Raw genomic sequence first — 50,996 nt, forward strand, 5'->3', positions numbered from 1 at the left:
GACGAGGATAATTTGGCATTTGACAAGTGCACGCTGTTGAGTTCTCAAGGATCGGATGCTCCCACGACCCAGCCATCACAGCCAGGCCCGAAGGGCAACTTCTCTATCTTACCCACCTTGTCCCGCTTGTCAAATCGGCGCGCTGTGCGAATCAGAGATCCGCAGCGCAGCTGATGACAGCCGCAGAAGAGGTGGAGTCCCTATCCTAGACGCAAGCGCCTGTTCTCTCAAGTGAGAGTGGATCGGGAGTGGTTCTCCGCTTGAGGGGGGTGAAGCTCTTGGCTCCTCCGCTTCCCTGTGGGGCGAACAAGTAATAAGTTACGCGGGTCCCGGGGATCTGGCAAATCGGGCCACCCCACCCGGGCGTGTCGCCTTGACTCGTCGAGTGATTTCCTGCGGGTCAGGGGCAGTTTCGGTGTCGAAGCGCACCCGCAGTACGATCACGCCATGCCGGACTCAGCTGATCACCTCCCCACCCCAGGCCAGTTCTCGATGGACGCCGACGGCGGCGCGCATGAGGGGCGGGCGGCAGCTCAGCTGCTCGCGCGCATCGGGCGGGAGCTCGGCCTCGGTGACGACGACGACGCGGTCCGACCGCTCCGTGCGGTCCCACTTCCCTCGCGACTGGCCACCGCTGACCTCGCCTGGGCGAGCGTGAGCGCAGCCATGCTTGCCGCCGGCGGGATCCCGGCTTCGCTCGATCCGGATCGGATCGCGGTCGCGTTCCGCAGTGACCGTGTTCTGACGATCGATGGCGTCGCTCCCCCGGTCTGGTCCGAGTACTCAGGGTTCTGGCGGACGGCAGACGGATGGATCCGCACCCACGGGAACTATCCCCATCACGCGGCGGCGCTGCGTGCGGGACTCGGTCTGCGAGACGGTGCGGGCGGCGATCTCGTCGGGGGTACCCTCGCCGAACGGGACTCTCACGATGCCGTCCGCGAGATCACGGCTGCCGGCGGGCTCGCTGTCGTCGTCGCTGCGGAGGATCCCGCCCTCGATCGTGCCGCCAGAGAGCGTCCGCTCCTGGAGATCAGCCGACCGGACGGGATGTCCGATGCGCCCGACCAACCCGCCGCTGGACGTTCCGTGCGTGTGGGCCGTCGACCACTTCAGGGCATGCGCGTCCTCGACCTGACAAGGGTCATCGCCGGCCCGGTGTGCACGAGGACACTCGCCCTGCTCGGTGCCGATGTGCTGCGCATCGATCCGCCGACGCTGCCAGAGCCGGAGTGGCAGCACCTCGATACGGGCCATGGCAAACGGTCGGCCGTGCTGGACGCGCGGAGCGTTCGCTTCCATGATCTGCTCGCGCACGCCGATGCCGTCGTGCTCGGATACCGTCCGGCGTCACTCGACCGGCTGGGGTTGGACCCCGACCTGCTCGTGCGCCGATACCCGGGCCTGGTGGTCGCGCAACTGAGCGCCTGGGGCACGGAGGAACCGGAGCGAGCCGGTTTCGACAGCCTCGTGCAGGCGGAATCCGGCATCGCGCTCATCGAATCGGTCGACGGTGATCGTCCCGGCGCACTTCCCGCGCAGGCTCTCGACCACAGCGCGGGCTATCTGCTCGCTGCCGCTGTGACCTCTCTGCTCCGGGGGCACCGCCGAGAGGAGCGTTCGTGCGTGGTCCGCACATCGCTTCGTCGCATCGCGGCGGAACTGCTCGGGATGCCGCGTCGCAGGATGGCCGGAGCCGAGGTCGAGTTCGACGTGCGGCCGCATGTCGCCCGGTTCGGTGTCGACGGGAGCGCAGTGGTGACCGCTCGACCCGCGCTGACGGGACTCGAGTTCGCGGCCCCGCACGCTTGGGGGGCCGATCAGCCCGTCTGGTGACGGCGTCCTCGCACCGACAGCGCGATGCAGAGCGCCACGGTGAGCGCACCCCAGAGGGCACAGGCCGGAGGGAGCACCCGATACGCGAGGTGCTGAACGGTGAACTCAGCGTCGAGGGGGCCGAAGACGACGAGACCCCCGACCCACGCGATGACGAGGAACCCGGGGAGCGAGATCCACCACGCCACGCGCACCCACGGCGGCGATGACTGCGTGACGCCCTGACGCGGTGTCTGCCGACGGAGCCGGAGCAGAGCCCAGATGCCGATGACCCCGAGGCCGATCAGGCTCGAACCGTGTTGGAGCCACTTGAACCCTGGCAGCGGTCCCCACATGTCGTCGAGGCCGGGGATCAGGTGCACGCCCCACCGTCCCTCATGCGTGAAGAGGTCCCACACGATGTGCGAGAGAACACCGATCACGAACGACGCCGCGAGCAGGAACGGATACGCGCGCGTGCGCCCCACACCGACTGCAGCTCCTGCCGCCGTGAGACCCCTGTCATTCCATTCCTCAGGCAACCGCCGAGCCAGCCGGAGCGGAGCGAGTTCGGGAACAGCCGGACGGAGCACGACCCGCCAGATCAGGAACAGCACGAACGCGAGAAGCCCTGTCCACACGACATTGCCGAACGTGTGCGTGAACGAGTAGTTCAGTCCTACGCCACGCACGAACAACGGCAGGTCCGGGGTCATCGCGCCGATCGCGATCGCAGCCGGCACGAGCGGCGTGCGGATGAACGGCAGCGCTACCAGGGCGTGGCTGGGCGTGAACGGCATCGAGCTCGGGCTCAGCCGACGAAGAGGCCGGCGAGGGTCTTCTTGCCACGGCGGAGCACGGAGACCCTGCCGGGAAGCGAGCCCTGGACCGTCGCCGTCTCGTCGTCGACGCGTTCGCCGTCGAGCGTGACGCCGCCCTGCGTGATCGCGCGCCTCGCCTCGGACAGGCTCGACACGAGCCCCGTCGACACCAGGGCCTCGACCACCGGGGTGCCGGCGCCGACGGTCGCATTCGGCAGCTCCTCCAGAGCAGTGCGGAGCGTCTCGGCATCGAGCGTGGTCAGGTCTCCCTGTCCGAAGAGAGCCTCGGAAGCTGCGATCACGGCAGCTGTCGCCTCCACACCGTGCACGGTCGCCACAACTTCGAGCGCCAGCCTCTTCTGAGCGGCTCGGCGGAACGGCTCCGCGGCCACGAGCTCGGCGTACTCCTCGATCTCCGACCTGGTGAGGAATGTGAAGACCTTCAGACGTTCGATCACGTCGGAGTCCGCGGTGCTCAGCCAGAACTGGTACATCCGGTACGGGCTGCACATGTCGGCGTCGAGCCAGATGGCGTTGCCCTCGCTCTTGCCGAACTTCGTGCCGTCGCTGTTCGTGATGAGGGGTGTGCCGATGGCATGCACCGACGCCCCCTCGGCACGGCGGATGAGCTCGGTGCCGCTGGTGAGGTTGCCCCACTGATCCGAGCCGCCGGTCTGCAGCACGCAGTCGTACTGCCGGTACAGCTCGAGGAAGTCCATGCCCTGCAGGATCTGGTAGCTGAACTCGGTGTAGCTGATGCCCTCATCGGAGTTGAGTCGCGCCGCGACCGCATCCTTCTTGAGCATCGTGCCCACACGGAAGTACTTGCCGATCTCGCGCAGGAAGTCGATCGCGCTCAGCGGCGCCGTCCAGTCGAGGTTGTTCACGATGCGGGCGGCGTTCTCACCCTCGAAGCTGAGGTAGCGCTCGACCTGGGCACGCAGGCGTCCGACCCAGTCCTCGACCGTCTCCCGCGTGTTCAGCGTGCGCTCGGCCGTCGGACGGGGGTCGCCGATCAGACCGGTCGAGCCGCCGACGAGACCGAGCGGCTTGTGACCGGCGAGCTGGATGCGACGCAGCGTGAGCAGCTGCACGAGGTTTCCGAGGTGCAGACTCGCCGCCGTCGGATCGAAACCGCAGTAGTACGTGATCGGGTCTCCCGCGAGCAGGGCGCGCAGCGCCTCCTGGTCGGTGGACACATGGACCAGGCCACGCCACACGAGTTCGTCCCACACGTTCTCGAACGCGGGATCGATCGCCTGGGGTGCGGTCGTCAGATCGGGAGTTGACACGCGCTCCAGGCTATCAGCGCGGTACAGCCTCGAATTCCGCTCAGACAGGCGTGTCAAGACGGTCGAACTCCTGCGCCGTCAGCGAGATCGATGCCGCATCCATGGCGGCGTCCAACTGCTCCACTCTGCTTCCCCCGACGATGGGGCGGATCCCCCGTGCGAGCTGCCAGCCCAGCACGATCTGCCCTCTGCCGACTCCGCGAGCGGCGGCGATCTCCTCCAGCACCGCGAGCCGCCGCGTGGTCCCCGGGTGGTCGTACACCTCGGGTACCGGTTTGGCCTGGTTGTCATACGCCCCCGAGAGCAACGGCGTGTACGCCCACACCTCGATGCCGTTGTCTCGGGCGAAGTCCCGCTGCTCATCGCTGAGCACGCCGAAGGGATGCGCCACACCGGGTGGGAGGGTGCCCGGTCGGGTGCGCAGGTAGGTGCTGTTCAGCTGGAAGGCATCGATGGGGACGCTGCCGATCGACTTGGCGTGAGCGCGGGCGCGTTCGATACGCCAGGCAGGATGGTTGGAGGCGCCGACACGGGTCACCGTGCCGGCGGACGTGAGCGCGGCCAGGGCGTCGACGGTGTCCTCGATCGCGACGGCGCGGTCCTCCTGGTGCAACCAGAGCAGGTCGATCCTGTCGACGCCGAGGCGATCGAGAATCCCCTCGACGGCTGCACCGATCGCGCGTGGCGAGAGCCCGGTGCGGTGATCGGGCCAGGAGCCGGGCCACAGCGGCTCCGCTCCCACCTTGGTGGAGATGCGCACCTGCTGCCGGGCGCCTGGTCGTGCCGCGAGTCAGCGTCCGATGACTTCCTCCGACGCTCCCCCGTGTCCGCTCTCGCTCGCCCAGAAGCTGTAGCAGTCTGCCGTGTCAATCCAGGTGCCGCCCCGCTCGACGAAACGGTCGAGCAGGGCGAAGGAGGTGTCCTCGTCGACGAGCGTGCCGAAGGACATCGCGCCGAGGACGAGCGGGGATGCGGGTGCGTTCCGAGTGGTCATGACCTCACTGTGCAACCTGGAGCGCACTCCAGGTCAAGACCTATGCTCAGGAGATGACGACGTACACCCCGGCGGAGACCGCAGCGCGTTCCGGCTTCAGCATCGACACGCTCAGGTACTACGAACGGGAAGGCATCCTGCCCACGGTCACCCGCACCGCCGGCGGGCATCGCGCCTACACCGACGCCGACCTCGGGCTGCTCGACTTCCTCAAGTGCCTTCGCGAGACGGGCATGCCGGTCGAACGACTGCGCCGCTACGGACAGCTTTGTCGGAGCGAGGAGACGATCCCCGAACGGATCGCACTCCTCGAAGAGCATGCGGCGACGGTCGAACAGCAGCTCGCCGAGGTCCTCGCGCAGCAGCGACGCCTCGCGGAGAAGCTGGACTGGTATCGATCGCTGAGTTGAGGTCGCTCAGCTGTGCGCCGCCCACCACACCAGGAAAGCGGCACCCAGCGCGATCACCCAGCTCACCAGACTGCCGACGAGGAAGTACTCGGCGCGGGCGCCGGTCTCGCCATCGCGGGAGATCTCGGGGAATCGGACGATGCCCTTCGCCGCGAGCATCGCGGCGAGGATCGGATACGCCGCGGCGAGCGTGAGGATGAGGACGAGGATGCGCTCCAGCGGTCCGATCAGTCGACCGCCTTTGAAGCCGCTGCGCGGATCGCGGGGTGCGGGTGCCGTCTCGGCACCCTCCTCCTGGACGGTGTCTGCCTGGACGGTGTCTGCTTCGGTGGTTCCTGTTTCCACGGTTCCGGCCACGACAGGCGCTGCCTCCGCGGTCGGCATCGCCGGGTCACGGGGAAGCCACGTGTGCTCGCCATCGAGTGCCGCACGCACCACGAGGTTCGACGACTCGAGGAGGAAGACCCCGGCACCGAGCGCGAGCATGGCGAGATCGAACGGAACCTCCCCGAACGGCGACCGGAGGTGCCAGATCGCACCGATGAGACCGGAGTCGGAACGGGCGCCGAGCCAGACGACGGCTCCGACGCTCAGAACCGCGAGCAGGACGGCCGGCCAGAACCCCAGGGGCGCCGGACGCTCCGTCGGCATGCACCACACCCAGAGCGCGCCGACGACGAGGGCGAGCACCATGGGAAGAAGGGCATCGCCGACGCTGCCGAGCAGGAGCAGGATGACCGCGATCACTAGATAGCCGACCCAGCGGCGGGGCGCGAACTGACGCACCAGATCGGCGGCGCCGACCGCCAGGAGGAGGAACCCCGCGACGATCATGCGCGCGCCCCTCGAAGCGCGGCTACGCCCTCGATGAGCGCAGCCGTTCCCGCACTGCGCAGCGACTTGGAGACGCTGGGCTGGGTGATGCCCTCTTCCGCAGCGAGTTCCTGCTGGGATCGACCGAGCAGACGACCGTAGGCGAGCCGTCGTTCCCGCTCGCTCATCGCCCCCACCAGCTCGTCGCGGACGAGGAGGTAGGCGTTCGATGCCGCGATCGTGCTCTCCATGACCTCATCCTGCCCGGATGATCCGACAATCCACGACCGCGTGCGCGGCACGGCGCGACTCTCTCGCGCGTGCACGGTCTCGATCGCCGCTCTGGCCGCGTACCAGCCCGGTCCGTCGGCGAGTTCACCGTGCACGGACTCGACAGGGCGCACCTCCCCCACCCCGATGCCGAAGCGGAAGGCGACACCGTCAGGCAGCCGCAGCTGGATCATCAGGAGCGACACCATGGCGTCGGCCAGATCGAGATAGACACCCTGCTGCTCGTCGCCGACGGTGGGCGTGAGCGGCTGCGCGGCCAACGGGAGGTCTGCTTCGACGTCGGCTATGGTGTCGTCGAGCACGCGTTGCGCGGCTGTGCGATCGTCGAGACGACGAGAACCCACGATGTCTGCGAGTACCGCGATGACCATGGCATAACCATATCACGAATAACCCTCGACTTATGCGTCAATTGGTTATATCTTGAGATCATGCCTGAATCGCACATGATCCCCTGGTCCGACGGAGCCTGGACCAACGCTCCGACCTCCCCCGCCGCGCTACCCGCCGGAACGACTCCCCTCGATGTCACCGCGGTGGAGAGCAGCGATGCCTGGCGGCACACCGCTTACGGCTTCGTGCACGACACCGAGCACGCCCTGCTCGCCCCGCTCGGGGTCGGCGAGGCCATGGAGGTCTCCTTCCGCGCACCGTGGGACGGCCAGTTCGACCAGGCAGGCGTCTTCGTGCGCATCGACGAGGAGCACTGGGTGAAGACGGGTCTCGAGTACGCCGACGGCCATCTGGGACTCGGCGCCGTGGTCACAGCCGGTGTCTCCGACTGGTCCGTCGGCCACGTCGACGAGTGGCTCGAGAACGAGATCACCGTGCGCGTCAGCCGCTGGGCGGATTCCCTGATCGTTCGCGCCCGCGCCGACGACGGCCCCTGGCGACTCGTCAGGGTCGCCCCATTCGACGGACAGGCAGCCGCGGCAGCCGGTCCGTTCCTCGCGGCACCGACCCGCGCCGGCCTCACCGTGCGCTTCACGCGCTGGGAACGGTCGGAGGCCGACGCCGACCTGCACTGAGCAGGCAGCGACGGTGGCCGCCTGCGCCTCCGGTCAGAAGCCTCCGGTCAGATGCCGAGGGCGTGGGCTGCCGCCTGTGCGCGCGCGACGAGTTCCGCGCGCTGCTCGGCGACCCGTTCCGGTGCGGTGCCGCCGATCCCGGTCCGCGACCCGACGGAGCCCTCGATCGTGAGGACCTCGCGCACCTCGGGCACGAGATGCGGCGACACCGAGAGCAGCAGCTCATCGGAAGCATCCTCCAGCCCGATCCCCCGCTCCTCGCACGCCCGCACGAGCGCACCGGAGATCTCGTGCGCATCCCGGAACGGCACGCGGCGCTTCACGAGCCACTCGGCGACATCGGTCGCAAGGGAGAACCCCTGAGGCGCGAGCGCCGCCATCCGTTCGGTGTCGAAACGCAGCGTCGCGATCATCCCGGCGAACGCGGGAAGCACCACCTCGAGGGTCTGCACCGAGTCGAAGACCGGCTCCTTGTCCTCCTGCAGGTCGCGGTTGTACGCGAGCGGGAGGCCCTTGAGGGTGGCGAGCAGGCCGGAGAGGTTTCCGATCAGACGCCCCGACTTGCCCCGAGCGAGCTCGGCGATGTCGGGGTTCTTCTTCTGCGGCATGATGCTCGAGCCCGTCGAGTAGCCGTCGTCGAGGGTGACGAAGCCGAACTCGCGGGTGTTCCAGAGGATGATCTCCTCGGACAGGCGCGAGATGTCGACGCCGGTCATCGCCGTGATGAAGGCGAACTCCGCCACGACATCGCGAGCCGCCGTGCCGTCGAGCGAGTTCTCCGCGGGGCGGTCGAGGCCCAGCTCGGTCGCCACGAGTGCGGGGTCGAGCCCGAGGGTGGAACCGGCCAGCGCTCCGCCGCCGTACGGCGAGACACCGGCGCGACGACGCCAGTCCACGAGACGTTCGAGCTCACGCACCAGCGGCCACCCGTGCGCCTGCAGGTGGTGGGCGAGCAGCACCGGCTGTGCGTGCTGCAGATGCGTGCGGCCGGGAAGGATCGCCGTCGGATGAGCCTCGGCCTGAGCGACCAAGGCATCGATCACCCGGAGGATGTCGCGGGCGATCACTCGCGCATGGTCGATCAGGTACATGCGCACGAGCGTGGCGATCTGGTCGTTGCGGCTGCGACCGGCACGCAGCCGCCCGCCGAGCTCCGGCCCTAGCTCGACGATCAGCGCCTGCTCCAGCGCGCCGTGGACGTCCTCATCGGTCGGCACGGGGCGCAGAGTGCCGTCGGCGACCTTGCGCGCGACCGCGTCCAGCCCCTCGTGCATCCGCCGCGCCTCGTCCGGTTCCAGGTACCCGGCCGCTTCGAGCGCGGTGGCGTGCGCGTGGGAGCCCGCGATGTCGTACGGAGCGAGGATCCAGTCGAAGTGGGTGGAACGGCTCAGCTCCACCAGTTCAGGCGAGGGCCCTGTGGCGAAGCGGGCGCCCCAGAGCGCGCCTTCGTTGGTGCCTTCGTGCGTCGCGTCGCTCATCACGTGTCCTTCTTGCCGAGGAGCCAGACCAGCAGCGCCTTCTGCGCGTGCAGGCGGTTCTCGGCCTCGTCCCAGACCACGCTCTGCGGACCGTCGATCACGCTGGAATCGACCTCGTAGCCGCGGTCGGCAGGGAGGCAGTGGATGAAGATCGCCTCAGGATCGGCCAGGGTCATCGTCTCCGGAGTGACCTTGTAGCCGCCGAGGTCGCGGATGCGTGCGAGCTTCTCCTCCTCCTTGCCCATCGACACCCAGGTGTCGGTCACGACGACGTCGGCACCGGCAGAGGCCTCGACCGGGTCGGTGAAGAGGGTGATCGACCCGCCGGTCTCGGCGGCGCGTCGATCGGCGGCCTCGATGACATCCGCACGAGGAGCGTAGTCCTCGGGCGACGCGATGCGCACGTGCATGCCCGCAGTCACACCGGCGAGCGCGTAGGAGTGCGCCATGTTGCTCTGGCCGTCTCCGAAGAACGTCAGCGTGAGCCCCTTCAGGTCGCCCTTGTGCTCGCGGATCGTGAGCAGGTCGGCGAGCAGCTGACACGGGTGGAAGTCATCCGACAGCGCATTGATGACCGGCACACGCGTACCTTCCGCCATCTCCTCGAGACCCGACTGCGCATACGTGCGCCACACGATGGCCGCGACCTGGCGCTCGAGGACGCGAGCGGTGTCGGACGGGGTCTCCTTGCCGCCGAGCTGGCTGCTCGCTGTCGAGATGATCAGCGGCGAACCGCCGAGGTCGGCGATCCCCACCGCGAACGAGACGCGGGTGCGCGTGGAGGACTTGTCGAAGATGACCGCGACGGTCTGGGGGCCGGCCAGGCTCTTGTCGGCCCACCGGTCCTTCTTCAGCTCGATCGCGAGATCGAGGATCTCGGCCTGCTCGGCGGGGGTCAGATCGTCGTCACGCAGCAGGTGGCGGGTCATGCGGATACCTTTCCGGCAGCAGAGGCCTGGACGTCGGCGAGCGAAGCCGTGAACAGCTCGCGGAACTCGGCGAGCTCGGCGTCGCCGATCGTGAGAGCCGGTGCGATGCGAACCGTCTCGGGGTTGGCGGCGTTGACGATGAGACCGCGCTCCTGGGCGGCCGCGACGACCTCACCGGCGACGGGTGCGGTCAGCGCCACGCCGATGAGCAGACCACGTCCGCGCACACCGTCGATCAGCGGCGAGTCGATGCCGAGCAGGATCTCGCGCAGCTCGGCACCACGACGGGCGGCGTTCTCGACCAGGCCGGCACTCTCGATCTCGGCCAGGACCGCATCCGCGACCGCGGTCGCGAGCGGGTTGCCGCCGAAGGTGGAACCGTGGGATCCCGGGGTGAAGAGCGCACTGGCAGCACCGAAGGTGACCAGCGCGCCGATCGGGAAGCCGCCGCCGATGCCCTTGGCGAGGGTGATCGCATCGGGGGTGATGCCCTCGTGACTGAAACCGAACCACTCACCGGTACGACCCGCACCCGTCTGGATCTCGTCGACGATCAGCAGGGCGCCGTGAGCGAGGCTCAGCGAGCGCGCAGCGGCGAGATAGCCCTCCGGCAGCTCGACCACTCCGGCCTCGCCCTGGATGGGCTCGACGATGATCGCGGCGACGCGGTCATCCATCGCCGCTTCGAGAGCCTCGATCGTGGCCGGGATATGCTCGACCCCGGCGGGCATCGGCTCGAACGGCGCGCGCATCGAGGCCTTGGCGGTGAGCGCGAGCGAGCCCATCGTACGACCGTGGAAGCCGTTCTCGAGAGCGAGGATGCGCGGCCGCTCTGAGCCGCCGTGCAGACGCGCGAGCTTGAACGCGGCCTCGTTCGCCTCGGCGCCCGAGTTCGAGAAGAACACACGACCGTCGATGCCGGCACCCGCGAGACGCTTGAGCCGCGCCGCGAGCGCGAGCTGGGGTGGCGTGGCGAAGTAGTTCGACACGTGCGCGAGCGTGGCCGCCTGCGTCGAGACCGCCTCGACGAAGGCCGGATGCGCGTGCCCGAGCGAGGTCACCGCGATGCCCGCGAGGAAGTCGAGGTGGCGTCGGCCGTCGGCATCCCACAGGTACGAGCCCTCACCGCGTACCAGCAGCGCGAGCCGCTCCCCCGCGTTGAGCACGAGATCGCGTGCCGCATCGTCCTGCCAGACGGTCATGCCGTCACCTCGTTCTTTCCCAGGACCACTTCGGTCCCGATTCCCTTGCTGGTGAAGAGTTCGACGAGCACCGAGTGCGGCACCCGCCCATCGATGATCGCCGCCGCGTCGACGCCGCCCTCGACCGCGTCGAGACAGGCCCGCATCTTCGGGATCATCCCCGACTCGAGCGTCGGAAGCATCTGGATGAGCGCATCCGACGTCAGATGGGAGACGAGCGAGTCGCGGTTGGGCCAGTCGGCATACAGCCCCGGCACGTCGGTCAGGATGACGAGCTTTCGCGCGTGCAACGAGACCGCGAGAGCGGCTGCCGCGGCATCCGCGTTGACGTTGAGCGACTGCCCGGGGTGATCGAGATCGGGCGCGATGCTCGACACCACCGGGATGCGCCCTGCGGCGAGGTGGTCGAGCACGGGCGTCGGATCGACCTCGACGACGTCGCCGACCCGACCGAGGTCGACTTCTTCGCCGTCGATCACGACACCACGACGGCGCCCTCCGAAGAGTCCGGCGTCCTCCCCGCTGAGGCCGGTGGCGATCGGGCCGTGCGAGTTGATCTTCGACACGAGCTGCGGGTTGACCTGACCGGTGAGCACCATGCGCACGACGCTGATCGCCTCGGTGTTGGTGACGCGATAGCCGCCCTTGAACTCGCTCGGGATCTCGAGCCGCTGCAGCATGTTGGAGATCTGCGGCCCTCCACCATGCACCACGACCGGAAGCACCCCGACGTAGCGGAGGTAGGCGATGTCCTGGGCGAAGGCGTCCTGCAGCTCCTCCGACACCATGGCATTGCCGCCGTATTTGATGACGACGATCTGGTCGCGGAACTTCTTCAGCCACGGCAGCGACTCGATGAGCGTCGTGGCCTTCTGCGCGGCGACGTCCGGCGTGGTGTCCTGGATGTCGGTCATGAGGCGTAGGCGCTGTTCTCGTGCACGTAGTCGTGGGTCAGGTCGTTCGTGAGCACCGTGGCCGTCGACTCCCCGACCTTGAGGTCGATCATGAGGTGCGTGGCACGCGGGGTGAGGTCGACCTCTTCGCGGGGGCGGTCCGGACCACCCTGGCTGCAGACGCGCACGCCGTTCATCCAGACGTCGACGTCGTAGGGGTCGAACTGCGCATTCGTCGTTCCGATCGCCGCGAGCACCCGCCCCCAGTTCGGATCGTTGCCGAAGATCGCCGCCTTGAAGAGGTTGTTGCGCGCGACCGACCGGCCGACCTCGACGGCGTCCTGCTCGGTCACAGCATGCTGCACCTCGATCGTGATGTCGTGGCTCGCGCCCTCGGCATCACCCTGCAGCTTGACCGCGAGCTCCTGGGAGAGCTCGATGAGCGCGGCGGTGAAGTCGTCGAGGTCCGGCACGACCTCGGATGCCCCGTTGGCGAGGAGCGTGACTTGGTCGTTCGTCGACATGCAGCCGTCGGAATCGAGACGGTCGAACGTCTGCCCTGTCGCACGGCGCAGCGCCTCATCGGCCTGAAGCGGCTCGAGGACGGCATCGGTGGTGATCACCACGAGCATCGTGGCGAGTCCCGGCGCGAGCATGCCCGCACCCTTCGCCATACCGCCGATCGTCCAGCCATCACGGCTGATCACGGCGGTCTTCGCAACGGTGTCGGTGGTCATGATGGCCTGTGCCGCGCTCTCCCCGCCGTCGGCGCTGAGCTCGGCGATCGCCTGCTCGGTGCCGGCCAGCACACGCGAGCGGAACGTCTCGTCCCCGGTGCCGATGAGGCCGGTGGAGCAGATCAGCACATCCCCGGCGCTGACGCCGAGCAGTTCGGCCGCCTTCTCCGCCGTCTGGTGGGTGGTCTGGAACCCGAACGCGCCGGTGAAGCAGTTCGCACCGCCGGAGTTGAGCACCACGGCCTCGACGACCCGGTCGGCCACTGCCTGCTGCGACCAGATGATCGGGTTCGCCTTGGCGCGGTTGCTGGTGAAGACCGCGGCACCCACCTTGCGAGGTCCGCGGTTGACGACGACGGCGACATCGGGCTTCCCGGTCGACTTCAGCCCGGCGGCGACACCGGCCGCTTCGAATCCTGCGGGGGCGGTGACGCTCACGGCGCTACTCCGTTCACTGAGAGGGCGCGGGCTTCGGGAAGACCCAGCGCGATGTTCATGGATTGGACGGCAGCGCCGGCGGTGCCCTTGACGAGGTTGTCGACCGCGGTGACGACCGTGACCCGGTTCGCGGCCCGGTCGATCGCGAGGCCGATCAGCGCGGTGTTGGCTCCGAGCACGTCGGCCGTGCGGGGGAAGCGTCCCTCGGGCAGCAGCTGCACGAAGGTCTCGTCGCCATAGGCGCTCTGCCAGGCGTCACGGATCTGCGCATCCGTCGCACCGTCGACGATGGGTGCGGTGGACGTGGCGAGGATCCCGCGCGACATGGGCACCAGCACCGGCGTGAACGAGATCCGGATGCCGTCGGACTCCACCCCGGACGCCGCGGCGAGCGCCTGACGGATCTCGGGGATGTGTCTGTGGGTTCCGCCGACCGCATAGGGGTTGGCGGTGCCCAGGATCTCGCTGCCGAGCAGGTTCGTCTTGAGGCTCTTCCCCGCGCCGGACGGTCCGACGGCGAGCACGGAGACGATGTCGGAGGGGTCGATCACCCCGGCGGCCACACCGGGCGCGAGGCTGAGACTCACGGTGGAGGCATTGCAGCCCGGCGCCGCGATGCGCGTGGCTCCACGGAGGTGCTCACGCTGCTTGACCCCGTCGATGAGGAGCTCTGGCACACCGTAGGTCCACGGCTCGTGGAAGTCGCCGCCGTAGAACGCATCCCACGCCGAGGCGGACGTGAGTCGGTGGTCGGCGCCGGCATCGATCACGAGCGGGACATCGCCCAGCGCATCGGTGTACTGCCCCGACTGCCCGTGCGGCAAGGCGAGGAACACGATGTCGTGGCCGGCGAGGATCTCCGGTGTCGTGTCCTGCAGCGTGAGGTGTGCGAGTGAGCGCAGGTGCGGCTGGTGGTCGACGAGAGGCTGCCCGGCGTTCGAATGCGCCGTGACGGTGCGGATCTCCATGTCGGGATGGGCGGCCAGGAGGCGCAGAATCTCGCCGCCTGCGTAGCCGGATGCGCCGGAGACGGCGACGGAATACGTCATGCTTCTACCTTAACGGTCAGGCCCTCGAGGAAATCGGGACCGTGGACGGGGCCGGAGGCGGCGACACCGGCACTCGACCGCCGTGCGCGCACGGGCAGAAGGGCGGGGTCGCCTACAGTCGGCGGCCGCGGCGTCGGCGCACAGCGATGACGCTCGGAGCGAGCGTCGGAGAAGCGGTGGCGGCCGAAGGCATGTCGCGACAGTAGCGCGGCCTCGGCTGCCACCGCAAATCCGGTTCGTCATCTGCGGGGTGAGGGCTCCAGCGGTGCGGCGAAGAAGGCGAGTTCGTGGGCACTCGAGACCTCGAAGACGTGGCGCATCCTGGCGCGGGTCGCGGCATCAGCCGTTGCCGCCGCTTCGGAGGCGTAGGCGATCGCCGTCTCGGTCGCCTCTTCGAACGCGGGATCGGCGTAGGCCACCAGCCACGAGGCGTAGGGGTGCTGGGGATCCTGCGCGTACTGACCGAAGGCCCCGGCATGCAGGCGTCGGCCGAGGTCGGTGTATAGCCAGAAGCACGGGAGGACGGCCGCGACGATCTCTGCGTAGTCCCCACCGAACGCGACAGAGCGCAGGTGATCGAGGTAGGCGGTGGTGGCCGCCCCCGGCTCGGCGGAGAACGTGTCCGCGCTCACCCCCTGCGTCGGAGTCAACCACGACGCGTGCAGCTCGAGCTCGCCCACGATCGAACCGCGTGCCGACTCCGCCCAGAACGCCTGCTCATCGGATGTCGGCGCGAGCCGGGACGCTTCCGCGAGCACACGGGCGTACTCGCGCAGGTACAGCGCGTCCTGGGCGAGATAGGACAGGAACGGTCCGCGCTCCAGCGTCCCGTCGGCGAGCGCGCGGATGAAGGGCAGCTCGTCGATCGCGGTGCGGATCTCCCTGATGTCGTGCCACCAGTCCGCCGCTATGTCGTCCGCGACCGGACGGGCCTCTGTTCCCGCCCGTTCCCAGAGTCCGGAGAAGTGGTTGATCGGCCCGTGCCCACCGCCGACGCGCAACGCGTCCCCCGCCCGCAGGGCTTCGCGAAGCCAGATGCGCGCGGCGCCGACGGCCGCTTCTGCGTCGTGCCCCCGCGCGAGCAGGGTCGCGAGCGCGGACGACAGCGAGCAGCCGGTGCCATGGGTGTTTCCGGTCGTGATCCGTCGTCCTGGAAAGTCTCTGCGCAGACCGCGCGCCGCGTCGACCAACGCATCGGGGGCCTCATCGCCGACGAGATGGCCGCCCTTGACCAGGACGGCCGCATCGATCCGGGCGGACAGCTCGTGCGCCGCGGAGATGGCATCCTCCCAGTCGGCGATCTCCCGACCGGCGAGCACCGCGAGTTCGGCGAGATTCGGAGTGACCAGAGTCGCCCGCGCGAGGAGTCCGTGCAGTGCTCGCTCCGCCTCCGGATCCAGCAGCCGGTCGCCGGAGGTCGCGACCATGACGGGATCGAGCACCACGACAGGCGGGCGCACGCGGTCGAGCCACGCCCCCACTGCGCGGATGACCTCGGCGTCGGCGAGCATCCCGATCTTCACGGCGTCGATCACGATGTCGTCCGACACGGCATCGAGCTGCGCGCGGAGGAAGTCGACCGGCGGCACGTGCACAGCGCGCACGCCCTGCGTGTTCTGCGCGGTCAGCGCCGTGGGCACAGCCATCCCGTACCCGCCGTTCGCGGCGATGGACTTGAGGTCGGCCTGGATGCCCGCACCTCCGGACGGGTCGCTCCCGGCGATGCTGAGCACTCGCGGTACACCCCCGGAGCGCCAGCGCCGCAGGAACCGCGTCGCTACGGCGGCCGGATCGTCGGCGGCACACAGCGCCGAGACCACGGCCACCCCCGCCGCACCGGCATCGCGAAGGGCCTCGGTGTCGTCGATGTGGACCCCGCCGATCGCCACGCACGGGAGTGCGCTGCGCCTGGCGAAGTCGCGAAATCCCTCCACGCCCAGCGGGACGGGGTGATCCGGCTTCGTGAAGGTGGGACGGATGACGCCGACCCCGAGGTAGTCGACCGTCCCGGCCGGGAGGGCCCGCAGCGCGTCGAGGTGCGCTGCGGTGTTGGCGGTGAGGCCGATCAACGCGTCGGGTCCGAGTGCCTCACGGGCGCGCAGCACCGAGGCGTCGCCCTGACCGAGGTGCACGCCATCGACCCTGGCTCCACGCTCACGAGCAGCCACGGCCGCGCCCAGCCGATCGTTCACCACGAGCAGCGCCCGACCGTCGATCGCCTGCGACAGCGCGACCAGCTGTTCGACCGTCTCCTCGTCGGTCGCGTCCTTGTCGCGCAGCTGCACGATGCGCACCCCGCCTTCCACCGCGTGCCGGACGGTCTCGACGACGCCCCGGTCTCCGCACAGCTCCGCATCCGTGACGAGGTAGAGCGAGAGGTCGGCGTTCACAGGGCACCGCCTTCGACGCGGGCACGGACCCTGATGTCAGCGGAATCCACCGCGGCGAGGGCATCCAGCAGCGCGACGGCGAAGCTCCCCGGCCCGGTGGACCGCTCCGCTGCCTGCTCCGCCGCGATCGTGTACACGAGGCTCGCCGACGCGACCGCCGTGAGCGCGTCGTGCCCTGTCGCCCGCGCAGCGCCGAGGAAGGCCGCCATCACCGCGCCCAGAGCACAACCGCCGCCCGTGACCCTCGTGAGCAGCTCGTGCCCGTTGGACAACCGCAGCACGCGTTCGCCGTCGGTGAGCAGATCGATCGGGCCGGACACGGCCACCACACCGCGTGTCGTCCGAGCCAGCGCCGATGCGGCCTCGGCCGCGGACTCGGTGCTGTCGGTGGAATCCACACCTCGCCCACCGGCGCTGAGCCCCGCGAGAGCCAGCACCTCCGAGGCGTTGCCGCGGATCGCGGTCGGACGCTGCTCGACGAGTTGACGCGCGAGTGCGGTGCGCACCGGGAGCGCACCGACCGCGACGGGGTCGAGCACCCAGGGCGTACCGGCTGCCCTCGCACCGGTGACGGCTTCCAGAGTCGCCGCGCGCTGCTCCGGGGTGGGCGTCCCCAGGTTGACCAGCATCCCCGAGGCGACACCGGCGAACATGCCGGCCTCCCCGACGATGTCGACCATGGCGGGGGCAGCCCCGAGCGCCAGCAGCAGGTTGGCGGTGAAGCCGGTGACCACGGCATTGGTGATGCAGTGCGTCAGCGGTGGCGCCTCACGCAACACCCCCAGCAGCACCGCAGCCTTTTCGGCGAGATCGTGTGTGGAATCAGGACGCAGAAGATCGCTCATCGCGACATCCCTTCGCTAGTACGAACTAGATCAGGTTCGACGGGTCTGTTCTCAGCCGCGGATCGCGGCACCCCGTGTCACTGTCCGCAGTCTATCGATCGGCCAGCAGCGCCCGCTCCTGCGCCCGCGTGAGCCCGGCACGTCGTTCGCGGTCGAGTCCGCGCTCCCGTTCGTCGGCGAGCACGCGCTCGATCGTGTCGACGAGCGGACGGAGCGTCCCACCGGTCTCATGGAATGCCGCGTTCGAGCGGGTCATGAATCCCGTCATCTCGGGCGGGAGCCACAGCGGCAGGGAGTGCGGGCCGGCCCAGTGGTCCACGTCATGCGCGATGAGCCACTCCTCGTCCGCGACGATGGTCGCCCCGGTGTGCCCGGATGCAGCGCGGACCATCCGCAGCACATCCGCGAGAGGCCTCTCGTCGCCGACGGCGTTGACGGCTCCGCTGCCTCGCGCGGTGACGATGTACTCCGCCAGATCGTCGACGTCGATCAACTGAGCGCTCCGCCCGTCCAGCGGGGGCAGCAGCACGGCGTCAGCGTCGGCACGAGCGAACGCAGCACTCCAGTAGCCGAAGCGGTCGCTCGGGTCTCCGTCGCCCACGATCAGGCCGGGACGCACCACGAGTGCCCGCTCCCCCAATCGGGCGACGGAGTCCTCGGCGGCGACCTTCTGCGCCGCGTACTCGTACTCGTCGCCGAGAACCGCCGCCGGGCGTCGTGGAGCCGATTCGTCCGCACCGACCGTCTCGTCATCGGAGTACACCGACACGGATGACACGTACGTCCATCGTGCCGCTCGATCGCCCAGCATCTCGACTGCCCGATCGACATGCGCCGCCTGGGAGGAGATGTCGACGACGTGGTCCCACTCCCGTCGTGCGAGGTCGACGTAGGTCGAAGCCTCCTCGCGATCGCCACGCACCAGGACCGTTCCCTCCGGCGCGGGCCGTGTGCCTCGAGCGAGGCAGGTGACCGTGGCTCCGTGGTCGCGCCAGTGACCGGCGACGCGCCCGGAAAGCCACCCGGTGCCGCCCAGGATCAGAACATCCGTCATGGTGTGCCTGCACCCAACCGGTCAAGGCCTGCCAGCACCGGAACCGTCCAGGCGGGGTCGGGCCGCCAGCGGGTCCACGCGGAGTCGAACGGCCAGTCGTCGGCCTCGAACGACGCGATGGCCGCGTCCGCGTGCCGCTCGATCTGCGCGGCCTGCTCGGAGCTGAGCCGTCCCTGGGCGATCGCGGCGACGAGCTCATCCTCGTCCTTGAGGTGGATGCCGCCCGCCGGATCGATCTCGACGTCGAGGATATGGTCGGACGAGAAGGTGTCCCGGTCTGTCCGCAGATGCGCGTTCTCGAGATTCACGTACCACCCGGAGAACGCCCAGTCCGGCCAGGTGGTGTCGCTCCAGAACAGCCAGATCGACCACGGCATGCCCGCAGGGGCGATGCACAGCACCCCGTTGCCCCGCCAGCGCTCCACGATGCGCGTCCGCGGCTCGAGCCAGCGCCGGGCGAGAGGCACTTCCCGAACGCGCTGTCCATCGCTGGAGCCGGGCGCCTCCTGGAGCGTCCCGGGAGCGAGCCAGGCCACGAGACCGCGCTCATCATCACGGACCACGCGCATCGGCGAGATCCTGGACGGCTCTCCCGGCTGCCACCCCGGTTTCCGGTAGTGCCAGTCGATCTGTGCGCCGGGCTCGAGGAACGGCCCCTCGCCGAGCGGTCGCGCCCCGTCGGGGACGGCGGCCGGAGTGCCCTGGGGGAGGATTCTCATCCCGCCACGGTACTCCGGCGCCGACCTGGATCATCCGAGGACGACACGGTGCGCCTCACACCGCGGATCGGCCCTCAGTCGCGCAGCGTCGCTCCGAAGCGCTGCGCAGCGACCTCGACTCCGGCGAGCTTGGCTTCCGTGGCCTCCGCCGCGGTGAGTGTGCGGTCATCCGCCCGGAACCTCAGTGCGAAGGTCAGGCTCTTGGAACCCTCCGGAACGCCCTCTCCGCGATAGTCGTCGACGAGGCGCACCGACTCCAGCAGCGTGCCCGCACCTTCGGCGAGGGCGGCCTGCACATCCGCGGCGGGGACCCCGGCCGGAACCAGGAGCGACACGTCCTGCGTAGCGGCGGGGAACGTCGACAGCGAAGCCGCGACGACCCGTCCGCCGGCAAGCGACAGGATGCGGTCGAGGTCGAGCTCGAACACGGTCGCGCGCCCGGGAAGATCGGCCCCCTCGGCGACAGCGGGGTGCAGCTCGCCGACGTATCCGACCTCTTCGCCTGCCACCAGGAGCGACCCGGTGCGCCCGGGGTGGAGGGCGGCGCGTTCGGCCTGGAGCACGTCGATGTCGACCCCGGCGGCTGCCGCGATCACACGGACCGCGTCCAGAGCCTCCACGAGGCCGGCGGCCTCGGCGGGGCGACCGGGCTGGCGCGGTGCGACATGGCCGGTGAGGAGTCCGGAGACGAACCGGTGCTGTGGCGGGATCGAGGCGTTCAGCTCCGCGAGCGTCTCGTCGGACGGACGCTCCCCCAGCGGCGGCACCTCATCGGTGCCGTACTCCACACCCGGCTCGGGAAGGAAGACCACCCCGGTTTCGAAGATCGCGAGGTCGGTGAGCCCGCGGGAGATGTTGCGGTGCGCGGTCTGCAGCAGACCGGGGATCAGCGACCGGCGCAGGTACGGCGCCTGCCCGTCGAGCGGATTCGCCAGACGGATGCTCGGCAGGTGCTCGCCCGACGCGGAGCCGTGCAGATCGTTCTGCGCCTCCGTGGTGAACGGGAACGACGGCGTCTCGACGAGCCCCGCAGCAGCCAGAGCATCGGCCACGCGGCGGCGGCCCTGCTGGTGCGCGGTGAGGCCGCGCCCGGAGGGAGGCGTCGGCAGCACCGAGGGGATGCGGTCGAGCCCGTGGATGCGGGCGACTTCCTCGGCGAGCGTCCACTTGTCGGTGAGGTCGGGGCGCCAGGTCGGCGGGATGACCGTCCACCCGCCCTGGGTCCCTGAGCCGGTCGAAGGGCTGACCTCCGCGCCGATCGTCGTCAGCGCACCGGTGATCTCTTCATCGGTGTAGTCGACGCCGATGAGCCCCTGCACGAAGCCGGCGGGCAGCTCGATCTCCGCGACGAAGACCTCGGCGAACAGCGCGCCGCCCTCCTCCGTGAGCGTGCCCCCGGCGAACTCGACCATGAGGTCGGCCGCGCGCCGGGCCGCGACGAAGGGGATCAGCGGGTCGACGCCGCGCTCGAAACGCTTGGACGCCTCGCTGGGCAGCTTGTGACGACGAGCCGAACGGGCGATCGTGGTCGGGTCGAAGCTCGCCGCCTCGATCATCACGTTCCGGGTGGAGTCGCTCATCTCCGTCGTGCCGCCGCCCATGACGCCGGCCAGGCCGATCGGACCCGACTCGTCTGTGATGAGCAGGTCTTCGGTGTGCAGCGCGCGCTCGACGCCGTCGAGGGTGGTCATCTTCTCGCCCGGAGTCGCGCGGCGGACCGTGATGCCGCCCGTGAGCTTGTCGAGGTCGTAGCCATGCAGCGGCTGTCCGAGCTCGAGCATCACGTAGTTGGTGATGTCGATGAGCACGCCCAGCGACCGCATGCCGGCGAGGCTGAGCCGCGCCACCATCCACGGAGGAGTCGGACGCGAGGGATCGACGTCGCGGACGACACGGGTCACGAACTCGCTGGCGCCGACGTTCCCACGCACAGGTGCGACGTCGTCGACCACGGTCGTGTGTCCGGTGCCCGGCTGGAGTTCGGCGAAGTCGCGCTCCGCCGGGTCGCGGAAGGTCGCTCCGGTCGCGTGCGCGTACTCACGAGCCACCCCGCGCAGGGAGAAGGCGTAACCGCGGTCGGGCGTGACGTTGATCTCCACCGCGACGTCGTCGAGGCCGAGCAGGGCGATCGCGTCGGTGCCGACGGGCGCATCGATGCCGAGGTCGGACAGCACGACGATGCCGTTGTGCTCGTCACCGAGTCCCAGCTCGCGCGCAGAGGCGATCATGCCGTCCGACACATGACCGTAGGTCTTGCGGGCGGCGATCGGGAACGGACCGGGCAGCACCGCACCGGGCAGGGTCACGACGACCTTGTCCCCGACGACGAAGTTGTGCGCGCCGCAGACGATGCCACGGATGCCGCCGTTCGCCTCGCCGACGTCGACCTGGCACCAGTTGATGGTCTTGCCGTTGGACTGGGGCTCCGGCTCGAGCGAGACGACCTGGCCGACCACCACGGGGCCCGTGATGTCGAAACGGTGCACGTCCTCCTCTTCGAAGCCGACGGTCACCAGGGCCGCGAGGACATCCTCGGGCGTGGCGTCCGCTGCCAGATCGACGTACTCACGCAACCACGAAAGCGGGACGCGCATCACACCACCATCCCGTACTGCTCGCTGAATCGGACATCGCCCTCGGCCATGTCGCGCATGTCCTGGACGTCGCTGCGGAACATCAGGCCCCGCTCGATGCCCATGCCGAACGCGAAGCCGCTGTATTCCTCCGGGTCGATCCCTGCCGCGCGCAGCACGTTCGGGTTGACCATGCCGCAGCCGCCCCACTCGATCCAGCGCGCACCGCCCTTGAACGTGGGGTGCCACAGATCGAGCTCGGCGGACGGCTCGGTGAAGGGGAAGTAGTTGGTGCGGAAGCGCGTCTTGGCCTCGGGGCCGAAGAGCAGCTTCGCGAAGTGGTCGAGCGTGCCCTTGAGGTGCGCCATCGTGATGCCCTTGTCGATCACGAGTCCCTCGAACTGCGTGAACACCGGCAGGTGCGTGGCGTCGAACTCGTCGGTGCGATACACCCGGCCGGGGCACAGCACGTAGATGGGCACCTCGCGGTCGAGCATCGAGCGCACCTGCACCGGGCTCGTGTGCGTGCGCATCACGAGGTGACGCGAGGGCGGGTCCACGTAGAACGTGTCCTGCTCCTGGCGTGCGGGGTGGTCCACATCGAAGTTCAGTGCGTCGAAGTTGAACCACTCGTGCTCGAGCTCCGGTCCCTCCGCGATCTCCCAGCCCATGCCGACGAAGATGTCGCACACCTGGTCCTGCAGGAGCGTGAGCGGGTGTCGGGCGCCGACACGCGTGCGCGAGGGCACGGCGGTGATGTCCACCCGCTCGGACTCGAGGCGCGCGGCGACCTCGGCCTCGGCGAGCTCGGCCTCCTTCGCGGCCAGCGCCTGGGTCACCTGCCCTCTCCCCTGGCCCACGAGCTTGCCGAATGCGGCCTTGTTCTCGGGAGCGACCTGGCGCATCGAGGCGTTCAGTACCGCGAGCGGCGATCCGTCGGCGACGTGTGCGGCGCGGGCCGCTTTCAGCTCGGCGGTGTCGGCGGCTGCGGCGATCGCCGCGAGGGCATCGGCAACAGCGGACTCGACCGCTTCCGGGGTGATTTCAGGAGACTCTGACACGAGAATCGAGTCTACCGGGGGCGCGCAGGTGGCTTTCGCGGATCAGCGCGCCTTCTCGGACCCATCTCCCTGCAGCACGATGAGCGAGGTGTTGGTCTCGCCTCCGTGCTGGCGGGGATCCGGCACCGCAGGCCCTGCCTTCGGCGAGCGCTTGGCACGCTTCTGCAGGCGGTAGGCGATGTAGGAGAGCAGGAGGCAGACGGCCACGTACATCGATCCGCCGACGATCGCCGCCGGGATCAGCGGGGAGCCGTAGGGCGCCTGGTTGCCGATCTGGTTGATGACGTAGAGGAGCTCCTGGTACGTGATGATGAAGCCGAGCGCGGTGTCCTTGAGCGCCACGACGAGCTGCGCGATGATCACCGGCATCATGGCCCGGACGGCCTGCGGGATCAGGATGAAGTACATCACCCCGGTCTTCCGCAGTCCGATCGCGTAGCCGGCCTCCTTCTGTCCGCGGGGCAGCGACTCGATGCCGGCTCGCAGCACCTCGGCGAGCACGGAGCCGTTGTAGACGATCAGGGCGATGACGACGGCCCAGTACGGCGGCATCTTCACGCCGATCACCGGGAGGCCGTAGTACAGCAGCATCATGAGGATGAGCACGGGCACCGCTCGCAGCACCTCGATGATCCACCGGACCGGCTCACGCACCCAGGCGTGCTCCGAGAGGCGGCCGATGCCGAGCAGGAATCCGAGCGCGAGGGACCCGACGCCGGCGACGGCGAACGCGGCCAGCGTGGCCAGGAGGCCTTCGCCGAAGCGGATCCAGACCGCGGAGAACGTGAAGATGTTCCACTTCTCTGCGGAGAACTGCCCGGTGGCGAACAGCCTCCACACCACCCAGCCGAGCACCGCGAGGACCACGAGCACCGTGGCGACTCCGATGAGCCGGTTGCGGGCGACGGCACGGGGGCCGGGGACGTCGAAAAGGACGGAACTCATCGCGCGATCCTCCACTTGTTCTCGAGAACGCGCTGCACCCAGGCGAGCAGCAGCACCAGCACCACGAACAGGACCATGACCCACAGGAGCACGACGAGCGCGTTCTCACCGCGTTCGCTGAGCGCCGCGCGGATGGTGCCGAGGTTGACGACCGAGAACCCTGCGGCAACCGTGGTGTTCTTCATGAGGGCGATGAGCACGCTCATCATGGGCGGGACGACGGAGCGCGTCGCCTGCGGCAGCACCACGTAGCGCATGACCTGGCCGAAGTTCAGGCCGATCGCCCGTGCGGCTTCCGCCTGGCCGACCGGCACGGTGTTGATGCCGGCTCGCAGCGCCTCCGCCACATAGGTCGCGGTGTAGATGCCGAGCGCGATCACGGCCAGCAGCAGGGAGTTCACCCGCTCCCCCAGCAGGATCGGAAGGCAGAAGGCGAAGAAGAACATGACCAGGGTCAGTGGTGTGTTGCGGATCCAGTTCACGTACACGCCACCGACGGCGCGGGCGATCGGGACCGGCGACACACGCGCGGCCCCGACGATGAGCCCGAGGACCAGCGCGATGATGCCGCCGCCGAGGAACAGCACGATGGTTCCCCACAGTGCCTCTCCCCAGAGGTCGAGGTGGTCGGAGATGACTCCCACTGCTGCTCCTGTCGATTCGGGTTCTCGAAAGTGTCCTGCATGAGCGGGGCGGCCGACCATGCCGACCGCCCCGCGGAGATCAACCGACCGGGTCGACCTCGGGCTGCGTCGCCTTGACGCCGGAGGCACCGAGGTTGTTGTCGAAGATCTGCTGCCAGATCTCGCCACCGTCGGTCAGCTGCGTGTTGAAGTACTCCACGAGGGCGTCGTCGCCCTTGGCGACGCCGATGCCGTAGCGCTCCTCGCTGAAGGGCTCACCGACGACCTTGAGGTTGTCCGGGTCCTGAGCCGCGTAGCCGATGAGGATCGCCTCATCGGTGGTGACCGCGTCCACCTGGCCGTTCTTCAGGTCCTCGACGCACTTGGAGTACGTGTCGTACTCCTTGGTGGGCACGTCGGGGTAGTTCGTCTTGATGTTCTGGATCGGCGTCGAGCCGGTCGCCGAGCAGACGGTCGTCGAGGAGTCGAGGTCGTCGACGCTCTTGATATCGCTGTCAGCTGCCACCAGGAGACCCTGGCCGGTGACGAAGTACGGACCGGCGAAGGAGATCTGCTCCTTGCGCTTGTCGGTGATGGAGTAGGTGCCGACGTAGTAGTCGATGTCGCCGTTCACGATGGCCTGCTCGCGGTTCGCGGAGGCGATCGCCTGGAACTCGATCTTCTCCGGGTCGACACCGAGCGATGCCGCCATCCAGCGGGCGATGTCGACGTCGAATCCGGTGCGGTCACCGGTCACGGGGTCGAGGTAGCCGAGACCGGGCTGGTCCTCCTTGACGCCGACCTTGATCTTTCCGGACGACTCGATCCGGTCGAACGTCGGGCTGCCGTCGATGCTGACGTCGGTCAGGACTGTCCAGGGCGTGCTGCTGGAGGAGTCACCTTCGTCGCCGCCTTCCGGGGCCCCCGTGCTGGACGGTGTTCCGCTGTTGCAGGCGGTGAGCGTCAGCAGCGCGGCTGCCGCGATTCCGATGCCTGCCAGTGTCCGTGTGCGTCGCATGTGCGTCTCCTTCGTGTGCTGTGTGTGCAGGGTCTGTGTGTGAGTGTGCGGGCGCGTCAGTGCGTGAGGAGCTTCGAGAGGAAGTCCTTGGCGCGATCGCTCTTCGGGTGCGTGAAGAACTCCTCGGGAGTCGCCTCCTCCACGATCCGTCCGTCCGCCATGAACACGACGCGGTCGGCGGCCTTGCGCGCGAAGCCCATCTCGTGCGTGACGACGATCATCGTCATCCCGTCCTGGGCGAGTTCGACCATGACGTCGAGCACCTCGTTGATCATCTCGGGGTCGAGAGCACTGGTGGGCTCGTCGAACAGCATCACCTTGGGCTGCATCGCGAGAGCGCGGGCGATGGCCACGCGCTGCTGCTGACCACCGGAGAGCTGGGCAGGGAGCTTCGAGGCCTGCTGCGCCACGCCGACGCGCTCGAGCAGCATCATCGCCTCCTTCTCGGCGTCGGCCTTCTTGATGCCGCGCACCTTGATCGGTCCGAGAGTCACGTTCTCGAGGATCGTGAGGTGGGCAAAGAGGTTGAACGACTGGAAGACCATGCCGACGTCGGCGCGCAGATGAGCCAGGCCCTTGCCCTCGGCCGGGAGTTCCTTGCCGTCGATGCGGATGCTCCCGCTGGTGATCGTCTCCAAGCGGTTGATCGTGCGGCACAGTGTCGACTTCCCAGAGCCGGACGGGCCGATCACGACGACGACCTCCCCCGAGTTCACGGTCAGATCGATGTCGGTGAGCGCCTGGAAGTCGCCGTAGTGCTTCTGGACGTTCTCGACCACGACGAGCGGGGTATCAGAGGTCATCATTTCTCCAAACTAGCCACGTCGGGCGCGGGTCTCCAGGCACCTCGGTGAGATTTACACGTTCGTAATCACCTGATCGCGGCACCAATGCTGCTGTGCATGGGTACCCCGCGGCCCGCCCCCACGGGCCGCGGAATCGTCCTGCTGCGATGCCCCAACGACAGTTGTGCAGCAGGCGACGATCGTGCGCGATCGACCTCACAATGGCAGAGCGCCGGCCCCGCTGTCAGACTTCTTGAGGATTTCTTGAGCAGTCAACCGCGCAGGTCGCGGTAGTAGTCGATCGCACCATCGTGGAGAGGGACCGGACCGGTGAAGATCGCCGAGCGCCGATCCAGCAGCGCCGCGGTCGGCACCTCCCCCGCGATGCGCAGTCGCGCGTCGAAGAGCCCGGCCAGGACATCGTGCACGACGGCATCCGGCGTGGACGCGGCGGTGACGAGATAGTTGGGAACGGCCATCGTCGGCGCGGAGTCCGGCAGGCCGTATGTCCCCGCGGGGACATCGGCCTGCCGATAGGCATGCGAGTACCGTTCGTTCACGGCATTGACCCACTCGGGCTCGATCGGGAGCAGACGCACCGGAGCCCGCGAGGACAGTTCGGCCACGCCGGGAGTGGGCAGGCCCCCCACCCAGAAGAAGCCGTCGATCTCACCACGCTCCATCGCACCGATCGACGCGCTGAGGTCGAGCTGGGGGTCGCGGACGGAATCGAGCGCGACGCCTGCCGCGTCGAGCACTCGGCCAGCGATCACGTTGACGCCGGAGTTCTCGGCGCCGAGTGAGATGGTGCGGCCGGCAAGATCGCCGATGTCGTCGATGTCCGAATCCCCCCGCACCACGACCTGAACGTACTCGTCGTACAGGCGGGCGAGAGCCTCCACCTCCAACGGCCGCTCGAAGGCGCCGGTGCCCGACACCGCGTCGGCGGCGGCATCCCCCTGCGCGAATCCGAGCAGGGCCTCGCCCGAACTCACCCGCAGCAGGTTGTCGACCGATCCCGCGGTCTCCTGCGCGACCATCCGGAGGTCCAGCCGGTCCGACAGCTCTTCCGCCAGGTGGCTGCCGTAGTCGTAGTACACACCGGTCGAGCCCCCGCTGGCGATCGCGTACTCGACGTCGCTCCACTCGTCGGAGCGAGGGACGCACGCGGTCAACCCGGTCAGCAGCACGAACGCGAGTCCTCCCGCGAGAAGTCCCCTGGCGGCCGACCTCATGGCGTGGACCCGTCGTGCAGGACGAGCGCGACCTCGAGTCCGCCACCCTGTGCCGAAGAGACCGCCAGCTCTCCCCCGATCGTCGCCAGCAGATCGCTCGCGATCGCCAGCCCGAGTCCTGACCCCGGTGTATCCCCGGTGTCGACGTTGCGCCAGAACCGGTCGGTCGCCGCAGCTGCCTGCTCGTCGGTGAGGCCCGGACCGTGATCGCGGACCGTGATCCGACAGACGCTTCCTTCCCGTCTCGCCCCGATCTCGATGTGCGCCCCCTCGGGCGAGAACTTCACGGCATTGTCGATCACGGCATCCAGCGCGCTCTCCACGATCGTGCGGTCGGTCACGCTCATCACCGATGACACACCGGTGGGGCGCAGCCCGACTCCGCGCTGAGCCGCGACATCGCGCCATGCTTCCCGGCGACGAGCGGCCAGAGTCGCCAGATCCACAGCGGAGATGGTCGAGTCGCCACGGCCGCCGCGCGCGAGGCCGAGAAGTGTCTCGAGGATGCGGGTCATCCGGCGCCCCTCCTCCCTCGTCTCCTCGACGTCGCCCTGCCACTCGTCGCCGAGTCCCGTCGCCAGATGCTCCACTCTCAGGAGCAGAGCATTGAGGGGGTTGCGCAGTTCGTGTGAGGCGTTGAGCGCGAACTCCTGCTGCCTCGTCATCACCCGTTCGATCTCGTCGGCCATGCCGTTGAACACGTGCGCCATGCGGCGGAGCTCCGGCGGACCGTCGTCCGCAGCAACGCGCGCGTCCATCTCGCCGCGCTCAATCGCGACCATGGCCTCGTCGAGTCGGCGCACCGGCGAGAGCACCCAACGCGCGAGCCGGAACACCAGGAGCACGCCGAGCGCGATGAGCACGCCCGCGATCGCCGAGATGAGCAGGAGCTGGTGCAGGATCGCGGCGCGCGGAGCCGCCACATCTCCGGCGACGAGCACGGCGCCTATCACGTCACCGTCATCGAACACCGGCTCGGCCAATGCGGAATCCGAGACACTCCACGGGAACACCACCGTCGGCTGCTCGGCTCGTCGACCGGAGAGCGCCAGCTTGACGCGCTCGGCATCGTCTTCGCGAAGCACCGCCGGGTCCTGATCCGCTGCGGCCCACACGCCGCCCCCGAGATCGAACACGGTCACCTCGATCCCGTAGACCTCGCGGAACCGCTCCACCTCCGCCTCGATCACGGCAGCACTGCCGGAACGCAGAGCCTGGCGCGCGCTCGTGACGAAGTAGCCGAGGTCGCCGATCTGCTGCGCATAGAAGGCCTGCTGCACGCTCTGGGCGGCGCTCCACCCCGCGGCACCGCCGAGTCCGGCCAGGATCGCGACGAGCGGTATCAGGAACACGAGGATGAGGCGACGACGCACGACTCAGGACCCTGCCAGCCGATAGCCGACCCCGCGGACCGTCTCGATGACCCCGCGGACCCCGGTCTTCTTCCTGATCGCCCCGACGTGCACCTCCAGAGAATGGCCGAATCCTCGCCAGTCGGTGTTCCACACCTCGCGGATCAGCCGGTCCTTCGGCACCGCCACTCCCGGGTAGCGGGCCAGGACGGCGATGATGTCGAACTCCTTGCGCGTGAGGTCGATGGCCGCGCCGTCGACCAGCACCTGGCGAGCGATCAGATCGACCTGCACGCCGCCTCCGTGGAGCAGGACGCGCGCATCCGCCTCGGGCCTCATCGGCCTGGATCGCCGTGTGACCGCCTCGATTCGCGCCAGGAGCTCGTGAACATCGTAGGGCTTCACCACGAAGTCATCGGCTCCGGCGCGGAGCCCTTTGATGCGCTCCGCGACCTGACTGCGGGCGGTCACGATCACGATCGGGACCTCGGAGCGGCCCCTGATCCGGCGACACAGGTCGACCCCGTCGACGTCGGGCAGACCGAGATCGAGCAGCACCACCTCGGTGTCCGCTCCGAGAAGACCCAGTGCAGACGCTCCATCCGCCGCACGGACGGTCGCGTACCCGGACCGGGCGAGAAACGCCTCCAGTGCGCCTGCGACCCGGTCGTCGTCTTCGACGATCAGAATCCTCATCGACTCCGCTTCCCGCTTCCCCCGGCGTCCGTCACCTCAGTCGACGGACGTCGCCCGCTGAGCGAATGCGCTTTCATACAGGCAGACGCTGGCGGCCGTCGCCAGATTGAGCGACTCGGCTCGGCCGAAGATCGGAAGCTTGAGCACGCGGTCCGCGAGATCCAGCGCCTCGTCTTCGAGTCCGCGCGCCTCGTTGCCGAAGAGCCATCCCGTCGGCTCGGCCAGCACGCCCTCCGCGCGCGCTTCCAGCAGGTCATCGCCCTTCACGTCCGCCGCGAGGATGCGCAGACCTGCGGCGTGAGCACGCTTCACGACTTCGGCGAGGTCGCCCCCGACCGAGACGGGAAGGTGGAACAGGGACCCTGTGGTCGCGCGCACCACCTTCGGGTTGTACGGATCGACGGTGCGACCGGTCAGGACGACGGCATCCGCACCCGCGGCATCTGCTGCCCGGATGATCGTGCCGAGGTTCCCTGGATCCCGCACCTCCTCGCAGATCGCCACCAGTCGCGGCGAGGCGTCGAAGATGTCGCGCACCGACGTCGGCGTCTGCTGCACGACGGCGACGAGGCCTTGCGGTGTGACGGTGTCGGCCATGGCGTTGAGCACGTACTCGGTGACGTACTCGACCTCGATGTCCGCCTCTGCGGCCTTCGCGCGGATGTCGGGGTGCCGCTCCCAGCCGTTCGGCGTCGCGAAGAGCTCGACGATCGCCTCGGGACGGTAGGTGAGCGCCTCGCGCACCGACTGCGGGCCTTCCAGAAGGAACAGGCCTGTCTCAGTCCTCGCGCTGCGTTTGGTCAGCTTCGCGACAGCACGGACTCGGGGCGAACGGGGGTTCTCCAGCACGATCACAGTCTAGGGAACGCACGGCCCTCTCCCGCACCATCCGGGTAGGGTGCCTGCATGACGATCGATGCCGCGGTGAGGAGCTCCCGTCGGCGGATCGTCCTCGCAGTGCTCGCCGTCGCGACGGTCGCGATCGGGCTCGTCATCCATCGCAGTGCGGGCGGGGTCGTGGGCGACATCATCGGCGATGCGCTGTACGCCGTGCTCATCTATCTGCTCGTCGCCCTGATCGCCGTGCGGCGGCGCCCCCTCGCGCCGGCCCTCGTCGCCTTCGTGTTCTGCGCCGGCGTCGAACTGTTCCAGCTCACCGGTATCCCTCGCGAGTGGGCATCGGCACTTCCCCCGGTCCGACTCGTCCTCGGCTCCGGATTCGATGGACGGGACATAGCCGTATACGCGAGTGCCGTCGCCGCGGCCGCCCTCGTCGATCTCGCGGTCAGCCGCGCGGCAGTCCTCGCCACGCCGGGAAACGCCACAGGGCGCCCTCCCGAAGGAGAGCGCCCTGTGTGAAGAGGTGCTTACGCAGCCGACTTCGGCGCGTTGACGTCGGAGGGAAGAGCCTTCTTCGCCGTCTCGACCAGCGTCGTGAACGTGGCAGCGTCGTTGACCGCGAGGTCGGCGAGCATACGACGGTCGACCGTGACACCCGCGAGGCCGAGGCCCTGGATGAAGCGGTTGTACGTCATGCCGTTCTGGCGGGCCGCAGCGTTGATGCGCTGGATCCACAGACGACGGAAATCGCCCTTGCGCTTGCGACGGTCACGGTACGAGTAGACCAGCGAGTGGATGACCTGCTCTTTGGCCTTGCGGTAGAGGCGCGAACGCTGTCCGCGGTAACCGGAGGCGCGCTCGAGGATGACCCGGCGCTTCTTGTGGGCGTTTACTGCCCGCTTGACTCTTGCCATTTTCCTGTGTTCCTATTCGTGCGTTCGGCGCGCGTCAGCGACCGAGAAGCTTCTTCGCGACCTTGGTGTCAGCCTTCGACAGGACCTGGTCCTGGTTCAGACGACGCGTGCGACGGCTCGACTTGTGCTCGAGGTTGTGGCGCATCCCGGCCTGCTGCTTCTTCAGCTTTCCGCTGCCGGTGATCTTGAAGCGCTTCTTAGCACCCGAGTGGGTCTTCTGCTTCGGCATCTTCTCTTCCTTCGTATGGCGCCTTCTCAGGCGACGGTGTCAACCCGCGGTGCGGGAGTTCTGGGGCGGGTACTACTCCGCAGTGGTGGCGGCGGCCTCGTTCTTCGCCTCGCGCGCAGCCTGCTTCTTGTCCGCGCGCTGAGCATCGCGCACGGCGTTCTGCTCCTGCTTCGCCTCGGACTTGCTCTTGAGCGGAGCCACGACCATCACCATGTTGCGACCGTCGATGGTCGGGTTCGACTCGACGGTGCCGAACTCGGCGACGTCCTCGGCGAACTTGCGCAGCAGACGCACACCCTGCTCGGGACGCGACTGCTCGCGACCGCGAAACAGGATCATGGCCTTGACCTTGTCGCCGGCCTTGAGGAAGCCCTCGGCACGCTTGAGCTTGGTCGTGTAGTCGTGAGCCTCGATCTTCAGACGGAAGCGCACTTCCTTGAGGATCGTGTTCGCCTGGTTGCGGCGAGCTTCCTTTTCCTTCTGGGCGGCCTCGTACTTGAACTTGCCGTAGTCCATGATCTTGACGACGGGCGGCTTCGAGTTCGGGGCGACCTCGACGAGGTCGAGATCGGCTTCCTGCGCGAGGCGCAGTGCGGCTTCGATGCGGACGACGCCGATCTGCTCACCCGCGGGGCCGACGAGGCGGACCTCGGGGACGCGGATGCGCTCATTGGTACGGGGATCGCTGATGCGGAACTCCTTAGACGATGTGATTCGGCCACCGCGACGCTGTCTGCATCACGGGCGAAATCGGAATCGTCCCCACCCACCGGCATTCAGACGCCGGCTCCGCACCCTGTCTGCCGGCTCCTTCTTTCGAACGGAGCCGGTGGAGTGCAAGACCCGGTAGCCTTGAACGGCAAGCGCGGGTGGGAAGTGAATCCTCTTTCGTTCCGGAGCATGACGCTCCGGAGCCCGCCAAAGTCTAACAGAAAGCAAGGCGAAGTGACGAACCAGGCACCGGACGAGGCGGCACGCGAGCGCGAAGAGCGTTGGGCACGTCAGGAGGAGGCCGCATCGTCGGCCACCCGTGACATCGCCGATGTACCCGCAGTCGAGGTGATCACCACCGCCGCCGTGCACCTCATGAGCGCGGCAGCCGTCAAGCTCGGGCTCGCCGACGATCCGGACGCCGCAGCGCAGCTCGACCTCGACGAGGCGCGCAAGCTCATCAACTCCCTCGCCGGGCTCATCACCGCCGGCGCTCCGGAGATCAGCGACATGCACGCGCGGTCCCTGCGCGACGGTCTCCGCTCACTCCAGCTCGCCTTCCGCGAGGCGTCCACGATCCCCGATCCGATCGGCAAGGGACCGGGCGAGAAGTGGACCGGCCCGGTCAACTAGCTGCCGCGGGCTCGACGACCAGAGGGTCGGCCGAGGCCGGGCCGGGGCACTGCCCTTCGGTGCGAGTCCAGGAGATCTCCTGTTCCGACTCATGGATGACGGCACCCTGCGCATCGAACAACCGGATGTCGACCAGGTCGGGAGTGGACATGTCGAGGGACATGCTCCACGTGCCGTCGGCCGACGGAGACGCCGAGAACAGGTTCGCGGACGAGCTCGCATCTTCCCCCGGCCCCGGTGAGCACTGCCCGTCCGCGCAGAACTGGAGGTCGGTCGCCGCCGGGAAGGCGCTCACGTCGACGACGACCGTGCTGATGTAGGCGATCGTCGGGCACGCGTTGACCACGCAGCCGGAAGTGCCGGCGACGGCGCCTCCGAGCAGCACGACGGCGGCGAGGGCTCGCAACAGAGTCCGGGGCATGTCCCCGAGCGTAGCGAAGCGGTTCAGGCGCTGCGGCGGAGCTTCACGGTGAGGGAGTCGACGAGCACGGCGATCCGGTCGTCCGATGCCCAGCGAGACGCGAGACGCGAGAGCACGGCGTCGAGCACCTCGCGTTCGAGTCCGTCGACCAGCTCGAGGACCACGATGAGCTCGGGCCCGCGCAGACGGGCGTCGGGGTCCCCGGAAGCCACAGCCACGTCGATGACGGCCAGTTCGTGGGCCACGCTCTCCTGCAGCGCCGTGAACACCTCGGTCGACAGGAAGCTCGGCTCCCAGCGCTGCTCCTGAGCGATCGTCCACACGGCAGGACGCCGGATGACGAACTCGGTGTCGGACGTCGGGTCGAGCACGATCAGGTCGGTGTCCTCCGACGAGGCGGCCAGCGCCGCGCGGATAGCCTCGACGGGGATGGGTCGCGCCGTCGGGTCCCACGCCTGCATCGCCTGGACCGACGAGAACACCGGCTGCACGCGCCGACCATCCGGAGACGCGACCGTGACGATGGAGAGCTCCTGCGTCTTGTCAACGGTGAGGCCGTTGGGGGCGATCCCCTCCTCCCCCTTCTCCGCGATGAGGGGCACCAGCACACGGGCGGCACGGAAGGCGTCGACGACCTCGGACTGGCTGCCCTCGCCGGCGCGGAAGCGCAGCAGCGCCGCCAGCAGCGCGGGGTCGGCGGAACCGTCGTCCGCGGCGTGCGGATTCGACTCGAAGCTGCGCCCCTCCCACGGGACGCCTGCTGAATCGCCGTGGTTGTGCGGCTCGGGGCCGCACGCGTGCGCGTCAGTCTCCTGCGACATCCAGTGCCTCAGCCAGCGTGAAGGCGCCGGCGTAGAGTGCCTTGCCGACGATCGCGCCCTCGACGCCCAACGGCACGAGGTCGCGGAGCGCGGCGATGTCGTCCAGGCTCGAGATGCCGCCTGACGCGACCACCGGCTTCGGGGTGCGGGAGGTGACCTCACGGAGAAGGTCGAGGTTCGGACCGCGGAGGGTTCCGTCCTTCGTGACGTCGGTGACCACGTAGCGGCTGCAGCCGGCGTCTTCGAGGCGGTCGAGCACCTCCCAGAGGTCCCCGCCCTCCTTGGTCCATCCGCGGGCGGCGAGCGTCGTTCCGCGCACATCGAGACCGACGGCGATCGCCTCGCCGTAACGGCCGATCACGTCGGCAGCCCACTCCGGATTCTCCAGCGCCGCCGTGCCCAGGTTGATCCGCGTCGCGCCGCTCTCCAGAGCCGCCTCCAGCGTCGCGTCGTCGCGGATACCACCCGAAAGCTCGATGTTCACGCCCTTAAACTGCTTGATGACCTTGCGCAGGATCGGCGCGTTGCTGCCCCGACCGAAGGCCGCGTCGAGGTCGACCAGGTGGATCCAGGAGGCGCCCTGCGACACCCACTCCCCTGCGGCGTCCAACGGGTCGCCATAGCTGGTCTCGGTTCCGGCCTCGCCCTGAGTCAGTCGGACGGCCTTGCCCCCGGCGACATCGACCGCGGGAAGGAGCGTGAGCGAGGGGGACTGCGCGAAGTCGTTCATGGGGTCCTTGGATCGGGAAGCTCTTCGGCCCGGTGCGGGCACGAGAACCGAGGGTAGTCCGCCGGGCGGCGGGGAACAAAACGGGTGACGTCGGTGGGCGTCGTCAGAGACTCTCGACCCAGTTGCGCAGCAGCTGGATACCTGCTTCGCCGGACTTCTCCGGGTGGAACTGCGTCGCCGACAGCGGGCCGTTCTCCACGGCGGCGAGGAAGGGATCGCCGTAGGTCGTCCAGGTCAGGACGGGTTCCGGGAACGGCGGCATGACATCGAGCTGCCAGGACTGGGCGGCGTAGGAGTGCACGAAGTAGAAGCGCTCCTGCTCGATGCCGCGGAAGAGCACGCTGTCGGAACCGGGCGCGACGGTGTTCCAGCCCATGTGCGGAAGCACCGGCGCGTTGAGCTCGGTGACGGCTCCGGGCCACTCTCCGAGCCCAGCGGTATCACGCCCACGCTCGACGCCGTGCTCGAACAGCACCTGCATCCCGACGCAGATGCCGAGGACCGGACGGCCACCGGCCAGACGGCGGTCGATGATCTCGTCGCCTCCGTGCGCACGCAGGGCATCGCGAACCGCCTGAAACGCGCCGACGCCGGGAACGACCAGGCCGTCAGCCTCGAGGGCGGTGGTGCGGTCGCGCGTCAGCACGGCGTCGGCACCGGCAGCCACGAGAGCCTTGACGGCCGAGTGGACGTTGCCCGACTCGTAGTCGAACACCGCGACGCGAGGAGCCGACGTCACAGCGCGCCCTTGGTGGACGGAATGCCGTCGACGAGCGGATCCAGCGCCTTGGCCTGACGGAACGCACGCGCGAACGCCTTGTACTCCGCTTCCGCGATGTGATGCGGGTCTCGGCCGCCGAGCACACGCACGTGCACCGTGAGAGCGGCATTGAACGTGATGGCTTCGAAGGAGTGGCGGACGAGCGACCCTGTGAAGTGTCCGCCGATCAGGTGGTGCTCGAACCCCTCGGGCTCCCCCGTGTGCACGAGGTACGGGCGGCCCGAGATGTCGACCACGGCCTGCGCGAGCGCCTCGTCGAGGGGGACGAGGGCGTCTCCGTACCGGGAGATGCCGGACTTGTCGCCGAGGGCTTCGAGGATCGCCTGTCCGAGCACGATCGAGACGTCTTCCACGGTGTGGTGTGCGTCGATGTGGGTGTCACCGGAGGCGCGCACGGTGAGGTCGGTCAGCGAGTGCTTCGCGAACGCCGTGAGCATGTGGTCGAAGAAGGGCACCGAGGTGTCGATGTGGCTCGCGCCGGTCCCGTCGAGGTTCAGCTCGAGCTCGACGGTGGACTCCGACGTGCGGCGCACACGGCTCGCGGTGCGCGGGGTCGGTGCGGAAGTGCTCATGAAGCCGATCCTATCGAGGCCAGAGCATCGAGGAACGCGGTGGTCTCGGCCTCGGTGCCCGCGCTCACCCTCAGGTGTCCTGGGATGCCGACATCGCGTACCAGCACCCCCTGGTCGTACAGCTGCTGCCAGATGGCCTTCGGGTCGGAGACTCCACCGAACAGCACGAAGTTCGACCAGGATTCGTGCGGCTGGTAACCCAGCGCCTCGAGAGTCGCCGTGATGCGGTCGCGCTGCTCGACGATCTCCTCGACCATGCCGAGCATGACGTCGGCATTGCGCAGCGCCGCGATGGCCGCCGCCTGGGTGAGTGCGCTCAGGTGGTACGGCAGACGCACCAGCCGCAGCGCGTCGATGAACGCCGGGTCGGCCGCGAGATACCCGACACGGGCCCCGGCGAACGCGAAGGCCTTGCTCATCGTGCGCGAGACGGCCAGACGCGGCCGCCCCTCGAGCAGCGTCAGTGCGGAGACCGCGTCATGCGGCGCGAACTCCTGGTAGGCCTCGTCGACGATCACTATGCCCCTGGCAGCCTCGTACACCGCTTCGATGACGTCGAGTCCGAGCGGCGTGCCGGTGGGGTTGTTGGGAGAGCACAGGATGACCACGTCCGGCTCGGCGGCCCGCACCTGCTCGGCCGCCTCCTCCGGAGTGATGGTGTAGTCGGGCTGACGCGTGCCGGCGATCCACCGCGCACCGGTGCCCTGCGCGATGAGCGGGTACATCGAATAGGTCGGCGCGAACCCGAAAGCCGTGCGACCAGGGCCTCCGAAGGCCTGCAGGATGTGCTGGAGCACCTCATTGGACCCGTTGCCCGCCCAGATCTGCTCGGGGACGAGACCGTGGCCCAGGTACTCCGCGAAAGACTCGCGAAGCGTGGTGAACTCACGATCCGGGTAGCGGTTGACATCACGGATCGCGACGGCGATGTCATCGAGGATGTCGCTCGCCACCGCATCGGGGATCGGATGCGTGTTCTCATTCACGTTGAGCGCGATGGGAAGCGGCGCCTGTGGAGCACCGTATGGCTTCAATCCGCGGAGATCGTCACGTAGCGGGAGATCGTTGAGGGAGAGGGTCACCCTTCCCATGCTAGGCGGCGCTTGAGGTTGATGACGCAAAGTCGCCGCCCCAGAAACTCCTCGTCTGAGCCCTCCGCCGGATCAGCGCGCGTACTGAGCCGGGATCGCCAGAGTCTGCCCGATCTGCAGCTCCCCACCGCGCAACAGGTTCATCCGGCTGATGTCGCCGATCACATCGCGCGGGTCGGCGTCGGGCGCGACGCCGGTGGCGATGGACCAGAGCGTGTCACCGGGCATGACGGTGACGGTCTCGACGCCGACGGGTGCGGTGTCGGCACCCGACGCGACCGCGCTGCCGCCGCTGAGCGCCGCGAACGCGATGCCGGCGGCGAGGGGCACCGACGCCAGGGCGAGCAGTACAGCGCGACCACGCGTCGTCAGCCGGAGTCTCGTCGAAGGACGGGGCGATGCCGAGATGACTGCTGCGGTGCTGAAGCCGATGCTGCTCATGTGGTGCTCCTTAGCCTGTCCCGGAGCGGTGAGGCTGCCGGGGAAGTTGGCGTAGCGTTCGCATTCACGACTCGGCCGGGAGCCGGGAATGCGAAGCTACGTACCGAAGATATCTTCGAGTTCGAACATCTGTCAAGTATTCTTCGAAACCACATCGGGGAAAGAGGCCGACACGCTCGAACAGATCTTCCAGATCGGCCCGATTCTCGGATACGGTTTCGATAAGGACACCCCACCACGGGCCTCCGACATTCGAAGAGGGACGTCGGATCACGCACTGAAGGAGCACCATGAGCGAGAACTCTGCCGCCGAGTCGGAGGCACCGCGCACGCGCCGCCGGAAGAGCCTCAGCCCGAAGCAGATGGCGATCCTCGAGGTCATCCAGAACTCGATCGCGAACCACGGCTATCCGCCGAGCATGCGCGAGATCGGAGACGCCGTCGGTCTCAAGTCCCTCTCCAGCGTCACCCATCAACTCGGACAGCTCGAGCTGAGTGGCTACCTGCGCCGCGACCCGGGGAAGACCAGGGCGATGGAGGTGCTCATCGATCTGCCGGGCGCCAGCACCGAGAACCCGGCCGACGTCGCGACTCCCGTAGGCGACGCCGCGCTCGTCCCCCTGGTGGGACGGATCGCCGCCGGCGTGCCGATCACCGCGGATCAGCAGGTCGAGGAGATCTTCCCGCTCCCCCGCCAGTTGGTGGGCAAGGGCGACCTGTTCATGCTCAAGGTCTCCGGCGAGTCGATGATCGACGCCGCCATTTGCGACGGCGACTGGGTCGTGGTCCGCTCCCAGAACAGCGCGGAGAACGGCGAGATCGTCGCGGCGATGCTCGATGGCGAGGCGACGGTCAAGGTGCTGCGCCGCCGGGACGGCCACACCTGGCTCCTCCCCCGCAACTCGGCATTCGAACCCATCCTCGGCGACGAGTCCGTCGTCCTCGGCAAGGTCGTGGCGGTGCTCCGCGCCGTCTGACCCTCGATCCGGTCAGCGCAGACCGGGCCTGGTCGTGTCGGTGACCGTCTTCCCTTCGCGCGCTTCCACAGTGGTCGGGCCCACGGCGTGGCCGCACACGCGGTGCGACGCCGCATAGGCTCGAGACATGTCGTCGTCCCCTTACGGTTCTTGGTCATCCCCGTTCTCCGCCGCCTCGGTCGCCGCGTCTTCACCGCGCATCGACGGCGCCCGTTTCGTCGGCTCGGAGATCTGGTGGGGCGAGTCGGTGCCGGCCCAGAAGGGCCGCGTGACGGTGCGGAGCTCCTCCGGAGCCGAGATCCTCCCCTCCCCCTGGAGCGCACGCTCACGTGTGCACGAGTACGGCGGGGGTGCGTGGACGGCGGACGAGCACGGCACGCTCTACTTCGTCGACGCGAACGACCAGCGGGTTCATCGTCTGAGCGTGGGAGGCGAGCCCGTTGCTCTCACCCCTCCCGGGCCCTCCCACGGCGGCCTGCGTGTGCAGTCCGGTCGACTGCTGGCCGTGCGCGAAGACCTCTCCCGCACGCCGCATCTCCGAGCGATCGTCGAGATCCCGCTCGACGGCTCCGCAGCCGAGGATGCGTCCGCGATCACGGTGATCGTGCAGGGCGATGGTTTCTTCGCCCACCCCGCGCTCTCCCCCGACGGCACCCGCGCCGCGTGGGTCGCGTGGGACAGGGGCCGCATGCCGTGGGAGGACGCGCACGTGCAGGTCGCCGAGGTCGGTGAGGACACTCCGCGCACGATCCCCTCACGGGCGGCGCTGCAGCCGGAGTGGCTGAGCGACTCGGAGCTGCTCTTCGCCGATGATCCGGGTGGGCGCTGGGCCCTGCAGCGCATCTCCCTGGACGGTGTGGTCCCGGTCGGCACCGCACGGCAGGTCTCACCCTCGGACGCCGACACGGGCTATGGACTCTGGGTCCTCGGCAACCGCTGGTATCAGCTGCTCGACGACGGCCGCGTCGTCGCCGTCCGGACGAACGGGCGCGACGAGGTCGTGGTGATCGATACCGATGATGCTGCCGACGACCGCGTCGACGTCATCTCGTTCCCCGGAGACGGCCATGTGAGCGTCGACGATGTCGACGGCACCCGCGTGCTCCTCTCCGGCAACGGTTCGCGTGCGAACGCCGGGCTGTGGTGCGTCGACGTCGTATCGGGTGCCACCGTGGCGGTGCGCGGCGGCGAACCGGTCGATCCGCAGTGGATGCCCGCTGCGATGCCGATCGAGATCCAGGGCCCGCACGGAGAGGTGCACGCGTTCGCGTACCCGCCGGCGAACCCGCACGCGACGGCTCCCGATCACGAGCTCCCGCCCTACATCGTCCTCGTGCACGGAGGGCCGACGGCGCACGTCACCGGGGCGGCGTCCGAGGCGATCGCGTTCTACACGAGCCGCGGCATCGGCGTGCTCGACGTGAACTACGGAGGATCCACGGGGTACGGCCGCTCGTACCGTGAACGTCTCGACGGCCAGTGGGGCATCGTCGATGTCGACGACGTGATCGCCGCGGCCCGCGGTCTGGCGGACGCGGGCCTGGCCGACCCCGACCGGATCGCGATCCGCGGCGGGTCGGCCGGCGGCTGGACCGTGCTGTCGGCGCTGGTGCGGGGCGGAGCCTTCGCTGCCGGGATCAGCCGCTACGGGGTCGCCGATCTGCGCATGCTCGTCGCGGAGACCCACGATTTCGAGGCCTCGTACATCGACGGTCTGGTCGGTCCCCTCCCCGAGCACGAGCACCTGTACGTGGAGCGTTCACCGCTCACGCACGCCGACCGGATCGACGCGCCCGTGCTGCTGCTGCAGGGCGGCGAGGATCGCGTGGTTCCGCCCTCGCAGTCCGAGGCGATCCGAAACGCGCTCGCGGCACGCGGAGTCGACCACGAGTATGTGCTGTACCCCGCCGAGGGGCACGGATTCCGCAGCGCCGACACGATCGTCGACGCCCTCGAGCGCGAGCTGACGTTCCTCGGCCGTGTGTTCGGCTTCGAGCCGCGTCTGTGAGGGCGGCTTCCCCCGCGAGGGTCACTCCCCCACGCGGTTGCGCAGACGCATGGCGCGGTCGGCTTCGCGGGTGTCCTGACGCTCACGCAGGGTCTGTCGCTTGTCGTACTCGCGCTTACCTTTGGCGAGGGCGATCTCGACCTTGGCGCGACCGTCGGAGAAGTACAGCTTCAGCGGGATGAGGGTGTATCCCCCTGCCGAGACGGCGTGGGCGATCTTCGCGATCTCCTCACGGTGCAGCAGCAGCTTGCGGATGCGCTTGGCCGAATGGTTCGTCCAATGCCCCTGCGAGTACTCCGGGATGTGCACCGAGTCGAGGAAGACCTCGTTCCCCTTGACGAACGCGTAGCCGTCGCTGAGGTTGGCTCGTCCCTGACGCAGCGACTTGACCTCGGTGCCGGTGAGCACCATCCCCGCCTCGTACGACTTCTCGATGGCGTAGTCGTGACGTGCGCGACGATTGGTCGCGACGACCTTCTCTCCGCGTTCCCTGGGCATGATGCTCTCCTGTTGCCGTGATGAGCCCGATCGATCGATCCGACCGCGCAGCCTTTCAGGCTATCAGGTGCGCAGCCAGCGTCGGATCGCGAAGCCCGCGGACAGGGCGGCGAGGATCACTCCGATGCCGATCAGCACCGGGACGACCAGTGCCGCGTCCTGCATCGTGACCCACGTCGTGATGAACGGCACCCTTCCCCGCAGATAGCCGTTGACGCCGAAGTGCACGCCGGCGACGACCGCGGCGCTGGCCAGAGCCGACCCCAGGAAGGCCGCGAACACGCCCTCCAGCACGAACGGGGTCTGGATGAAGCGGTTGGAAGCTCCGACGAGGCGCATGATGCCGATCTCCTTGCGCCTCGCATACGCGGACAGGCGGATCGTCGTGCCGATCAGGAGAGTCGCGGCGATGAGCATGAGCACGGCGATCCCGACCGCGATGTAGGTCGCGACGGTCAAAGCGGAGAACAGGGGCTCCAGGTACTGCAGCTGATCCTTCACCTGCTCGACCCCAGCTTGTCCGCTGAAGGCTTCGGCGAGCACCTGGGACTGGCCGGGATCCTTCATGGTCACGAAGAACACTTCGAAGGCCTGGTCGGGAGTGAGCACGCTCGCCTGGTCCGCGCCGAGCTGGTCGACGAGTTTGGCGTAGGTCTCTTCCTTGGTGTCGAAGGTCATCGAGCTGATGAGCGGTTTGAGCGCGTCGCCCTCGAGCTGCGCACGCACGGCTGCGACCTGCTCCTCGCTCGCCGCACCGTCGAGACACGTCTCGGATTCCGACACGGCCGAGCACATGTACACAGCCACCTGGGCGCGCTCGGCCCAGTAGCCGCGCATGACGCCGATCTGCCCCTGCATGAGGATCGCGGCGCCCACGAAGGTCAGGGAGACGAAGGTGACCAGCACGACGGAGATCACCATCGAGATGTTCCGCCGGAGTCCGACGAGGGCTTCGGTCAGGATGAGTCCGATTCTCATGAGGTCGGGCCCACTTCCTCGTCGTCCTCGTCGGAGAGACCGAGGCGATCCGCGACACCGAGTTCGGCGACGTCGACCGTCGGCAGGACGATCGGATGCGTTCGCGGGCGTGCCGCCGGAGCGGGTTCGACGGCCGAAGGCGGCTCGACCACCGCGGGAGGTTCGACGGCAGCGGGAGGCTCGACCACGGCGGGGGGCTCGACGACGTTCGCAGCTGCGCCCTCCTGCACCGCGGGCTGCGGCTCCGGCGCTTCGACCGTGCGCGGGGCGGGCGGAACCACCGTCTCCCCGTCGCGATCGACTGCTGCCGCAGCCTGACGCTGACTGGCGAGCTCTTCTGCGAGTGCGGCACGCACCACCGAGAGATCGGCGGTCTGGCGCTGCACCTCCTGGACGGCGGTCAGTGCGGCAGCGGCTGCCGCACCACGCACTTCCTCTGGCACGAGGCGCGGGATGTTGGACGTGTCGCCGTATCCGCCATGCACCTCATCGCGGACCATCTCGCCGTCGCGCAGCTCGATCACGCGGCGCTGCATCTGATCGACGAAACCGGCCTCGTGGGTGGCCATCAGCACCGTGGTGCCCCCCGCGTTGATGCGGGCGAGCAGCTGCATGATGTCGACCGAGGTCGCAGGGTCGAGGTTTCCGGTCGGCTCATCGGCGAGCAGAACCTGGGGCCGATTGACGAGAGCGCGCGCGATGGCGACGCGCTGCTGCTCACCGCCCGACAGTTCGTGGGGCATCCGCTTCTGCTTACCGTCGAGGCCCACCAGAGCGAGAGCCTCAGGCACCGCCTGTTGGATGAAGCCGCGGGAGGCACCGGTCACCTGGAGCGTGAACGCGACGTTCTGATGGACGGTCTTCGACGGGAGGAGCCGGAAGTCCTGGAACACCGACCCGATATGGCGGCGGAAGTACGGCACCTTGCGGTTCGCGAGGGCTCGCAGGTCCCTCCCGAGCACGGCGACCCGTCCCGAGGTGGGGACGTCCTCGCGCAGGATGAGGCGCAGGCAGGACGACTTGCCGGAACCCGAGGCCCCGACGAGGAAGACGAACTCCCCGCGCTGCACTTCGAAGTCGACACCGGAGAGGGCGGGCTTCGACGTCCCGCGGTAGCGTTTCGTGACGTTCTCGAACCGAATCATGGCGCTACGAGCCTAAGCGCGGGCTCTCCCCTGACGGCGAGCGACACCCCGCACAGGCACGTCCGCCCTCCGCCCGGATGGGGATTGCTCCCCATGCACACGCCACCGCCGCGTCACCTGCCACTGCTATACATGAAGATGCCGACCGCACGAAGCGGTCGCCGAGTTCTTTCGAGGGGGAGCCATGACGACACCTGCAGGTTGGTACGACGACGGATCCGGACGGCAGCGCTGGTGGGACGGCCAGCAGTGGACGGAACACTTCGCCCCTGAGGCGACGGATGCGGGGTCGGCCTCTGAGGAGCCGAAAGTCTCCGAGACCACGCCGATCGAGGACACGGTCATCGAGGAGACGGTGATCGGAGACACGGCGATCGAAGACACGGTGATCCGTCCGTCCGAGGAGACGGTGATCATTCCCGAGGAGCACGGCTCGTCGGCCCCCGCGGACCAGGGCGATGTCGATGCTGCGGGTGCGACCGCCGCGACGACCCCGCTCGGCGACGACCTCGGCGCCTACTCCGCGCCGGCGGCCCCTCCCGCATACCCGGCAGCCGCCCCCGGACAGTCCACGGACGCCTACCCCGGCGTCGCACCCGCCTACCCCGGCACCACGACGGGCTACCCCGCCGCCGCCCCCTACGGGCAGCCGGTCTCCGAGGAGCCGAAGAAGCTCTCGGTCCTGGGGCTCGTCGGTCTCGGTGTCGCTGCGCTCGGCACGATCCTGGTCTTCATCCCGGTCGTCGGATTCATCGGCTTCGTGCTGCTCGCGGCCGCCTTCGTCGTCTCGCTGATCTCGCTCTTCCTGAAGGGCAAGAAGTGGCCGGGCATCGCGGGCCTCGTCCTCGCGGTCGTCGGCACCATCATCGGGATCATCATGTCGTTCGTCTACCTCTTCGCCTTCGCACAGGGCGTGAGCGAGGAGATCGACAAGCTGCCCACCTCCTCCCCCTCGATCGAGGCATCGGCACCGCCGGAGAGCGAGGGGCCCGACGCCGGTGTGCGTCCGACCTCGCCGGAAGTGGCGCAGGGACTGACCGCCATCCTCGCCTCGTCGGGCGCTGAGGGGTACACGGAGCCCCAGGTGTCCTGCCTCGCCGATCTGCTCGTGGCCTCGGATCTCGACAACGCGACGTTGCGCACGATCGCGGACAGCGACGGCAATCTCACCGACACGGACGCTCTGTACGGTGTCGCCGAGGTGCTCAGCGATACCGAGGCGATCACGGCCTGCCTCGTTCCCTGAGCGACGTCAGCTCAATTCAAGAAGGCCTCGAGGGCAATGCTCTCGAGGCCTTCTTCGTGTGATCGAACCGGTATTCGACACAGGGGCGTCCCCGGCGCTACCGTCATCTTTGACGGCCGCCCCTCGCAGAACGGCCGGCGTCGCGAGGACGACCTCACCACGCAATCGCCGACCGAGAAAGACGCACGGGAACGCCTGATGACAACACCTGCCGGCTGGTACGACGACGGCTCCGGGAACCGACGGTGGTGGGATGGGCTGAGCTGGACGGAGCATGTCGTCACCGGGCACCCCGCTGCCGTCACGGAATCGGAGGTCACGACCTCGACTGCCGAGGACGCGCACGTCGCTGCTGACCCGACGGCTCCCGCAGCGGCGACGGACCCCGGGGTCCCGACGACCGCCGCCACGGGTCAGCCCCTCGGGACCGTGGCCGACCTCGAACCCGCGCCCTTCGCCCCGCCGTACACGCTCGCGCACCAGATGCCTGCCTCCCCCGCCGGGACGGTGCCCTCGAACGGTGCGATCTCCGCTCCATACGGCGGGTATCCGGCAGCCTCGTGGCCCACGCCTTCCACCCCGCAAGCCCGCCCCGGCGTCCCTGTCGTGGGCATCATCGGCCTGGCAGCCGTGGTCATCGGCGTCGTCTGCGCGTGCATCCCCGTGATCGCGATCGCCGGGTGGGCACTCCTCGCCGTCGGGTTCGTGATGTCGCTCGTCTCCCTGTTCCTGCGCGGGCGGAAGTGGCCGGGCATCACCGGTCTCGCCCTCGCTGTGATCGGAGCCGTGCTCGCGGCTGCCGTGTCGCTGCTGCTGCTCGCCGCGACATCGTCGGACGGTGCTTCGTCCGCGATCCCGAGCGAACGGCCGACGGATGGAGGCACGTCCACGGAACGTCCGGACCCGTCCGCGATCGAGGGCGCCGAGATGACGAACTTCGCCGATCTCGAGGTCGGTGACTGTCTGCCCCTGGTCGTGTACGACGAGGACGAGCTCGTCTTCGAGCTGCCCGTCGTGCCCTGCGAGCAGCCGCACACCGACGAGGTCTTCTTCATCTACGACGTGGAAGACGGTGAGTTCCCGGGCGACGACGCCCTCACCGAGACCTCGTGGAACGGCTGCTACGAGGCGTTCCAGGCGTACGTCGGCACCTCGTACGAGGCCTCGGAGCTCGACTTCTACAACTACCAGCCGACGAAGGGCACGTGGATCCGGGAGGGGGACCGCACCGTGCAGTGCATCCTCTTCAGCTATGACGATGTGACCGGCACCCTGCGGGACTCCGGTCGCTGACCACAACGATACGAAGAAGGCCCCGGATCGCTCCGGGGCCTTCTTCGTGGACTCAGTCCTCGGTCTTGCGCTTGCGCCAGCGGATACCCGCCGAAATGAAGTCGTCGAGGTCGCCGTCGAAGACCGCAGCCGGATTGCCGGATTCCTGGCCGGTGCGGAGGTCCTTGACCAGCTGCTGGCCGTAGAGGAAGTACGAGCGCATCTGATCGCCCCAGCTCGCGGTGATGTTGCCCGCGAGTTCCTTCTTCTTCGCAGCCTCCTGCTCCTTCTGCAGCAGCAGGAGTCGCGTCTGCAGCACGCGCATGGCGGCGGCACGGTTCTGGATCTGCGACTTCTCGTTCTGCATCGACACGACGATGCCGGTCGGGAGGTGCGTTAGGCGCACGGCGGAGTCGGTCGTGTTGACCGACTGCCCACCCGGGCCGGAGGAGCGGAACACGTCGACGCGGATGTCGCTCTCCGGGATGTCGACCTCTGTGGCCTCTTCCATCAGCGGGATGACCTCGACGGCGGCGAACGACGTCTGCCGCTTGTCGGCGGAGCCGAACGGACTGATGCGGGCGAGACGATGCGTTCCGGCCTCGACCGAGATGGTGCCGAAGGCGTAGGGAGCGTCGATCTCGAAGGTCGCCGACTTGATGCCGGCGCCCTCCGCGTAAGACGTGTCCATGACCTTGACGGGGTACTTGTGCCGCTCGGCCCAGCGCAGGTACATGCGCATCAGCATCTCGGCGAAGTCCGTGGCGTCGTCGCCGCCGGCCCCGGAGCGGATCGTGATGATCGCGGAGCGCTCGTCGTATTCGCCGTCGAGGAGCGTCTGCACCTCGAGCTGGTTGATCAGATCGGTCAGCGCAGCGAGCTCCGTGCGGGCCTCCTGCGCTGAGTCCTCGTCGCCCATCTCGTTCGCGAGACCGACCAGCACTTCCAGGTCGTCGAGACGCTGGGCGATGCCGGTGATGCGGGCGAGCTCCGACTGGCGGTGGCTGAGGGCGCTGGTCACCTTCTGCGCGTTCTCGGTGTCGTCCCAGAGGTCGGGAGCGCCGGCCTCCTCGCTGAGACGCGCGATGTCGTCGCGGAGACGGGAGACATCGACGACCTCGCTGATGTCGCCGAAGGTGTGCCTGAGCGCCTGGATTTCGGCGGAGAGATCTAGTTCGAGCATGACACCTCAGCCTAACGTGCCGCCTGCCCGCACGGGGACGCCATCGTCCGGGAGCTCCGGGCAACGGGAGTAGCGTGAAGTCGTGAGCAGCGCATCGACGGTCCTTCGGCAGTTCGGACCGATGGTGTATCTGCCGACCATCCTGTTCTCGCTCGGCGAGGGTGCGGTGATCCCGCTCATCCCGGTGCTCGCCGTCTCCATGGGAGCGGACGTGGCGTTCGCCGCCCTCGTCGCCTCCTGCCTCGTCATCGGCCAGCTGTGCGGGAACCTCCCCGCCGGATGGGCGGTCGGCAGGATCGGCGAGCGCTACACCATGGTGATCGCCGGGGTGATCTCGATCGTCGCCGGCATCGGAATGGTGTTCGCGCCATCGCTCGGTGTGCTGGCGGCTTCGGTGTTCCTGCTGGGCATCTGCGCGGCGGCCTTCGGCCTCGCCCGGCACGCGTTCATGACCACGCGGGTTCCTGTCGCCTTCCGCGCGCGGTCGCTCTCGCTGCTCGGCGGGAGCTTCCGCCTCGGCATCTTCGTCGGTCCGTTCATCGCGGCAGGACTGCTGCAGCTCTTCGGCAGCGAGAGCGCAGCGATCTGGTTCTTCCTCGGCTGCCTCGTGGTGATGGTCGCGCTGGTCCTTTTCGGGCCCGATCCGGAGAAGATGGTCCCGCCGGTCACGACGGCCACGCGCGAGCGCTATGCGGAGGACTCCGGCGAGGCCGTGAGCGGTTCGATCCCGACGGTCGAGCGCCTGGGCATCTTCCAGACGATGTGGCGCCAGCGTGCGGTGCTCGGACGCCTCGGCCTCGCCGCCGCTTCGCTCTCCGCCGTCCGGTCGGCCCGCCAGGTCGTGCTCCCCCTGTGGGGGCTGTCCCTGGGATTGGACGCATCGACCATCGCCCTCGTCGTCGGTGTCTCCGGGGCCATCGACTTCGCGCTCTTCTATGCGAGCGGCCAGGTGATGGACCGGTTCGGCCGATTGTGGGCGGCGATGCCGGCGATGGTGCTCATGGGAGCGGGTTTCCTGGCGCTGTCGTTCACGCACGACGGGGACGCGGCTGTGCTGTGGTTCGGCATGTTCGCCGCGGTCCTGGGTGTCGGCAACGGCCTGTCCAGCGGCATCCTGCTGACTCTGGGGGCGGATGTCGCGCCGAAGCGGGATCCCGCCGCCTTCCTCGGTTCGTGGCGCACGCTCACCGATGCCGGCGGGGCGATCGCCCCGCTGCTCGTCTCGGCGATCACGGCGGTGGCTTCGCTCCCGTTCGCCGCGGCCACGATGGGCGCCATCGGCCTGGTGGGTGCTCTCGGGTTCCTGCGCTGGATCCCGCAGTTCGTCCCTCGAGCACGGCCCGAGTCCGGCGAAGAGCCGCCGGAAGGAGACCCGGAATGATCCCGAACCTTGAGGCGGATGCTCATCGCCTCGTCGCGACCTTCGTCCCCCGATCCGCACGAGACCGCGCAGCGCAGGCGGACTTCGCCTCGTTCTTCGATGCCGACGGCGGGCCTGTGCACCGCGAGGCAGGCCCTGACCACCTCACGGCATCATGTGTGGTGTTCGATGCCACGTTCCAGCACACGCTGCTGGTCTTCCACCGCAAGGGGCAGTTCTGGGTGCAACCGGGAGGCCACGTCGAGGACGGAGACGCATCGGTCATGGCCGGCGCGCTGCGGGAGTTGCGCGAGGAGACCGGGATCGTGGTGGACCCGGCGGACGCGCCCCTCGCCTACGACCTCGACCACCACGGCCTGTCTTCGCGCTTCGGCGCATGCGCCTCGCACCTCGACATCGGGATCGCCGTCGTGGTCGACCGAGAGTCGGCGCTCACCGTGAGCGAGGAGTCGGAGGACCTGCGCTGGTGGCCCGTCGATGCCCTGCCAGCGGAGGTGCCACCCCAGCTCGTGCCCCGTCTCACCGGACTGCTCACGCAGCTGCAGAGCCCGCGCTGAGCGGGGTTCTCACCGCAGCGCCGTGCGGCTGGTGGCCGTCGACTCGAGCGGGAGTCCGTCAGGCACGAACAGGGACACCAACGGCGGATGCCATTGTGCGGCGACGGTGACGCGCGCCGTGACGCCGTCGGGCGTTCCGGCAGCGGTGAGCGAAGCATCGCCCGGCACCGCTACCACGAGCGACGCGGCCTGTTCTTCGACACCGGCGTCGGTCAGCTCGGCTCGCGCGCCGCCGTCGCGAACCATCAGCGTGAATCCGTCAGCCCCGGCGAGTGCAGCGGAATCGGCGAGCGCATCCAACCGCTTCTGGGCGATGTAGAGGTCGGTGGCGCAGACACACACGAAGATCACGGCCAGCGCGAGCAGCACATACCCGAGCGTGAGGAGAAGCACACTCCCCTCGTCATACTCGATCCCGGCGCCGAGGGTGCGACGGCCCGGCGTCACCGTTCGGTACCCCACTGTCTGGACATCTTCTGCACGGCCTCGGCCTGAACGGCGACGGCGGTTGACCTGTCGAGGCCGATCACCTCCGGCATCAGGGGCAGCCGTACCCGCGTGGAGATGGAGACGACGATCGTCGCGCCAGCCGCCGGGCACTCGAGAGACTGCGGTGTGCAGGAGAGCGTCAGGTCGACCGTGTCCTCGTCCAGACCGTACTCCTCGACGATGCCGGCGAGCACTGCGTCGCTCCGTTCCGCGGCCGTCGTCGCGTCCGGAGCACGGGCGATCACACGAGCGATGTGCCGCGCTGCCGCCTCCGCTCCGAAGGTCTGCTCCTGGATGGCGCCGAGCGCGATCACGAGATAGATGAGCGGGACCAGCAGGATCACCCCGGCTGCGATGAACTCGAGGGCAGCCGATCCCTCGTCATTCCTCCCCGAACGTCTCGGCAGGTGCATGCGCCTCCACCTCCATCGCGAGGGGAATGCCGATCAACCCCAGCAGGGGGAACGTCGTACGGACTCGGACGTCGACCGTCTCGTGCGGCGCGATACCGGAGACTCCGATGCGGACGTCATCGGCATACTCCGACCCGACCGCGCGCGAGATGACCTCCCGGGTGACATCCACACCCTCTTGCGGCGTCGTGTCGGCGAGTGCAGCGTGGTAGGCCCCCTCGACGGCGGCATCGTGGACCACGTTGCGCACGTACACCGCGAATGCGAGCTGCAGCACCGCGAGCGTGAGCGCGGTCAGGAGGGTGCCCACGAGCACGAACTCCACCGGAGCCGACCCGCGATCATCCGCGCACACACGCCGGTCGTCCATCTCAGAGTCCCGACACCCGCTGGATCGCCTGCTCGAACAGCGACGTGAGCGCGGGGCCCGCGACGGCCCAGATGAGCACCACCAACCCGGCGGTCATCAATGTGACGAGGACCCAGCCGGGGACGTCCCCGGTTTCATCCGCGAAGAATGCGCGGAGCCGAGCAGTGGTTCCCGTCGATGTGAGTCGCCCGCGGTCACAGGTGGGTGTCGTCATGGTGGATCCTTTCGTTGAGGGGTCAGCCGATGCCGAGACGGAGGATGAAGAGCCCGGGATAGACGGCGAAGAGCACGGAGAGCGGAAGTATCAGGAAGACGAGCGGGAGGAGCATCAGGATCTCCTTGCGCCCCGCCTGCTCGATCAGCACACGCTTCGCGTCTTCCCGTGCATCCGACGCCTGGGCATGCAGCACTGCGGCGAGCGGTGCACCGTGCTCGAGTGCGGCGATCACCTGATCCACGACACGTGACAGGCCGGGAAGCTGCAGACGTCGCGCCATCTCGTTCAGCGCGTCGGCCAGCGGCGACCCGGTGCCCACGGCGAGCACCACGTGACGCAGTTCGGCGGTCAGTTCACCGGAGCCCACCTCGGACACCCGGCGCAGCGAATCGAGGAACCCCTCCCCCGCGGAAAGACAGAGGGCCAGGAACTCGAGTGTCGTCGGCAGCTCATCCGTGAGCCGCACCCGTCGCGCCTTGGCCCGCGCGGAGAGCTGCAGGTCGTAGGCGGCGGCCGCCGCCGCCCCGCACAGCAGAGGCATCACGCCCGTCGGCACGGAGAGGCGGCCCGTGAGTGCGAGCACGGTCACCCC

The 50,996-nt window shown here is 68.7% G+C and carries 54 protein-coding genes, 1 pseudogene and 1 riboswitch; of the genes and pseudogenes, 11 read left to right on the forward strand and 44 right to left on the reverse strand.

Going from position 1 to position 50,996, the window contains the following annotated elements:
• Positions 1 to 447: 447 nt before the first annotated feature.
• Positions 448 to 1,836 carry a CoA transferase gene (locus FFS56_RS17300; RefSeq protein ID WP_208644298.1) on the forward strand — a complete coding sequence of 463 codons (1,389 nt, stop codon included), beginning with the start codon at positions 448 to 450 and terminating at the stop codon, positions 1,834 to 1,836.
• Here FFS56_RS17300 and FFS56_RS17305 read toward each other — a convergent pair.
• The 3 genes and pseudogenes from FFS56_RS17305 to FFS56_RS17315 all read right to left on the reverse strand — a co-directional run bounded on the left by FFS56_RS17305 (position 1,821) and on the right by FFS56_RS17315 (position 4,922).
• Complete coding sequence (locus FFS56_RS17305; RefSeq protein WP_127011993.1) at positions 1,821 to 2,615, reverse strand: DUF4184 family protein; 795 nt, start codon at positions 2,613 to 2,615, stop codon at positions 1,821 to 1,823. The genes FFS56_RS17300 and FFS56_RS17305 overlap by 16 nt on opposite strands.
• Positions 2,616 to 2,626: 11 nt before the next feature.
• Entirely contained in the window at positions 2,627 to 3,928 is a 1,302-nt protein-coding gene (gene tyrS, locus FFS56_RS17310; RefSeq protein WP_171010934.1) for a tyrosine--tRNA ligase, read from the reverse strand.
• Positions 3,929 to 3,968: 40 nt separating this feature from the next.
• Positions 3,969 to 4,922, reverse strand: a pseudogene (locus FFS56_RS17315) (aldo/keto reductase).
• A 53-nt stretch (positions 4,923 to 4,975) separates the two neighbouring features.
• Here FFS56_RS17315 and FFS56_RS17320 point away from each other — a divergent pair.
• The gene (locus FFS56_RS17320) at positions 4,976 to 5,332 is read left to right on the forward strand and encodes a MerR family transcriptional regulator (RefSeq protein WP_058632227.1); all 357 of its coding nucleotides are present in this window, start codon (positions 4,976 to 4,978) and stop codon (positions 5,330 to 5,332) included.
• Positions 5,333 to 5,338: 6 nt separating this feature from the next.
• On the opposite strand, the gene FFS56_RS17325 is transcribed toward FFS56_RS17320, so the two are convergent.
• Both FFS56_RS17325 and FFS56_RS17330 read right to left on the reverse strand, forming a co-directional pair.
• Entirely contained in the window at positions 5,339 to 6,166 is an 828-nt protein-coding gene (locus FFS56_RS17325) for a hypothetical protein (protein ID WP_046749039.1), read from the reverse strand.
• On the reverse strand, positions 6,163 to 6,807 hold the full coding sequence (locus FFS56_RS17330) for a SatD family protein (protein ID WP_046749038.1): 645 nt from the start codon (positions 6,805 to 6,807) through the stop codon (positions 6,163 to 6,165). Before FFS56_RS17330 ends, FFS56_RS17325 begins: the two co-directional genes overlap by 4 nt.
• A gap of 60 nt (positions 6,808 to 6,867) precedes the next feature.
• Between FFS56_RS17330 and FFS56_RS17335 the strand changes: the two genes are divergently transcribed.
• Complete coding sequence (locus tag FFS56_RS17335; RefSeq protein ID WP_046749037.1) at positions 6,868 to 7,464, forward strand: DUF1349 domain-containing protein; 597 nt, start codon at positions 6,868 to 6,870, stop codon at positions 7,462 to 7,464.
• Between the two features lie 47 nt (positions 7,465 to 7,511).
• On the opposite strand, the gene argH is transcribed toward FFS56_RS17335, so the two are convergent.
• From argH to FFS56_RS17435, 20 genes are all read right to left on the reverse strand, one after another.
• Complete coding sequence (gene argH / locus FFS56_RS17340) at positions 7,512 to 8,942, reverse strand: argininosuccinate lyase (RefSeq protein ID WP_046749036.1); 1,431 nt, start codon at positions 8,940 to 8,942, stop codon at positions 7,512 to 7,514.
• Complete coding sequence (gene argF / locus FFS56_RS17345) at positions 8,942 to 9,871, reverse strand: ornithine carbamoyltransferase (protein WP_046749035.1); 930 nt, start codon at positions 9,869 to 9,871, stop codon at positions 8,942 to 8,944. Before argF ends, argH begins: the two co-directional genes overlap by 1 nt.
• Positions 9,868 to 11,073 carry an acetylornithine transaminase gene (locus FFS56_RS17350; protein ID WP_127011992.1) on the reverse strand — a complete coding sequence of 402 codons (1,206 nt, stop codon included), beginning with the start codon at positions 11,071 to 11,073 and terminating at the stop codon, positions 9,868 to 9,870. The genes argF and FFS56_RS17350 overlap by 4 nt, the downstream gene beginning before the upstream one ends.
• Positions 11,070 to 11,987 carry an acetylglutamate kinase gene (gene argB / locus FFS56_RS17355; RefSeq protein WP_045263191.1) on the reverse strand — a complete coding sequence of 306 codons (918 nt, stop codon included), beginning with the start codon at positions 11,985 to 11,987 and terminating at the stop codon, positions 11,070 to 11,072. Before argB ends, FFS56_RS17350 begins: the two co-directional genes overlap by 4 nt.
• The gene (argJ, locus tag FFS56_RS17360; RefSeq protein ID WP_046749032.1) at positions 11,984 to 13,141 is read right to left on the reverse strand and encodes a bifunctional glutamate N-acetyltransferase/amino-acid acetyltransferase ArgJ; all 1,158 of its coding nucleotides are present in this window, start codon (positions 13,139 to 13,141) and stop codon (positions 11,984 to 11,986) included. Before argJ ends, argB begins: the two co-directional genes overlap by 4 nt.
• Positions 13,138 to 14,190, reverse strand: a complete 1,053-nt coding sequence (argC, locus tag FFS56_RS17365; protein WP_046749031.1) for an N-acetyl-gamma-glutamyl-phosphate reductase — start codon at positions 14,188 to 14,190, stop codon at positions 13,138 to 13,140. Before argC ends, argJ begins: the two co-directional genes overlap by 4 nt.
• A 239-nt stretch (positions 14,191 to 14,429) precedes the next feature.
• On the reverse strand, positions 14,430 to 16,580 hold the full coding sequence (locus tag FFS56_RS17370; RefSeq protein WP_127011991.1) for a bifunctional hydroxymethylpyrimidine kinase/phosphomethylpyrimidine kinase: 2,151 nt from the start codon (positions 16,578 to 16,580) through the stop codon (positions 14,430 to 14,432).
• Positions 16,577 to 17,425, reverse strand: coding sequence for a hydroxyethylthiazole kinase (thiM, locus tag FFS56_RS17375; protein WP_127011990.1), 849 nt, complete (start codon positions 17,423 to 17,425; stop codon positions 16,577 to 16,579). The genes FFS56_RS17370 and thiM overlap by 4 nt, the downstream gene beginning before the upstream one ends.
• Positions 17,416 to 17,510: riboswitch (TPP riboswitch) on the reverse strand. (Overlaps the previous gene by 10 nt.)
• A gap of 6 nt (positions 17,511 to 17,516) precedes the next feature.
• Entirely contained in the window at positions 17,517 to 18,479 is a 963-nt protein-coding gene (locus FFS56_RS17380) for an NAD-dependent epimerase/dehydratase family protein (protein ID WP_127011989.1), read from the reverse strand.
• Positions 18,476 to 19,198 (reverse strand): DUF402 domain-containing protein, encoded by a 723-nt coding sequence (locus FFS56_RS17385; protein ID WP_127011988.1) that lies wholly within the window; start codon positions 19,196 to 19,198, stop codon positions 18,476 to 18,478. Before FFS56_RS17385 ends, FFS56_RS17380 begins: the two co-directional genes overlap by 4 nt.
• A gap of 74 nt (positions 19,199 to 19,272) precedes the next feature.
• Positions 19,273 to 21,792 (reverse strand): phenylalanine--tRNA ligase subunit beta, encoded by a 2,520-nt coding sequence (gene pheT / locus FFS56_RS17390; RefSeq protein ID WP_127011987.1) that lies wholly within the window; start codon positions 21,790 to 21,792, stop codon positions 19,273 to 19,275.
• Complete coding sequence (gene pheS, locus FFS56_RS17395) at positions 21,792 to 22,832, reverse strand: phenylalanine--tRNA ligase subunit alpha (protein WP_046749026.1); 1,041 nt, start codon at positions 22,830 to 22,832, stop codon at positions 21,792 to 21,794. The genes pheT and pheS overlap by 1 nt, the downstream gene beginning before the upstream one ends.
• Positions 22,833 to 22,874: 42 nt before the next feature.
• The gene (locus FFS56_RS17400; protein ID WP_046749085.1) at positions 22,875 to 23,777 is read right to left on the reverse strand and encodes an amino acid ABC transporter permease; all 903 of its coding nucleotides are present in this window, start codon (positions 23,775 to 23,777) and stop codon (positions 22,875 to 22,877) included.
• Positions 23,774 to 24,421: an amino acid ABC transporter permease gene (locus FFS56_RS17405; protein WP_046749025.1), complete on the reverse strand. Its 648-nt coding sequence runs from the start codon at positions 24,419 to 24,421 to the stop codon at positions 23,774 to 23,776. Before FFS56_RS17405 ends, FFS56_RS17400 begins: the two co-directional genes overlap by 4 nt.
• Positions 24,422 to 24,500: 79 nt before the next feature.
• The gene (locus tag FFS56_RS17410) at positions 24,501 to 25,418 is read right to left on the reverse strand and encodes a glutamate ABC transporter substrate-binding protein (RefSeq protein ID WP_046749024.1); all 918 of its coding nucleotides are present in this window, start codon (positions 25,416 to 25,418) and stop codon (positions 24,501 to 24,503) included.
• Between the two features lie 56 nt (positions 25,419 to 25,474).
• Positions 25,475 to 26,221: an amino acid ABC transporter ATP-binding protein gene (locus FFS56_RS17415; RefSeq protein ID WP_046749084.1), complete on the reverse strand. Its 747-nt coding sequence runs from the start codon at positions 26,219 to 26,221 to the stop codon at positions 25,475 to 25,477.
• Between the two features lie 254 nt (positions 26,222 to 26,475).
• Positions 26,476 to 27,438, reverse strand: coding sequence for a TAXI family TRAP transporter solute-binding subunit (locus FFS56_RS17420; RefSeq protein WP_046749023.1), 963 nt, complete (start codon positions 27,436 to 27,438; stop codon positions 26,476 to 26,478).
• The gene (locus FFS56_RS17425; RefSeq protein WP_127011986.1) at positions 27,435 to 28,811 is read right to left on the reverse strand and encodes a HAMP domain-containing sensor histidine kinase; all 1,377 of its coding nucleotides are present in this window, start codon (positions 28,809 to 28,811) and stop codon (positions 27,435 to 27,437) included. The genes FFS56_RS17420 and FFS56_RS17425 overlap by 4 nt, the downstream gene beginning before the upstream one ends.
• A gap of 3 nt (positions 28,812 to 28,814) precedes the next feature.
• Positions 28,815 to 29,486 carry a response regulator transcription factor gene (locus tag FFS56_RS17430; protein WP_046749021.1) on the reverse strand — a complete coding sequence of 224 codons (672 nt, stop codon included), beginning with the start codon at positions 29,484 to 29,486 and terminating at the stop codon, positions 28,815 to 28,817.
• Positions 29,487 to 29,522: 36 nt separating this feature from the next.
• Positions 29,523 to 30,335: an RNA methyltransferase gene (locus FFS56_RS17435; RefSeq protein WP_045263330.1), complete on the reverse strand. Its 813-nt coding sequence runs from the start codon at positions 30,333 to 30,335 to the stop codon at positions 29,523 to 29,525.
• Positions 30,336 to 30,392: 57 nt separating this feature from the next.
• On the opposite strand from FFS56_RS17435, the gene FFS56_RS17440 reads away from it, so the two are divergent.
• Positions 30,393 to 30,845 (forward strand): DUF2809 domain-containing protein, encoded by a 453-nt coding sequence (locus tag FFS56_RS17440; RefSeq protein ID WP_127011985.1) that lies wholly within the window; start codon positions 30,393 to 30,395, stop codon positions 30,843 to 30,845.
• Between the two features lie 8 nt (positions 30,846 to 30,853).
• Here FFS56_RS17440 and rplT read toward each other — a convergent pair whose 3' ends face one another.
• From rplT to infC, 3 genes are all read right to left on the reverse strand, one after another.
• A complete protein-coding gene (gene rplT / locus FFS56_RS17445; RefSeq protein WP_017202428.1) occupies positions 30,854 to 31,240 on the reverse strand; it encodes a 50S ribosomal protein L20 in 387 nt (128 codons plus the stop codon).
• Between the two features lie 34 nt (positions 31,241 to 31,274).
• Positions 31,275 to 31,469 carry a 50S ribosomal protein L35 gene (gene rpmI, locus FFS56_RS17450; protein WP_017828564.1) on the reverse strand — a complete coding sequence of 65 codons (195 nt, stop codon included), beginning with the start codon at positions 31,467 to 31,469 and terminating at the stop codon, positions 31,275 to 31,277.
• A gap of 72 nt (positions 31,470 to 31,541) precedes the next feature.
• Positions 31,542 to 32,183 carry a translation initiation factor IF-3 gene (infC, locus tag FFS56_RS17455; RefSeq protein ID WP_082108707.1) on the reverse strand — a complete coding sequence of 214 codons (642 nt, stop codon included), beginning with the start codon at positions 32,181 to 32,183 and terminating at the stop codon, positions 31,542 to 31,544.
• A 231-nt stretch (positions 32,184 to 32,414) separates the two neighbouring features.
• On the opposite strand from infC, the gene FFS56_RS17460 reads away from it, so the two are divergent.
• The gene (locus FFS56_RS17460; protein WP_046749018.1) at positions 32,415 to 32,813 is read left to right on the forward strand and encodes a DUF1844 domain-containing protein; all 399 of its coding nucleotides are present in this window, start codon (positions 32,415 to 32,417) and stop codon (positions 32,811 to 32,813) included.
• On the opposite strand, the gene FFS56_RS17465 is transcribed toward FFS56_RS17460, so the two are convergent.
• The 7 genes from FFS56_RS17465 to FFS56_RS17495 form a co-directional block, all read right to left on the reverse strand.
• Entirely contained in the window at positions 32,806 to 33,234 is a 429-nt protein-coding gene (locus FFS56_RS17465; RefSeq protein WP_127011984.1) for a hypothetical protein, read from the reverse strand. The two genes, FFS56_RS17460 and FFS56_RS17465, sit on opposite strands and share 8 nt — an antisense overlap.
• Positions 33,235 to 33,257: 23 nt before the next feature.
• Positions 33,258 to 34,055: an SseB family protein gene (locus FFS56_RS17470; protein WP_127011983.1), complete on the reverse strand. Its 798-nt coding sequence runs from the start codon at positions 34,053 to 34,055 to the stop codon at positions 33,258 to 33,260.
• Positions 34,039 to 34,785 (reverse strand): bifunctional 1-(5-phosphoribosyl)-5-((5-phosphoribosylamino)methylideneamino)imidazole-4-carboxamide isomerase/phosphoribosylanthranilate isomerase PriA, encoded by a 747-nt coding sequence (priA, locus tag FFS56_RS17475; protein ID WP_046749015.1) that lies wholly within the window; start codon positions 34,783 to 34,785, stop codon positions 34,039 to 34,041. The genes FFS56_RS17470 and priA overlap by 17 nt, the downstream gene beginning before the upstream one ends.
• A gap of 103 nt (positions 34,786 to 34,888) precedes the next feature.
• Entirely contained in the window at positions 34,889 to 35,524 is a 636-nt protein-coding gene (hisH, locus tag FFS56_RS17480) for an imidazole glycerol phosphate synthase subunit HisH (protein ID WP_046749014.1), read from the reverse strand.
• Complete coding sequence (gene hisB / locus FFS56_RS17485; protein WP_046749013.1) at positions 35,521 to 36,138, reverse strand: imidazoleglycerol-phosphate dehydratase HisB; 618 nt, start codon at positions 36,136 to 36,138, stop codon at positions 35,521 to 35,523. The genes hisH and hisB overlap by 4 nt, the downstream gene beginning before the upstream one ends.
• Positions 36,135 to 37,220, reverse strand: a complete 1,086-nt coding sequence (locus FFS56_RS17490) for a histidinol-phosphate transaminase (RefSeq protein ID WP_046749012.1) — start codon at positions 37,218 to 37,220, stop codon at positions 36,135 to 36,137. Before FFS56_RS17490 ends, hisB begins: the two co-directional genes overlap by 4 nt.
• Before the next feature lie 81 nt (positions 37,221 to 37,301).
• Positions 37,302 to 37,670 (reverse strand): LysM peptidoglycan-binding domain-containing protein, encoded by a 369-nt coding sequence (locus FFS56_RS17495; RefSeq protein ID WP_127011982.1) that lies wholly within the window; start codon positions 37,668 to 37,670, stop codon positions 37,302 to 37,304.
• 290 nt (positions 37,671 to 37,960) lie between these two features.
• On the opposite strand from FFS56_RS17495, the gene lexA reads away from it, so the two are divergent.
• Both lexA and FFS56_RS17505 read left to right on the forward strand, forming a co-directional pair.
• On the forward strand, positions 37,961 to 38,647 hold the full coding sequence (gene lexA / locus FFS56_RS17500) for a transcriptional repressor LexA (RefSeq protein WP_046749010.1): 687 nt from the start codon (positions 37,961 to 37,963) through the stop codon (positions 38,645 to 38,647).
• A gap of 127 nt (positions 38,648 to 38,774) precedes the next feature.
• Positions 38,775 to 40,655 (forward strand): prolyl oligopeptidase family serine peptidase, encoded by a 1,881-nt coding sequence (locus FFS56_RS17505; protein ID WP_127011981.1) that lies wholly within the window; start codon positions 38,775 to 38,777, stop codon positions 40,653 to 40,655.
• Between the two features lie 21 nt (positions 40,656 to 40,676).
• Here FFS56_RS17505 and smpB read toward each other — a convergent pair whose 3' ends face one another.
• The 3 genes from smpB to ftsE all read right to left on the reverse strand — a co-directional run bounded on the left by smpB (position 40,677) and on the right by ftsE (position 43,276).
• Complete coding sequence (gene smpB, locus FFS56_RS17510; protein WP_046749008.1) at positions 40,677 to 41,153, reverse strand: SsrA-binding protein SmpB; 477 nt, start codon at positions 41,151 to 41,153, stop codon at positions 40,677 to 40,679.
• 63 nt (positions 41,154 to 41,216) lie between these two features.
• Positions 41,217 to 42,131, reverse strand: a complete 915-nt coding sequence (gene ftsX, locus FFS56_RS17515) for a permease-like cell division protein FtsX (protein ID WP_046749007.1) — start codon at positions 42,129 to 42,131, stop codon at positions 41,217 to 41,219.
• Entirely contained in the window at positions 42,128 to 43,276 is a 1,149-nt protein-coding gene (gene ftsE / locus FFS56_RS17520; protein ID WP_046749006.1) for a cell division ATP-binding protein FtsE, read from the reverse strand. Before ftsE ends, ftsX begins: the two co-directional genes overlap by 4 nt.
• Before the next feature lie 184 nt (positions 43,277 to 43,460).
• Between ftsE and FFS56_RS17525 the strand changes: the two genes are divergently transcribed.
• Positions 43,461 to 44,522, forward strand: coding sequence for a DUF2510 domain-containing protein (locus FFS56_RS17525; RefSeq protein WP_046749005.1), 1,062 nt, complete (start codon positions 43,461 to 43,463; stop codon positions 44,520 to 44,522).
• A gap of 198 nt (positions 44,523 to 44,720) precedes the next feature.
• Positions 44,721 to 45,815: a DUF2510 domain-containing protein gene (locus tag FFS56_RS17530; RefSeq protein ID WP_164734144.1), complete on the forward strand. Its 1,095-nt coding sequence runs from the start codon at positions 44,721 to 44,723 to the stop codon at positions 45,813 to 45,815.
• A gap of 52 nt (positions 45,816 to 45,867) precedes the next feature.
• Here FFS56_RS17530 and prfB read toward each other — a convergent pair whose 3' ends face one another.
• Positions 45,868 to 46,977 (reverse strand): peptide chain release factor 2, encoded by a 1,110-nt coding sequence (gene prfB / locus FFS56_RS17535; RefSeq protein WP_046749003.1) that lies wholly within the window; start codon positions 46,975 to 46,977, stop codon positions 45,868 to 45,870.
• 121 nt (positions 46,978 to 47,098) lie between these two features.
• Between prfB and FFS56_RS17540 the strand changes: the two genes are divergently transcribed.
• Both FFS56_RS17540 and FFS56_RS17545 read left to right on the forward strand, forming a co-directional pair.
• Entirely contained in the window at positions 47,099 to 48,358 is a 1,260-nt protein-coding gene (locus FFS56_RS17540) for an MFS transporter (protein WP_046749083.1), read from the forward strand.
• Positions 48,355 to 48,915, forward strand: a complete 561-nt coding sequence (locus tag FFS56_RS17545) for an NUDIX domain-containing protein (RefSeq protein WP_137772307.1) — start codon at positions 48,355 to 48,357, stop codon at positions 48,913 to 48,915. Before FFS56_RS17540 ends, FFS56_RS17545 begins: the two co-directional genes overlap by 4 nt.
• A 9-nt stretch (positions 48,916 to 48,924) precedes the next feature.
• Here FFS56_RS17545 and FFS56_RS17550 read toward each other — a convergent pair whose 3' ends face one another.
• The 5 genes from FFS56_RS17550 to FFS56_RS17570 all read right to left on the reverse strand — a co-directional run.
• Positions 48,925 to 49,308, reverse strand: coding sequence for a hypothetical protein (locus FFS56_RS17550; RefSeq protein WP_171011067.1), 384 nt, complete (start codon positions 49,306 to 49,308; stop codon positions 48,925 to 48,927).
• Between the two features lie 50 nt (positions 49,309 to 49,358).
• A complete protein-coding gene (locus tag FFS56_RS17555) occupies positions 49,359 to 49,817 on the reverse strand; it encodes a hypothetical protein (protein WP_046749000.1) in 459 nt (152 codons plus the stop codon).
• Positions 49,786 to 50,187: a TadE/TadG family type IV pilus assembly protein gene (locus FFS56_RS17560; RefSeq protein WP_046748999.1), complete on the reverse strand. Its 402-nt coding sequence runs from the start codon at positions 50,185 to 50,187 to the stop codon at positions 49,786 to 49,788. Before FFS56_RS17560 ends, FFS56_RS17555 begins: the two co-directional genes overlap by 32 nt.
• A gap of 1 nt (position 50,188) precedes the next feature.
• The gene (locus FFS56_RS17565; RefSeq protein ID WP_137772306.1) at positions 50,189 to 50,401 is read right to left on the reverse strand and encodes a hypothetical protein; all 213 of its coding nucleotides are present in this window, start codon (positions 50,399 to 50,401) and stop codon (positions 50,189 to 50,191) included.
• A 22-nt stretch (positions 50,402 to 50,423) separates the two neighbouring features.
• Positions 50,424 to 50,996: type II secretion system F family protein (locus FFS56_RS17570; RefSeq protein WP_249352997.1), on the reverse strand; the 573-nt coding region annotated here is incomplete at its 5' end.

Origin of the sequence: Microbacterium sp. Beta, assembly GCF_005502545.1 — a bacterium.
Lineage (GTDB): Bacteria > Actinomycetota > Actinomycetes > Actinomycetales > Microbacteriaceae > Microbacterium > Microbacterium oxydans.

Bases quoted from the DNA above. Each gene is read 5' to 3' on its own strand.
- FFS56_RS17300 (WP_208644298.1), top strand. From the start codon at position 448: ATGCCGGACTCAGCTGATCACCTCCCCACCCCAGGCCAGTTCTCGATG.
- FFS56_RS17305 (WP_127011993.1), bottom strand. From the start codon at position 2,615: ATGCCGTTCACGCCCAGCCACGCCCTGGTAGCGCTGCCGTTCATCCGC.
- FFS56_RS17320 (WP_058632227.1), top strand. From the start codon at position 4,976: ATGACGACGTACACCCCGGCGGAGACCGCAGCGCGTTCCGGCTTCAGC.
- FFS56_RS17325 (WP_046749039.1), bottom strand. From the start codon at position 6,166: ATGATCGTCGCGGGGTTCCTCCTCCTGGCGGTCGGCGCCGCCGATCTG.
- FFS56_RS17330 (WP_046749038.1), bottom strand. From the start codon at position 6,807: ATGGTCATCGCGGTACTCGCAGACATCGTGGGTTCTCGTCGTCTCGAC.
- FFS56_RS17335 (WP_046749037.1), top strand. From the start codon at position 6,868: ATGCCTGAATCGCACATGATCCCCTGGTCCGACGGAGCCTGGACCAAC.
- argH (WP_046749036.1), bottom strand. From the start codon at position 8,942: ATGAGCGACGCGACGCACGAAGGCACCAACGAAGGCGCGCTCTGGGGC.
- argF (WP_046749035.1), bottom strand. From the start codon at position 9,871: ATGACCCGCCACCTGCTGCGTGACGACGATCTGACCCCCGCCGAGCAG.
- FFS56_RS17350 (WP_127011992.1), bottom strand. From the start codon at position 11,073: ATGACCGTCTGGCAGGACGATGCGGCACGCGATCTCGTGCTCAACGCG.
- argB (WP_045263191.1), bottom strand. From the start codon at position 11,987: ATGACCGACATCCAGGACACCACGCCGGACGTCGCCGCGCAGAAGGCC.
- argC (WP_046749031.1), bottom strand. From the start codon at position 14,190: ATGACGTATTCCGTCGCCGTCTCCGGCGCATCCGGCTACGCAGGCGGC.
- thiM (WP_127011990.1), bottom strand. From the start codon at position 17,425: ATGAGCGATCTTCTGCGTCCTGATTCCACACACGATCTCGCCGAAAAG.
- FFS56_RS17380 (WP_127011989.1), bottom strand. From the start codon at position 18,479: ATGACGGATGTTCTGATCCTGGGCGGCACCGGGTGGCTTTCCGGGCGC.
- FFS56_RS17385 (WP_127011988.1), bottom strand. From the start codon at position 19,198: ATGAGAATCCTCCCCCAGGGCACTCCGGCCGCCGTCCCCGACGGGGCG.
- pheT (WP_127011987.1), bottom strand. From the start codon at position 21,792: ATGCGCGTCCCGCTTTCGTGGTTGCGTGAGTACGTCGATCTGGCAGCG.
- FFS56_RS17400 (WP_046749085.1), bottom strand. From the start codon at position 23,777: ATGAGTTCCGTCCTTTTCGACGTCCCCGGCCCCCGTGCCGTCGCCCGC.
- FFS56_RS17410 (WP_046749024.1), bottom strand. From the start codon at position 25,418: ATGCGACGCACACGGACACTGGCAGGCATCGGAATCGCGGCAGCCGCG.
- FFS56_RS17415 (WP_046749084.1), bottom strand. From the start codon at position 26,221: ATGACCTCTGATACCCCGCTCGTCGTGGTCGAGAACGTCCAGAAGCAC.
- FFS56_RS17420 (WP_046749023.1), bottom strand. From the start codon at position 27,438: ATGAGGTCGGCCGCCAGGGGACTTCTCGCGGGAGGACTCGCGTTCGTG.
- FFS56_RS17430 (WP_046749021.1), bottom strand. From the start codon at position 29,486: ATGAGGATTCTGATCGTCGAAGACGACGACCGGGTCGCAGGCGCACTG.
- FFS56_RS17440 (WP_127011985.1), top strand. From the start codon at position 30,393: ATGACGATCGATGCCGCGGTGAGGAGCTCCCGTCGGCGGATCGTCCTC.
- rplT (WP_017202428.1), bottom strand. From the start codon at position 31,240: ATGGCAAGAGTCAAGCGGGCAGTAAACGCCCACAAGAAGCGCCGGGTC.
- rpmI (WP_017828564.1), bottom strand. From the start codon at position 31,469: ATGCCGAAGCAGAAGACCCACTCGGGTGCTAAGAAGCGCTTCAAGATC.
- FFS56_RS17465 (WP_127011984.1), bottom strand. From the start codon at position 33,234: ATGCCCCGGACTCTGTTGCGAGCCCTCGCCGCCGTCGTGCTGCTCGGA.
- FFS56_RS17470 (WP_127011983.1), bottom strand. From the start codon at position 34,055: ATGTCGCAGGAGACTGACGCGCACGCGTGCGGCCCCGAGCCGCACAAC.
- priA (WP_046749015.1), bottom strand. From the start codon at position 34,785: ATGAACGACTTCGCGCAGTCCCCCTCGCTCACGCTCCTTCCCGCGGTC.
- hisB (WP_046749013.1), bottom strand. From the start codon at position 36,138: ATGAGCACTTCCGCACCGACCCCGCGCACCGCGAGCCGTGTGCGCCGC.
- FFS56_RS17495 (WP_127011982.1), bottom strand. From the start codon at position 37,670: ATGAGCAGCATCGGCTTCAGCACCGCAGCAGTCATCTCGGCATCGCCC.
- lexA (WP_046749010.1), top strand. From the start codon at position 37,961: ATGAGCGAGAACTCTGCCGCCGAGTCGGAGGCACCGCGCACGCGCCGC.
- FFS56_RS17505 (WP_127011981.1), top strand. From the start codon at position 38,775: ATGTCGTCGTCCCCTTACGGTTCTTGGTCATCCCCGTTCTCCGCCGCC.
- smpB (WP_046749008.1), bottom strand. From the start codon at position 41,153: ATGCCCAGGGAACGCGGAGAGAAGGTCGTCGCGACCAATCGTCGCGCA.
- ftsX (WP_046749007.1), bottom strand. From the start codon at position 42,131: ATGAGAATCGGACTCATCCTGACCGAAGCCCTCGTCGGACTCCGGCGG.
- ftsE (WP_046749006.1), bottom strand. From the start codon at position 43,276: ATGATTCGGTTCGAGAACGTCACGAAACGCTACCGCGGGACGTCGAAG.
- FFS56_RS17525 (WP_046749005.1), top strand. From the start codon at position 43,461: ATGACGACACCTGCAGGTTGGTACGACGACGGATCCGGACGGCAGCGC.
- FFS56_RS17530 (WP_164734144.1), top strand. From the start codon at position 44,721: ATGACAACACCTGCCGGCTGGTACGACGACGGCTCCGGGAACCGACGG.
- prfB (WP_046749003.1), bottom strand. From the start codon at position 46,977: ATGCTCGAACTAGATCTCTCCGCCGAAATCCAGGCGCTCAGGCACACC.
- FFS56_RS17540 (WP_046749083.1), top strand. From the start codon at position 47,099: ATGGTGTATCTGCCGACCATCCTGTTCTCGCTCGGCGAGGGTGCGGTG.
- FFS56_RS17545 (WP_137772307.1), top strand. From the start codon at position 48,355: ATGATCCCGAACCTTGAGGCGGATGCTCATCGCCTCGTCGCGACCTTC.
- FFS56_RS17555 (WP_046749000.1), bottom strand. From the start codon at position 49,817: ATGCACCTGCCGAGACGTTCGGGGAGGAATGACGAGGGATCGGCTGCC.
- FFS56_RS17560 (WP_046748999.1), bottom strand. From the start codon at position 50,187: ATGGACGACCGGCGTGTGTGCGCGGATGATCGCGGGTCGGCTCCGGTG.
- FFS56_RS17565 (WP_137772306.1), bottom strand. From the start codon at position 50,401: ATGACGACACCCACCTGTGACCGCGGGCGACTCACATCGACGGGAACC.